The 57,671-nt window shown below is 45.1% G+C and carries 54 protein-coding genes, 3 tRNA genes and 1 other RNA gene (1 of these 58 only partly in view); 45 read left to right on the top strand and 13 right to left on the bottom strand.

Annotation, left to right across the window (positions count from 1 at the left end):
• From R7P36_RS09540 to mscS, 5 genes are all read left to right on the top strand, one after another.
• Positions 1-610, top strand: the 3' portion of a protein-coding gene (locus R7P36_RS09540; protein WP_005380999.1) for a ligand-gated channel protein. It extends 1,349 nt beyond the left edge of the window; 610 of the gene's 1,959 nt are visible here — the last part of the coding sequence; the start codon falls outside the window, past its left edge; the stop codon is at positions 608-610.
• 135 nt (positions 611-745) lie between these two features.
• On the top strand, positions 746-1,783 hold the full coding sequence (gene epd / locus R7P36_RS09535) for an erythrose-4-phosphate dehydrogenase (protein ID WP_005384545.1): 1,038 nt from the start codon (positions 746-748) through the stop codon (positions 1,781-1,783).
• Positions 1,784-1,934: 151 nt separating this feature from the next.
• Complete coding sequence (locus tag R7P36_RS09530; protein ID WP_005384547.1) at positions 1,935-3,095, top strand: phosphoglycerate kinase; 1,161 nt, start codon at positions 1,935-1,937, stop codon at positions 3,093-3,095.
• Positions 3,096-3,249: 154 nt separating this feature from the next.
• Complete coding sequence (fbaA, locus tag R7P36_RS09525; protein WP_005380996.1) at positions 3,250-4,326, top strand: class II fructose-bisphosphate aldolase; 1,077 nt, start codon at positions 3,250-3,252, stop codon at positions 4,324-4,326.
• Between the two features lie 425 nt (positions 4,327-4,751).
• Positions 4,752-5,618, top strand: coding sequence for a small-conductance mechanosensitive channel MscS (gene mscS, locus R7P36_RS09520; RefSeq protein WP_005384548.1), 867 nt, complete (start codon positions 4,752-4,754; stop codon positions 5,616-5,618).
• A 47-nt stretch (positions 5,619-5,665) separates the two neighbouring features.
• Here mscS and R7P36_RS09515 read toward each other — a convergent pair whose 3' ends face one another.
• Together R7P36_RS09515 and R7P36_RS09510 are read right to left on the bottom strand one after the other, a co-directional pair.
• The gene (locus R7P36_RS09515; RefSeq protein WP_318122105.1) at positions 5,666-6,148 is read right to left on the bottom strand and encodes a YbaK/EbsC family protein; all 483 of its coding nucleotides are present in this window, start codon (positions 6,146-6,148) and stop codon (positions 5,666-5,668) included.
• Positions 6,149-6,174: 26 nt separating this feature from the next.
• Positions 6,175-6,804 (bottom strand): LysE/ArgO family amino acid transporter, encoded by a 630-nt coding sequence (locus R7P36_RS09510; protein ID WP_213899242.1) that lies wholly within the window; start codon positions 6,802-6,804, stop codon positions 6,175-6,177.
• Positions 6,805-6,951: 147 nt separating this feature from the next.
• Here R7P36_RS09510 and R7P36_RS09505 point away from each other — a divergent pair, with 147 nt between their 5' ends.
• Both R7P36_RS09505 and R7P36_RS09500 read left to right on the top strand, forming a co-directional pair.
• Complete coding sequence (locus R7P36_RS09505) at positions 6,952-7,848, top strand: LysR family transcriptional regulator ArgP (protein WP_005380990.1); 897 nt, start codon at positions 6,952-6,954, stop codon at positions 7,846-7,848.
• A gap of 207 nt (positions 7,849-8,055) precedes the next feature.
• Complete coding sequence (locus R7P36_RS09500) at positions 8,056-8,748, top strand: oxidative stress defense protein (RefSeq protein WP_042521284.1); 693 nt, start codon at positions 8,056-8,058, stop codon at positions 8,746-8,748.
• Positions 8,749-8,819: 71 nt separating this feature from the next.
• Here the strand turns inward: R7P36_RS09500 and serA are convergent, their stop codons facing one another.
• The 5 genes from serA to R7P36_RS09475 form a co-directional block, all read right to left on the bottom strand.
• Positions 8,820-10,052, bottom strand: a complete 1,233-nt coding sequence (gene serA / locus R7P36_RS09495; RefSeq protein WP_017821632.1) for a phosphoglycerate dehydrogenase — start codon at positions 10,050-10,052, stop codon at positions 8,820-8,822.
• Between the two features lie 274 nt (positions 10,053-10,326).
• The gene (rpiA, locus tag R7P36_RS09490; RefSeq protein ID WP_005380982.1) at positions 10,327-10,983 is read right to left on the bottom strand and encodes a ribose-5-phosphate isomerase RpiA; all 657 of its coding nucleotides are present in this window, start codon (positions 10,981-10,983) and stop codon (positions 10,327-10,329) included.
• A 53-nt stretch (positions 10,984-11,036) separates the two neighbouring features.
• Positions 11,037-11,636, bottom strand: a complete 600-nt coding sequence (locus R7P36_RS09485; RefSeq protein ID WP_005384552.1) for a 5-formyltetrahydrofolate cyclo-ligase — start codon at positions 11,634-11,636, stop codon at positions 11,037-11,039.
• Positions 11,637-11,641: 5 nt separating this feature from the next.
• A non-coding RNA gene (gene ssrS, locus R7P36_RS09480) (6S RNA) lies at positions 11,642-11,826 on the bottom strand.
• Between the two features lie 8 nt (positions 11,827-11,834).
• Positions 11,835-12,143, bottom strand: a complete 309-nt coding sequence (locus R7P36_RS09475; protein WP_005384553.1) for a cell division protein ZapA — start codon at positions 12,141-12,143, stop codon at positions 11,835-11,837.
• 249 nt (positions 12,144-12,392) lie between these two features.
• Here R7P36_RS09475 and R7P36_RS09470 point away from each other — a divergent pair, with 249 nt between their 5' ends.
• Genes R7P36_RS09470 through R7P36_RS09460 form a run of 3 tightly spaced genes read left to right on the top strand, consistent with a single transcriptional unit; the run spans position 12,393 to position 15,413 of the window.
• The gene (locus R7P36_RS09470) at positions 12,393-12,971 is read left to right on the top strand and encodes a YecA family protein (protein WP_033907447.1); all 579 of its coding nucleotides are present in this window, start codon (positions 12,393-12,395) and stop codon (positions 12,969-12,971) included.
• 23 nt (positions 12,972-12,994) lie between these two features.
• A complete protein-coding gene (gene ubiH, locus R7P36_RS09465) occupies positions 12,995-14,173 on the top strand; it encodes a 2-octaprenyl-6-methoxyphenyl hydroxylase (protein WP_005380974.1) in 1,179 nt (392 codons plus the stop codon).
• Between the two features lie 31 nt (positions 14,174-14,204).
• Positions 14,205-15,413, top strand: a complete 1,209-nt coding sequence (locus R7P36_RS09460; protein ID WP_213899243.1) for an FAD-dependent 2-octaprenylphenol hydroxylase — start codon at positions 14,205-14,207, stop codon at positions 15,411-15,413.
• Positions 15,414-15,478: 65 nt separating this feature from the next.
• On the opposite strand, the gene R7P36_RS09455 is transcribed toward R7P36_RS09460, so the two are convergent.
• From R7P36_RS09455 to ygfZ, 3 genes are all read right to left on the bottom strand, one after another.
• Positions 15,479-15,685: a DUF1107 domain-containing protein gene (locus tag R7P36_RS09455; protein ID WP_005380970.1), complete on the bottom strand. Its 207-nt coding sequence runs from the start codon at positions 15,683-15,685 to the stop codon at positions 15,479-15,481.
• A gap of 639 nt (positions 15,686-16,324) precedes the next feature.
• Complete coding sequence (locus tag R7P36_RS09450; RefSeq protein WP_213899295.1) at positions 16,325-16,798, bottom strand: aminoacyl-tRNA deacylase; 474 nt, start codon at positions 16,796-16,798, stop codon at positions 16,325-16,327.
• Positions 16,791-17,759 carry a tRNA-modifying protein YgfZ gene (ygfZ, locus tag R7P36_RS09445; protein ID WP_025768842.1) on the bottom strand — a complete coding sequence of 323 codons (969 nt, stop codon included), beginning with the start codon at positions 17,757-17,759 and terminating at the stop codon, positions 16,791-16,793. The genes R7P36_RS09450 and ygfZ overlap by 8 nt, the downstream gene beginning before the upstream one ends.
• Before the next feature lie 189 nt (positions 17,760-17,948).
• Here ygfZ and R7P36_RS09440 point away from each other — a divergent pair, with 189 nt between their 5' ends.
• Entirely contained in the window at positions 17,949-18,209 is a 261-nt protein-coding gene (locus R7P36_RS09440) for a succinate dehydrogenase assembly factor 2 (protein ID WP_005380951.1), read from the top strand.
• On the top strand, positions 18,178-18,639 hold the full coding sequence (locus tag R7P36_RS09435) for a protein YgfX (RefSeq protein ID WP_232284629.1): 462 nt from the start codon (positions 18,178-18,180) through the stop codon (positions 18,637-18,639). The genes R7P36_RS09440 and R7P36_RS09435 overlap by 32 nt, the downstream gene beginning before the upstream one ends.
• A 22-nt stretch (positions 18,640-18,661) precedes the next feature.
• Here R7P36_RS09435 and nadB read toward each other — a convergent pair whose 3' ends face one another.
• Positions 18,662-20,275 carry an L-aspartate oxidase gene (nadB, locus tag R7P36_RS09430; RefSeq protein ID WP_005380947.1) on the bottom strand — a complete coding sequence of 538 codons (1,614 nt, stop codon included), beginning with the start codon at positions 20,273-20,275 and terminating at the stop codon, positions 18,662-18,664.
• A gap of 554 nt (positions 20,276-20,829) precedes the next feature.
• On the opposite strand from nadB, the gene rpoE reads away from it, so the two are divergent.
• The 11 genes from rpoE to acpS all read left to right on the top strand — a co-directional run bounded on the left by rpoE (position 20,830) and on the right by acpS (position 30,069).
• Positions 20,830-21,408, top strand: a complete 579-nt coding sequence (gene rpoE, locus R7P36_RS09425; RefSeq protein ID WP_005380946.1) for an RNA polymerase sigma factor RpoE — start codon at positions 20,830-20,832, stop codon at positions 21,406-21,408.
• A 26-nt stretch (positions 21,409-21,434) separates the two neighbouring features.
• Positions 21,435-22,061, top strand: coding sequence for a sigma-E factor negative regulatory protein (locus R7P36_RS09420; protein WP_213899244.1), 627 nt, complete (start codon positions 21,435-21,437; stop codon positions 22,059-22,061).
• The gene (gene rseB / locus R7P36_RS09415) at positions 22,058-23,017 is read left to right on the top strand and encodes a sigma-E factor regulatory protein RseB (RefSeq protein ID WP_005380941.1); all 960 of its coding nucleotides are present in this window, start codon (positions 22,058-22,060) and stop codon (positions 23,015-23,017) included. The genes R7P36_RS09420 and rseB overlap by 4 nt, the downstream gene beginning before the upstream one ends.
• A 2-nt stretch (positions 23,018-23,019) precedes the next feature.
• A complete protein-coding gene (locus R7P36_RS09410) occupies positions 23,020-23,490 on the top strand; it encodes a SoxR reducing system RseC family protein (protein WP_005384575.1) in 471 nt (156 codons plus the stop codon).
• 158 nt (positions 23,491-23,648) lie between these two features.
• Positions 23,649-25,442, top strand: a complete 1,794-nt coding sequence (lepA, locus tag R7P36_RS09405; protein ID WP_005380934.1) for a translation elongation factor 4 — start codon at positions 23,649-23,651, stop codon at positions 25,440-25,442.
• A 104-nt stretch (positions 25,443-25,546) separates the two neighbouring features.
• On the top strand, positions 25,547-26,446 hold the full coding sequence (gene lepB / locus R7P36_RS09400; protein ID WP_042521273.1) for a signal peptidase I: 900 nt from the start codon (positions 25,547-25,549) through the stop codon (positions 26,444-26,446).
• A 21-nt stretch (positions 26,447-26,467) separates the two neighbouring features.
• Positions 26,468-27,145, top strand: coding sequence for a ribonuclease III (gene rnc, locus R7P36_RS09395; RefSeq protein ID WP_005380932.1), 678 nt, complete (start codon positions 26,468-26,470; stop codon positions 27,143-27,145).
• Entirely contained in the window at positions 27,138-28,100 is a 963-nt protein-coding gene (gene era, locus R7P36_RS09390) for a GTPase Era (RefSeq protein WP_005380931.1), read from the top strand. The genes rnc and era overlap by 8 nt, the downstream gene beginning before the upstream one ends.
• A gap of 115 nt (positions 28,101-28,215) precedes the next feature.
• Positions 28,216-28,947, top strand: coding sequence for a DNA repair protein RecO (gene recO / locus R7P36_RS09385; RefSeq protein WP_213899245.1), 732 nt, complete (start codon positions 28,216-28,218; stop codon positions 28,945-28,947).
• Positions 28,944-29,678, top strand: a complete 735-nt coding sequence (gene pdxJ, locus R7P36_RS09380; protein WP_005384579.1) for a pyridoxine 5'-phosphate synthase — start codon at positions 28,944-28,946, stop codon at positions 29,676-29,678. The genes recO and pdxJ overlap by 4 nt, the downstream gene beginning before the upstream one ends.
• A 10-nt stretch (positions 29,679-29,688) precedes the next feature.
• Complete coding sequence (gene acpS / locus R7P36_RS09375; protein WP_005380927.1) at positions 29,689-30,069, top strand: holo-ACP synthase; 381 nt, start codon at positions 29,689-29,691, stop codon at positions 30,067-30,069.
• A gap of 69 nt (positions 30,070-30,138) precedes the next feature.
• Here the strand turns inward: acpS and barA are convergent, their stop codons facing one another.
• Positions 30,139-32,937 carry a two-component sensor histidine kinase BarA gene (barA, locus tag R7P36_RS09370; RefSeq protein WP_033907441.1) on the bottom strand — a complete coding sequence of 933 codons (2,799 nt, stop codon included), beginning with the start codon at positions 32,935-32,937 and terminating at the stop codon, positions 30,139-30,141.
• A 192-nt stretch (positions 32,938-33,129) separates the two neighbouring features.
• Between barA and rlmD the strand changes: the two genes are divergently transcribed.
• The 13 genes from rlmD to rpoS all read left to right on the top strand — a co-directional run bounded on the left by rlmD (position 33,130) and on the right by rpoS (position 47,548).
• Entirely contained in the window at positions 33,130-34,449 is a 1,320-nt protein-coding gene (gene rlmD / locus R7P36_RS09365; protein ID WP_025768846.1) for a 23S rRNA (uracil(1939)-C(5))-methyltransferase RlmD, read from the top strand.
• Positions 34,450-34,572: 123 nt separating this feature from the next.
• Positions 34,573-36,792, top strand: coding sequence for a GTP diphosphokinase (relA, locus tag R7P36_RS09360; protein WP_005380915.1), 2,220 nt, complete (start codon positions 34,573-34,575; stop codon positions 36,790-36,792).
• Positions 36,793-37,141: 349 nt separating this feature from the next.
• On the top strand, positions 37,142-37,945 hold the full coding sequence (mazG, locus tag R7P36_RS09355; protein WP_005383780.1) for a nucleoside triphosphate pyrophosphohydrolase: 804 nt from the start codon (positions 37,142-37,144) through the stop codon (positions 37,943-37,945).
• A gap of 204 nt (positions 37,946-38,149) precedes the next feature.
• A complete protein-coding gene (locus R7P36_RS09350; protein ID WP_021034029.1) occupies positions 38,150-39,790 on the top strand; it encodes a CTP synthase in 1,641 nt (546 codons plus the stop codon).
• A 78-nt stretch (positions 39,791-39,868) separates the two neighbouring features.
• Positions 39,869-41,170 carry a phosphopyruvate hydratase gene (eno, locus tag R7P36_RS09345; protein WP_005380909.1) on the top strand — a complete coding sequence of 434 codons (1,302 nt, stop codon included), beginning with the start codon at positions 39,869-39,871 and terminating at the stop codon, positions 41,168-41,170.
• A 401-nt stretch (positions 41,171-41,571) separates the two neighbouring features.
• On the top strand, positions 41,572-41,853 hold the full coding sequence (gene ftsB, locus R7P36_RS09340) for a cell division protein FtsB (protein ID WP_005380907.1): 282 nt from the start codon (positions 41,572-41,574) through the stop codon (positions 41,851-41,853).
• A 1-nt stretch (position 41,854) separates the two neighbouring features.
• Positions 41,855-42,562 carry a 2-C-methyl-D-erythritol 4-phosphate cytidylyltransferase gene (gene ispD / locus R7P36_RS09335; protein ID WP_017633548.1) on the top strand — a complete coding sequence of 236 codons (708 nt, stop codon included), beginning with the start codon at positions 41,855-41,857 and terminating at the stop codon, positions 42,560-42,562.
• A gap of 14 nt (positions 42,563-42,576) precedes the next feature.
• Positions 42,577-43,053 (top strand): 2-C-methyl-D-erythritol 2,4-cyclodiphosphate synthase, encoded by a 477-nt coding sequence (ispF, locus tag R7P36_RS09330; RefSeq protein WP_005380896.1) that lies wholly within the window; start codon positions 42,577-42,579, stop codon positions 43,051-43,053.
• Positions 43,054-43,098: 45 nt separating this feature from the next.
• Positions 43,099-44,142 (top strand): tRNA pseudouridine(13) synthase TruD, encoded by a 1,044-nt coding sequence (gene truD, locus R7P36_RS09325; RefSeq protein WP_047103165.1) that lies wholly within the window; start codon positions 43,099-43,101, stop codon positions 44,140-44,142.
• Entirely contained in the window at positions 44,142-44,918 is a 777-nt protein-coding gene (surE, locus tag R7P36_RS09320) for a 5'/3'-nucleotidase SurE (RefSeq protein WP_047103164.1), read from the top strand. Before truD ends, surE begins: the two co-directional genes overlap by 1 nt.
• On the top strand, positions 44,918-45,544 hold the full coding sequence (locus R7P36_RS09315) for a protein-L-isoaspartate(D-aspartate) O-methyltransferase (protein ID WP_005380892.1): 627 nt from the start codon (positions 44,918-44,920) through the stop codon (positions 45,542-45,544). The genes surE and R7P36_RS09315 overlap by 1 nt, the downstream gene beginning before the upstream one ends.
• A 13-nt stretch (positions 45,545-45,557) precedes the next feature.
• A complete protein-coding gene (locus R7P36_RS09310; protein WP_005380889.1) occupies positions 45,558-46,481 on the top strand; it encodes a peptidoglycan DD-metalloendopeptidase family protein in 924 nt (307 codons plus the stop codon).
• Positions 46,482-46,561: 80 nt separating this feature from the next.
• Complete coding sequence (rpoS, locus tag R7P36_RS09305) at positions 46,562-47,548, top strand: RNA polymerase sigma factor RpoS (protein WP_005380887.1); 987 nt, start codon at positions 46,562-46,564, stop codon at positions 47,546-47,548.
• An 82-nt stretch (positions 47,549-47,630) separates the two neighbouring features.
• Here the strand turns inward: rpoS and mutS are convergent, their stop codons facing one another.
• Positions 47,631-50,192: a DNA mismatch repair protein MutS gene (mutS, locus tag R7P36_RS09300; RefSeq protein WP_213899247.1), complete on the bottom strand. Its 2,562-nt coding sequence runs from the start codon at positions 50,190-50,192 to the stop codon at positions 47,631-47,633.
• An 84-nt stretch (positions 50,193-50,276) separates the two neighbouring features.
• Here mutS and pncC point away from each other — a divergent pair, with 84 nt between their 5' ends.
• From pncC to R7P36_RS09255, 9 genes are all read left to right on the top strand, one after another.
• Positions 50,277-50,759, top strand: a complete 483-nt coding sequence (pncC, locus tag R7P36_RS09295) for a nicotinamide-nucleotide amidase (RefSeq protein ID WP_005383794.1) — start codon at positions 50,277-50,279, stop codon at positions 50,757-50,759.
• 200 nt (positions 50,760-50,959) lie between these two features.
• The gene (gene recA / locus R7P36_RS09290; protein WP_005380874.1) at positions 50,960-52,003 is read left to right on the top strand and encodes a recombinase RecA; all 1,044 of its coding nucleotides are present in this window, start codon (positions 50,960-50,962) and stop codon (positions 52,001-52,003) included.
• Positions 52,004-52,130: 127 nt separating this feature from the next.
• Positions 52,131-52,598 (top strand): recombination regulator RecX, encoded by a 468-nt coding sequence (recX, locus tag R7P36_RS09285; RefSeq protein ID WP_017633543.1) that lies wholly within the window; start codon positions 52,131-52,133, stop codon positions 52,596-52,598.
• Between the two features lie 142 nt (positions 52,599-52,740).
• Complete coding sequence (gene alaS, locus R7P36_RS09280; RefSeq protein ID WP_047103161.1) at positions 52,741-55,323, top strand: alanine--tRNA ligase; 2,583 nt, start codon at positions 52,741-52,743, stop codon at positions 55,321-55,323.
• Positions 55,324-55,535: 212 nt separating this feature from the next.
• On the top strand, positions 55,536-56,723 hold the full coding sequence (locus tag R7P36_RS09275) for an aspartate kinase (RefSeq protein ID WP_213899248.1): 1,188 nt from the start codon (positions 55,536-55,538) through the stop codon (positions 56,721-56,723).
• Positions 56,724-56,815: 92 nt separating this feature from the next.
• On the top strand, positions 56,816-57,013 hold the full coding sequence (gene csrA, locus R7P36_RS09270; protein ID WP_004415691.1) for a carbon storage regulator CsrA: 198 nt from the start codon (positions 56,816-56,818) through the stop codon (positions 57,011-57,013).
• A 334-nt stretch (positions 57,014-57,347) separates the two neighbouring features.
• Positions 57,348-57,439, top strand: a tRNA-Ser gene (locus tag R7P36_RS09265).
• A 31-nt stretch (positions 57,440-57,470) separates the two neighbouring features.
• Positions 57,471-57,547 (top strand) — tRNA-Arg (locus tag R7P36_RS09260).
• Between the two features lie 29 nt (positions 57,548-57,576).
• Positions 57,577-57,668: transfer RNA gene (locus R7P36_RS09255), tRNA-Ser, on the top strand.
• The last annotated feature ends 3 nt before the right edge of the window (positions 57,669-57,671 follow it).

The following is a 57,671-nucleotide window of genomic DNA, read 5'->3' as shown; positions in this document are numbered from 1 at the left end:
AACGTCGCTAAACAAAGAAATCAGCGTCTTGTATCAAGGTGATTCTGGCTTAGATGTCTCTTTGACAGCGTTCCATAACGAATTCAAAGACAAGATCACACGTGTTGTTTGTCCAGACACTATCTGTACTGATGGTCCAAACCAATGGGGAGCAGATCCAACGTACCGTATTAACGTGGATGAAGCCGTCACACAAGGTATTGAAGCGACCTTAGCATCGCCGTTAACGGAAACCATTTACCTTAGCTCGAGCTACACATTTACCGACTCAGAGCAAAAAACAGGTGAATACAAAGGCATGCCGCTGCAGCAGTTACCAAAGCATCTGTTTAATGTGGATGTGACTTGGCAAACGACAACGGATCTAGAGAGCTGGGCGAAAGTCACGTACCGAGGTAAAGAAATGGATCCGGTTACTGGCCCATCAAGAAACAGTATCGTAGAACCAGCTTATACCTTTGTGGACGCCGGTGTGACATACCAGTTAACCGACAATACTCGTATTAAAGGCGCTATCTATAACTTGCTGGACGAGGAAATCAGTTACGAAGAATACGGATATATTGAAGATGGTCGTCGCTACTGGTTAGGTTTAGACGTCGCATTTTAATTATCTATCGTTGTAATAAGGTCGAGCATAGTCTCGACCTTTTTTAATCCTGCTTTACTGTGATTCAACAGGTGCGTTTGTCAGCCTGATCAGGTAGTATCTGTGACACGAAATTTTTGGTAGGGCGAAGGATAAATGCTAAAGGTTGCGATCAATGGATTTGGACGTATAGGTCGTAATGTTCTGCGAGCGGTGTATGAAAGCGGAAAACACCAGCAGATCAAGGTTGTGGCGGTAAACGAACTAGCACAGCCAGAGGCGATGGCACACCTACTGCAATATGACACCAGTCATGGTCGCTTTGGTAAAAAAATTTCCCATGACCAAGAACATTTGCATGTTCATCATGACAGCGGTGAATATGATTCCATTCGCATTCTCCATCTCTCCGAAATCGAATTACTTCCTTGGCGTGATTTAGAAGTTGATATCGTCTTGGATTGCACTGGCGTATTTGGTTCGCAAGCGGATGGGCAAGCGCATATAGAAGCTGGCGCTAAGAAAGTACTGTTTTCGCACCCGGGCGCAAACGACCTAGATAATACGATTATCTATGGCGTGAACCACGAAACTCTGAAAGACGAGCACCGTGTTGTCTCCAATGGCTCTTGCACCACCAACTGTATCGTTCCCATCATTAAAGTATTAGACGAAGCCTTCGGCATAGAGTCTGGCACCATTACCACAATTCATTCGTCCATGAACGATCAACAAGTAATTGATGCGTATCATAACGACTTACGCCGTACCCGCGCTGCAAGCCAATCTATTATTCCGGTGGACACTAAGTTGCATAAGGGGATTGAAAGAATCTTCCCGAAATTTTCCAACAAATTCGAAGCAATTTCTGTTCGTGTTCCAACGGTTAACGTCACTGCAATGGATTTAAGTGTCACAATTAGTACAAATGTGAAAGTTAATGACGTAAATCAAACCATTGTTAACGCATCTCAGTGTACATTACGTAACATTGTTGACTATACTGAATCGCCACTCGTTTCCATCGACTTTAACCACGACCCCCATAGTGCGATTGTGGATGGAAGCCAGACTAGAGTGAGTAACGGGCAACTCGTAAAAATGCTCGTTTGGTGCGACAACGAATGGGGCTTTGCTAACCGGATGCTGGATACTGCCTTAGCAATGCAAGCTTCTTCGCAAGTGGAACAGTAATGACGAAGAAGTGATGGAGAATTTTTATTTCAAGCCTTGAAATAAATCCATAATATCTCCATATCTATAACCAGTTTGAAGAATTAACAGGCTTGGCAGGGTTGCCGAGTTTTCAAAAACTTTAATTATTAAATATTTGAGAGGACACATCATGTCTGTAATCAAGATGACTGACCTGGATCTTGCAGGTAAACGTGTATTTATCCGTGCTGACCTAAACGTGCCAGTAAAAGACGGTAAAGTAACTTCGGATGCACGTATCATCGCATCTCTTCCAACTATTAAGCACTGCCTAGAAGCAGGCGCTAAAGTAATGGTTACGTCTCACCTAGGTCGCCCAACTGAAGGTGAATACGCTGAAGAGTTCTCTCTACAACCAGTTGTTAACTACCTAAACGACGCACTAGATTGCGAAGTGAAGCTAGCAAAAGACTACCTAGATGGCCTAGAGCTAAATGCGGGTGAACTTGTTGTTCTTGAAAACGTTCGCTTCAACAAAGGCGAAAAGAAAAACGACGAAGAGCTATCTAAGAAATACGCAGCACTATGTGACGTATTCGTAATGGACGCATTCGGTACGGCTCACCGTGCTCAAGCATCTACTCACGGCGTTGGTATGCACGCAGACGTAGCATGTGCTGGTCCTCTACTAGCGAACGAACTAGAAGCGCTAGGCAAAGCAATGGACAAGCCAGCTCGTCCAATGGTTGCTATCGTAGGTGGTTCAAAAGTTTCTACTAAGCTAACGGTTCTTGAGTCTCTATCTAAAATCGCTGACCAACTCGTTGTTGGTGGTGGTATTGCTAACACATTCATCGCAGCTGCTGGCCACAACGTTGGTAAGTCTCTATACGAAGCAGACCTAGTTGAAACAGCTAAGAAGCTAATGGACGAGTGTGCAATTCCAGTAGCAACTGACGTTGCATGTGCGAAAGCATTCGACGAGAACGCAGAAGCTGAAATTAAGCACGTTTCTGAAGTACAAGACGACGACATGATCTTCGACCTTGGTCCAGATTCAACAGCTGAACTAGCTGAAATCCTTAAAAACGCTAAGACTATCCTATGGAATGGTCCAGTAGGCGTATTCGAATTCAAGAACTTCGAAGCAGGTACTAAAGGTATCTCTGAAGCTATCGCAGCTTCTGAAGGCTTCTCTGTTGCAGGCGGTGGTGACACGCTAGCAGCTATCGACAAGTTCGGTATCAAAGCGGATGTATCTTACATCTCTACTGGCGGTGGCGCTTTCCTTGAGTTCGTAGAAGGTAAAGTTCTTCCAGCAGTAGAAATGCTAGAAGCACGCGCTAAGTAATTAAAGCAAAGCGGGGGAGTGATTCTCCCGCTTTCTTGTTTGCTGCAACGTGTGAGGAACTCTGCTAGAATAGCCTCAGTTGTGAGCAAACGTTTGCAAGATTTTCAACTTAACAAGTTTTGTTTAAAAACGACAGATAAATAGGATTACATCCATGTCTAAGATCTTCGACTTCGTAAAACCAGGTGTTATCTCTGGCGATGACGTTCAGAAAGTATTTGAAGTTGCAAAAGAAAACAGCTTTGCACTTCCAGCAGTAAACTGTGTGGGTACTGACTCTGTAAACGCAGTACTTGAAGCAGCTGCAAAAGTTAAAGCTCCAGTTATCGTTCAGTTCTCTAACGGTGGCGCTGCTTTCTTTGCTGGTAAAGGTCTAAAACTTGAAGGTCAAGAAGCTCAAATCCTAGGTGCTGTTGCTGGTGCGAAATACGTTCACGCTGTAGCTGAAGCTTACGGTGTTCCAGTAATCCTACACACTGACCACGCAGCTAAGAAACTACTTCCTTGGATCGACGGTCTACTAGACGCTGGTGAAGAGTACTTCGCGCAAACTGGTAAGCCACTATTCTCTTCTCACATGATCGACCTTTCTGAAGAGTCTCTAGAAGAGAACATCGAAATTTCTGCTAAGTACCTAGAGCGCATGGCTAAAATGAACATGACTCTAGAAATCGAACTAGGTTGTACTGGTGGTGAAGAAGACGGCGTTGACAACTCTGATATGGATGCGTCTGAGCTATACACTTCTCCAGAAGACGTTGCATACGCATACGAGAAACTAAGCGCAATCAGCCACCGTTTCACTATCGCAGCATCTTTCGGTAACGTACACGGCGTATACAAGCCAGGTAACGTTGTACTAACTCCAACTATCCTACGTGATTCTCAAGCGCACGTTTCTGAGAAATTCGGTCTTCCAGCGAACTCTCTAAACTTCGTATTCCACGGCGGTTCAGGTTCTTCTCTAGAAGAAATTCGTGAATCTATCGGCTACGGTGTAATCAAAATGAACATCGATACTGATACACAGTGGGCTACTTGGGATGGTATCCGTAAGTTCGAAGCTGAAAACCACGATTACCTACAAGGCCAGATCGGTAACCCAACTGGTGAAGATGCACCAAACAAGAAGTACTACGATCCACGCGTATGGCTACGTGCAGGCCAAGCTTCAATGGTTACTCGTCTAGAGCAAGCATTTGCTGACCTTAACGCAGTTGACGTACTATAATCGTTACTGATTAAGTTACTTAAAAACCCGCTCTTTGAGCGGGTTTTTTTATGTCTATCATTTTCTTCCCCTCTGCTTTCTCCCGATATTTTTATGCGTTAGGTTGTATTTGCTAGTGAGATATCTCACCTTTAACGTTTTTTTTAAAGAAAACATGGGAATATCAGTCTTAAGAGTGGCGAAATCAGAGTGCATTGCGTAACCTGTAACAAGTCAGTGTCAGAAAGCTCTGATAAAGTCTTGTTTTGCATATCTTTGCGAAACTCTGACTTTGAAAAAAGTCAGAGTTGGGATATTGTGCCAAAAATCTGACACTGTTCAGTGGAGCAATAGGGATGTTGTTTTAGAAAAGAGCCTTTAAAAAACAAGGTTCATAAATTAACGGCAATTGGATTTATATCTCTTTATTTTTGAGGATAAGAATTATGGCAGGTGAATCGGTGGGTATCGATACCACTTTAACGGATGGTCTAACTCAGGCTGAAACTTGGCTGACAAACAATTCAGATCTACTGGTTCAGTACGGTGTGAACATTATCTCTGCGGTGCTTATTCTGTTTATCGGTAATCTTATCGTTAAGGCAGTCGCTGGTAGTGTTTCTAAAGTACTAGAAAAGAAAAACATGGATAAGGCCGTCGTTGAATTTATTCACGGTCTTGTTCGTTACTTGCTATTTGTAATCGTGCTAATCGCGGCTCTTGGTCGATTAGGAGTTCAAACCGCTTCTGTTGTTGCTGTGATTGGTGCGGCAGGTCTTGCTGTTGGTCTTGCACTACAAGGTTCACTATCAAACTTTGCAGCAGGCGTACTTATTGTTGCGTTCCGTCCATTCAAATCAGGCGACTACGTAGAAATCGGTGGTGTAGCGGGTAGTGTTGAAGCAATTCAAATCTTCCAAACCGTTCTAAAAACACCAGACAACAAAATGGTTGTTGTGCCTAACTCTTCAGTTATCGGCGGTGCCATTACTAACTACTCTCGCCATGCGACACGACGTGTCGACCTAGTGATTGGTGTTTCATACAAAGCAGACCTTAAACTAACGAAGAAAGTGATTCGTGAGACGCTAGAGAAAGATCCACGTATCTTGAAAGACCCAGATATCACAATTGGTGTACTTACGTTAGCAGACTCTTCAGTTAACTTTGTGGTTCGTCCATGGGTGAAAACTGCAGATTACTGGGGCGTATACTTTGATGCAATGCAAGGTATTAAAGAAGCATTGGATGAAAATGGTATCGAGATTCCATTCCCACAAATGGATGTTCACCTGAACAAAGTCGACGCTTAATCAAAAGCAGTCGATATTCAAAAGCGAGGCCAATAGGCCTCGCTTTTTTATATTTCGTAAAGGGTGTGATGACCAGCAAGTAAGAGGCGTTTTAGATGTTTACCTGCAAATCCAAATGTGAACTCAGGTAAGCCAGGCGTATAGAGCAACTCTTGATGTTGATAGAGATTGGTATCAACAATGATAGTGATGTATTCCGGTAAGCCTATTGGGCAATCCGCGCCGGGTACGCAACCTAACACTTCGACCATTTCATCATCATTACAAATAGAGGGACGTTTACCTGTAATCGCTTTAATCTGCTTGGCATCGAGGCGCGAGTCCTTATCTGTCAGATAAACCGCGTAACCTTGTCCTTTGAGTGTTAAAAAGAGGCTTTTGGTATGCGTACCCGTCCAACCAAGCTCTCTCGCAATGCGTATATCTGTCTCAAAGTCTAAGATGGCTTCGTGCTGCCATTCCCGAAAAGGAATAGAGAGCGCGTTGAATCGCTCTCTATTGTTGTTATAAATATGTTTTAGTGACTCCATGTCTTTGCTGCCTTACTACCTGGTGATTACCAATACTTATCAATAAGCTCACTCGCTAAGATATACGCTATTGTGAACATCATCATTGCGATTGCAATGTCGATGTTTTTTTTCACTTTTGGTTGAGAGAGTGTTGGACCTAGTTTGGCTGCTCCTATCGATAAAGTGTAGAACCAAACAAAGGAAGCCATAATCGTACCTAGTGCAAAAGCAATGCGATCATGGCCTTCAAATTGTCCACCGATCGAACCTAGAATAACGACTGTATCTAAATATAAGTGCGGATTAAGCACAGTGACAGCTAACGCACCTAGAATAACCGTTCGACGACCTCGAGCTACGATCTCCCCTTTTGATTCCGATTCACTCTCTGGCTTAAAAGCACTTTTTAGCGAGAGCAGTCCATAGAAGCTCAAGAAAGCAATACCACCAAGTGTCACCGACGTCAGTAAGATTTCATTTTGAGACAGAATTGCACCACCACCAAAGATACCTAGAGAGATGAAAATCATATCTAGCACGCTACAAATAGTGGCGGTTGTTAGGTGGTGGTTACGCTTTATGCCTTGATTCAAAACATACGCATTTTGCGCCCCGATCGGAATGATCATTGATGCTCCTAAACCAAAACCTTGCAATAGAACCCACAAGCTCACACTTCACCTCACTTCAAAATAACAAATACATTTACAGAAAGGGGAAAGATAAAGTGTTTATCTAAATAAGTGTAATTAATGATTTTAATCTTACATTAGATAGACTAATTTAACGGGAGGCGTTTGATCTGGAGTGAGAGGGAAGGTATGCGAGGGTTAGATTACAAATGGATTGAGGCATTAGACGCTATAGTTTATCAGGGTAGCTTTGAGCGTGCTGCTGAGCATTTATTTGTTTCTCAATCCGCCATTTCTCAACGTATCAAGCAGTTAGAGAAGTTTCTCGCGCAGCCTGTTTTAATTCGAAGCCAGCCACCTAAGCCAACGCCAATTGGTAAAAAATTGTTGGGTCTTTATCGGCGAGTACGCTTGCTAGAGCATGAAATTCTCCCCGAACTAAAGAATGATACCAGTACGCGACCTGTGCAACTCTCTTTAGCGACTAATGCAGATAGCCTTGCAACATGGCTACTGCCAGCGCTGCAAAATGTTATGAAGCAGCGTCAAGTTGAACTAAAACTGACTATCTATGGTGAATACCGCTCTATTGAAAAACTCAAAAGTGGCGAAGTGACAGGAGCGATCAGCTTGGAGTCCCAGCCAATCCCCGGATGCAGAGCAGACTATTTAGGTCGCATCGATTATGTTTGTGTCGCGAGCCCAGAGTTCTATCAGCGTTATTTTTCTAAAGGCGTAAATAATCAGACATTGGCAAAAGCACCGGCCGTTTCATATGACCAATATGATGATCTACATAAAACATTTCTTACCGAGCATTTTAACGTCAATCCTGACAGCGTTATTCATCACAACATCAGTAGTTCTGAAGCGTTTCTAAAAGTGGCGTTAGCTGGTGTTGCTTATTGCTTGATCCCCCGCTTGCAAATTACCGACGAATTAGACAGAGGTGTGTTGGTTGATGTGACTCCAGGTTTTTTAATGTCCCATCGGATTTATTGGCACCACTGGCAGTTAGAAACTGGGGTATTACAAGAAATCTCACACGCAATAGTGGGGTATGCGCAGCAGCATCTACCTCAATAAGTTTGTCAGAGCTGCATATCGTTAACTTAGTGTGTTTTGTTTAAAAATTACGCCAATGTTACATAGTCAAAGTTGTGTTAGAAGTCACTATGGGTGCTTGGATAATCGGCGGAAGTTTCTATTATGAAACCACACGCTTTCTCAGCCATGATAGTGATGTTGGAATCTGAGATTAAGTACTTAATTTTGTATGGATGGATTTATTGAATGAAATTGTATTCATTTTTGCTGGCTTCAGCACTCAGCCTTACCAGTGCTTCAGTTTTGGCGAATACGCCAGAGTTTGCTCATGTTACGACAACGGGGTATGGCGAAGTGACGGCCACACCTGATATGGCTACGTTTTCTGTAAAAGTAGTCGATACGACAATGACGGCCGAACAAGCGAAATTGTCCGTAGATAAAACCGTTGAAGAGTTTCTAAAAAGCTTGTCGGATGCCGGCTTGTCAAAAGACAATATTACTAGCTCGAATTTATACCTTGCTCCTCAGTACCATTACCCTAAATCAGGAAAAGCAGAACTTGTTGGGTATCGAGCATCTCGCAGTATTGATGTCACGGTGACGGATCTGAAAAACCTTAACCAATACCTAGATATGGCGTTAGAAGCGGGAATTAATCAGGTTGATAATATTCAACTTAAGGTAAGCAACCAAGTCGAGTATCAGCAAAAGGCACGAATGGCTGCGATTAAGGACGCAAGAGAAAAAGCAGGGTCATTAGCGACTGGTTTTGAGAAAAAGTTGGGCGATGTATGGCAGATCAATTACAGACAGATGCACGTTCAGCCTGTGTTAATGCGTTCAATGGCGATGGATAGTAAAGAAGGAGCGAATAGCTACCAAGATTCAACTATGATCATTCGCGATCAAGTCGATGTCATTTATAAGCTAAAGTAAGGCTTAGCAAACAGTAAAAAGCAAAAGGCAGGGAGTCATAACCCCTGCCTTTGTCGTTTCTGTTTCACTGTTTAGTGAAGGATACGAGCACGGATTGTGCCTTCAATGTTTTTGAGCTTTGTTAGAGCTTCTTCTGCTCGTTCAGTTTCAACGTCGATCACTACGTAGCCTATTTCAGCGGCTGTTTGTAGGTACTGCGCGGCAATGTTAATGCCTTCTTCAGCAAAGATGGTGTTGATCTGAGTTAGGATACCAGGACGGTTCTTGTGGATATGAAGCAGACGAGAGCACTCACCACTGTGTTCTGGCAATGACACTTCAGGGAAGTTTACGCTTGAAAGTGTCGATCCGTTATCAGAGTACTTAGCCAGTTTGCCCGCCACTTCTAAGCCGATATTCTCTTGTGCTTCTTGCGTTGAACCACCAACGTGTGGAGTGAGAATGACGTTATCGAATTTTTGTAAAGGAGACTCGAACGGGTCAGCATTTGTTTTTGGTTCAGTTGGGAATACATCAATTGCAGCGCCGGCAAGGTGACCAGCTTCTAAGCTATGGCAAAGTGCAGGAATATCCACAACGGTGCCACGTGCCGCGTTGATAAAGATGGAACCTGGTTTCATTCGAGCAAATTCAGCTTCACCCATCATGTTTTTCGTTTCCGGTGTTTCGGGAACGTGCAAAGAAATCACATCACATTTGTTCAATAGTTCACTCATGGTATGTACTTGCGTCGCATTACCAAGGGACAGTTTGTTCTCAATATCGTAGTAGTAAACGCGCATACCTAAGTTTTCGGCAATAATACCAAGCTGCGTACCAATGTGACCGTATCCGATAATGCCAAGGCACTTACCACGAGCTTCGTAAGAGTTGTCTGCACTTTTCTTCCAAATACCGCGATGTGCAAGTGCATTCTTTTCAGGAATACCACGCACTAGTAAAAGGATTTGCCCAAGTACAAGCTCTGCCACGCTTCGAGTGTTAGAGAATGGTGCATTAAAGACAGGAATACCGCGTTTTGCTGCTGCATCTAGGTTTACTTGGTTAGTACCAATACAAAAACAGCCAATTGCAACCAGCTTGTTAGCCGCATTGATTACCTCTTCGGATAGGTTCGTACGGGAGCGGATACCAATGAAGTGCACGTCTTTTACCGCTTCAATTAGTTCTTCTTCCGGAAGGGAACCTTTATGGTATTCAATGTTGGTATAACCAGCTGCTTGAAGAACTTCAACTGAAGAAGGGTGGAGTCCCTCTAACAAGAGGATCTTAATCTTTTCTTTTTCCAGTGAAACTTTGGCCATTTTTTCTCGTCCTTAAAATGGAAAGGTGGGCTAATGTGGCGCACATTGGACAAAACTATTAAAAAGGGGATAATTAACAGTTTTGTAGGAAGACAAACGTTTCCCTGTGCGTCTTCTGTTCAATAAAGTAACAAAAAAAAATTGCTTTGGGTAAGAAAATTACGGAATAAGAGATAATTTTCTTATAGAAAGGAATAAAAAACGGTGCCTTTCAGCACCGTATGTAATGAAATAACAGAAAAGTGAACCAGATAGGTTCATTTTGGGCTGTTATTTATTCTTCAATTTTTGCACCTTCTGGTGTGCCAGTGATCACTACGTCTGCACCACGATGAGCGAAAAGACCCACAGTCACCACACCAGCGATGCCGTTTATTTTGTCTTCCATTTCTTTCGGGTTGGTAATTTGCATATTGTGCACATCCAGAATCACGTTGCCGTTGTCAGTCACAACGCCTTCACGGTAAGCTGGATCACCACCTAGTTTTACCAATTCACGAGCCACGTAAGAGCGTGCCATTGGGATTACTTCAACAGGCAATGGGAACTGGCCAAGTACGTCAACTGCTTTAGTGCCGTCAACGATACATACGAACTTATCAGAGATTGCTGCGACAATTTTCTCACGAGTCAGAGCCGCGCCGCCGCCTTTGATCATTTCACGTGCTGGGTTGATCTCATCTGCGCCATCAACATACACATCCAGCTTCATTACATCGTTACACTCGTATACTTCAATACCAAGCTCTTTAAGGCGCTCAGTTGAAGCGACAGAGCTAGACACTGCACCTTTAATATCATCTTTGATAGTGCCTAGTGCATCGATGAAGTGATTCACGGTAGAGCCAGTACCAACACCGACAATGCTGCCTTTCTCAACATATTTTAGTGCTGCCCAACCAGCCGCTTTTTTCATTTCATCTTGAGTCATGCCAATCTCCTGAATAGATGTTCGTTAACGTTTGCGGGCGTGATTATAGCGGCTTACTTGTCACTTTCCCATTGCCATATTTGGCTTGGGGTCACGATCTTAGGTAATGGAATATCCCAGCTTTCAATTGGTAAGCGTTCTACATGTTGGCAGTCATGAGCGATACCGACAGGTTTAGCACCCTCTCCAGTTATAAACCAACGTGACAGAGTACGATCGTAGTACCCTCCGCCCATGCCTAAGCGGTGTCCGATACTGTCGAACCCAACTAAAGGCGTGCAGATTAAATCAAGCTGGCGAACGGGTTTGAGGTGTCTGATATCGAGCTTGGGCTCTAAGATGCCGTACTTGTTGTAGACGAGCTGTTCATCACTTATATACTGAAGAAACAGTAACTGACCTTTAGAAAAGGGATGGATGACGGGCAGATAAACCGATTTTCCCTGTTGCCATAACCATTCAATGAGCGGTTTAGTATCAAGCTCACCGTCTGCAGAAAGGTAGATGGCAATATGTTGCGCCTGATCGATTTCAGGAAGTTGGGAAAATTGAGTAATAAGGTCGATTCCCGCTTGGTATTGTGTATCACTGCACAGAGCGTTGCGCTTTTCACGAATCAGTTTGCGGAAGTCTTGTCGAGAGAGGTCTGACATAGAGAGAATACCCCAGGGTGCCGTTGAGGATTGTGGCCCTTGAACCAGCTGGTTCAAGGCGGATCAGCAATGACAACCGTAGGCTTCTCGGTGCATGCCGAGCTTGCTCAATAGTTACCAAATACTAACCCTTAGGTATTGCTTATCGGCTCAGGGACTTAAATCCTGCTGACGCACACCCCAGGGTAAATTTTGTATTTACTGCTGTCCTTGCGTAACTTTGCTTAGTGCGTTCTCTAAAGACGCGGTGAGCTTTTCCATTCGCTCAGTAATTTCTTGCTGTTGACCATTGGATTCGTATGACTTGGTGTGCAACTCATAGCAAATATTCAATGCAGCAAAGGTCAGCAGTTGGATTTCATTGGTTACCTTAGTACGTTCGCTCATTTCTTTCAATCGGCGATCCAGATCTTTTGCCGCTGCAACAAGAGACTCTTCTTGTCCTGTCGGACAATTCACTCGTGTAAGTTTGCCTAATATTTCAACGTCGATCGCTTGATTGCTCATGATGAATAAACTCTATATTCGCGCTATCTAAGGTGTTGCTTCATACAACTACCGAGGAGCAAACTATAGGAAAACCGCTATTAAGATTCAAGCATTTCCCATCACAGAAAGAGAAATGATGACGAGATCACACAGGAATTGGGCAAATTGAACAAATGCTGTCCAAAATTGAATTTGATAGCCGTTTCAGACCACTAACCTTGATGGTAGGATATACCAATACATTATTACGCAAGAATGAGCCAAGTTATGAGTGAAATCACCCTTCCTGAATACCAATCTATTGCTGCTGAACTGCAATCTGCAAGCCTAGCAGTAACACCGGCGGAGTTACATGGCTTATTTGTCGGCATGTTAAGTGGTGGATTGGCGATTAATGATCAAACTTGGCAGCCTATTCTGTTTGACTACACCAATGATGGTATGGGTTGGCCTTCTACCGCGCTAGCTTTTGCTCAAAGCGTATTCACTGTTACTGTCAATGAACTAACTGGCACGTCGATGGAGCTGTCTTTATTATTGCCAGATGAGCCGGGCGAAGAAGGCTTATTCGCATTAGCCGACAGTGTGTCCGACTTTGTAAACCACTTTATTTCTGGGTTAGGTCTAGCAGGCGTTGCTCTTAATAAAGCATCTGATGACGCTAAAGAAGCACTGGCTGACTTAGAAGAGATTGCCAAATTAGGCATCGATGAAGATGACGATCTTGGTGAACAAGCGCAATTGCTAGAGCAAGTGATTGAGCACATCAAAGCTTGCGTACTAACAATTCATGCTGAATTTGGTGTTCGTCCTGAAAGCAGCGACAAAAAACCTACTATTCACTAATCGTAGACTGTCCAGAGGTTAGTATGAAGCAATATGATGTAGTCATTGCTGGTGGTGCCATGGCTGGTGCAACGTTAGCATTGGCGATTGACCATTTGTCTCAGGGAAAGCTCCGCATTGCAGTCGTTGAGCCTTTTAAAGCACAATCAGATATGCACCCTGGTTTTGACTCTCGCTCAATCGCATTGTCTTACGGTACTGTCAATCTGTTGCGTCAACTACAGCTCTGGACGTCAGTAGAACCGTTTGTCACACCCATTGAACATATCCACGTTTCTGACCGTTCTCATGCTGGGATGACGGAGATTACCAAGCAAGAGGTTGGGGTTGAAGCTCTAGGGTATGTTGTAGAATTAGCCGATGTTGGGCGTGTATATCAAGAATTATTAGACAGTAGCGAGTCAATTACGCTGTTTTGTCCTGACTCCGTTACCGATATCGAGCGTGAGCAAAACTGTACCCATGTGACGTTGAAAAGTGGTGAGCAACTTGAAGCAAAACTGCTGGTGGCTGCAGATGGTGCTGTTTCGACCTGTTGTCAGAAAATTGGTCTAGAACTTTCTGAGCAAGATTTTGAACAAGTGGCTGTCATTGCCAATATTGTGACTCAAGAACCTCATCAAGGTAGAGCCTTTGAACGTTTTACTGAGAATGGCCCTGTTGCTTTATTGCCAATGAGTGACAATCGAATGTCCTTAGTTTGGTGTTTGCACCCTGAAGAAGCCCAAGCCGTTCTTGAGTTATCTGATCAAGCATTTCTCCAGCGTTTACAGAACGATTTTGGTTGGCGTTTAGGCGCGATGAAAAAAGTGGGGCGCCGTGCAAGTTACCCATTGCTTCTTCGCCATCGAAAGCAAAATATTTCACATCGCTTTGCGATTGTTGGAAATGCGGCGCAAACGCTGCACCCGATAGCTGGACAAGGCTTTAATCTCGGTATTCGCGATGTAGTCTCACTAGCAGAAGAAATTGTGCAGCAAAGTGAGGATGTGGGTCTTTATCAAGGCCTGATGCGCTTTAGTCAACGTAGAGAAGCAGATCGAAGCGAAACTATTTGGCTAACCAGTGCCTTAGTGCATGTTTTTTCAAATGATTTACCCGCGATGCGAATTGGCCGAAATACTGCCTTAGCAGCGATGGATAACCTTTCTATTTTTAAGCAGCCGCTACTACGCCATACACTTGGCTTGGTAAAACGATGAACGGCCGCACTGAATTAGGTAATAAAAAGCAATGATGCAAAGTGTAGATATCGCCATCATCGGCGGAGGGATGGTTGGGTTGGCACTTGCTGCCGCGTTCAAAGACAGTGATCTGCGTGTCGCCGTTATTGAAGGTAAAGTGCCAGATGATTCGTTGAAAGAATTACCCGATGTTCGTGTGTCTGCGCTGAGCCGCTCTAGTGAGACGATTTTGCGTAAACTTGGTGCTTGGCAGGGCATAGAACAGCGCCGAGCTTCGCCTTACCATGGCATGGAAGTATGGGAACAAGATAGCTTTGCCAGCATTGAATTTAATGCACAAAGTATGGCACAACCTGATTTAGGGCATATTGTTGAGAATCGTGTGATTCAACTTGCGCTGCTTGAACAAGTCCAAAAGCTCGATAACGTCACTATGTTTATGCCTGCACGTTGCGCGACTCTCGCGGTCGGTGAGCAAGAAAGCTGGCTGACGCTCGATAATGGCCAAGCCATGACCGCTAAATTAGTGGTCGGAGCCGATGGGGCGAATTCGTGGCTTCGCCATCAAATGGATATTCCATTAACGCATTGGGACTATGGTCATCATGCTTTGGTCGCGAATGTCAAAACTGCTATGCCACACAACAGCATTACGCGCCAGATATTTACTCCTCACGGACCGTTGGCATTTTTGCCAATGTCGCAACCAGATATGTGCTCTATTGTTTGGTCCACGGAGCCAAATCGAGCAGAGCAGTTAGTGGCAATGAGTGAACATGATTTCAATAAAGCGTTGACGAGTGAGTTTGATGCTCGACTTGGTCTATGTGAAGTAGTGGGAGAGCGTGCTGCGTTTCCTTTGAAAATGCGCTATGCGCGAGATTTTGTCGTCGAGCGAGTCGCGCTGGTTGGTGATGCAGCTCATACCATTCACCCATTAGCGGGGCAGGGTGTGAATTTAGGTTTATTAGATGCGGCCAGTCTTGCTCAAGAAGTATTAGCACTTTGGAAGCAGGGTCAAGATATCGGCAGTAAACGCAACCTAAGAAGCTACGAGCGTTGGCGAAAAGCGGAAGCGGCAAAGATGATCGCTACTATGCAAGGGTTTCGAGATTTGTTCTCTGGCGAGAACCCAGCTAAGAAGCTAGTTCGTGGCATTGGCTTAAGTTTAGCGGGGCAACTGCCGGGAGCGAAAGATGAGATCATGAAGCGCGCGCTTGGTTTAAAGGGACACTTGCCGGATCTGGCGCGTCAGTAAGTGCAAAGCGAACTTCAAATACACAAAAGGCTGGTTAATCCAGCCTTTGTTTTATCAACATTTTGCTAAGCATATGCGCATCGGAGTTTCATTATTTCTTGATTGATCTCTTTGACTGCTCGGAAATGGCGTTGCTCTGCTTTCTCCGGCAGTATTAACTTACCGTTATCAAACTCGAATCTACCGACCCCGTAAATATAAATTCTTCCTTTAAAAAGACGACTTATATGTTTAGCAATCATACTTGGTGTATAGCGCTTAAACAGTCTCATATTTACTTTCCTTTTATCTAACCTAGCCTAGGTATTCTACGTTCTGGACGCGAAAATTATTGTGACAGCAATAGTATTAAATACAGATGTAGGGTGTTGCGTCAGAGAATTGTGTTGTCTTAGACAATTTGACAGTGTCATCTCTTAAATAGCGTGAGGATTACCCCAAAAATGACCTCTCTAAAGGAACCCTTACGCCAATACACTCCTTTTTACGTGACGCATTAAGCAATAGTTTTGTTACAGAATTAAGAATAGAACGAAAACGGTTGTTTGCTAGTTGTTTCTATTAAGGTCGTGCCTCGCGCAACACACTTTATGTTCTAACGATTAGAGGAAATGAAAGAGAAAAAGTTCCACGTAAAAAAAAGCCCGCTTCAGCGGGCGAATAGTCACAGATGCATTACACAAAAGTGGATAACTAACTGCATGAATGCTGTCACTCAGCTAGCTGACTCACTTTATATTGGTTAAGTGCTTGTTTGAAACTTAACCAACAAATTCAGCATATACGAGTTTTATCTTTGTGACTATTTATGTTTTATATGTGATTAAAAATTCTCATGTCTATTTTTGTAGATATGAGCGAGATCACGCAGTGATAGAAACACTACGTGTCATTACATTGTTTTTAGACGATTAACGACAGATCTCAGCTACGGTCGGCTGACACAATTGGATAAGATCTTGAATAGAAAGCGCCAACCCTGCCATTCGATCGCCACTGCTGATCGTGACTTCCTGTTCTTCTAATAAGCTAGGATCGAATACGATTGGCATATGAAGTTTGAGTAGCAGAGGAGTGACAGTACCAATTTTGTAACCAGTGATGGACTCAACATCGGCTTGATCAACACAAGTCATCCGGCGACATTTCAGTAACGAGCGCACTTTTTTGGGATCAACGCTACGATCACCTGGCGCACAGGCGAGTGCATATTGATTATCCATGTCTCGTAGCAAGATTGCTTTCACCATTTGAGAAGGGCGAATGCCGCGTTGGTGCGCGGCATCCTCAATGGTGGTTGCTGGTCTTTGATGCGGTAACAGACGAAACGGAATGTGTTGGTCTGTGAGAAATTGCATCAAAGGAGTATTGATTGTATTACTCATCATCAAGACTGTAAGGCAGTGATTCGATTGTCCATTCACATTCTGGTTGCGCAACCAAACGAAGACGAGTGTCCTCATCGAGATTATTAGGCAGCACGATCAGGCCAATCGCGTGATTGTCACTGAACTGGTAGTGATTTAATAAAGCACCTACTGAACGCCAGTTTTCACCTACGCTGCGTTCGAGCTCAATTGGTTCGTCACTGAATGGAGCAGAAGTTGCACCTTTTACGATATACATCGCACGTTTATTGGTACCGCGATACTTCGCTCGTGCTACCGTTTCTTGTCCCGTGTAGCAGCCCTTTGTGAAGCTTATGCCTCCTAAAGCTTGCACGTTAAGTGCTTGTGGAATGTGAGCATTCTGCGCGGATGCAGAGACAAATGGTAAACCTGCTTCAATATCAAAACGATTCCAAAGCTCATTTGTCGTAAAGACAGCGTCGGTAGTTTCAACGATTTGCTGTGCTTCTGGCGCACTTAATATCAGTAACCAGCGATCTTGTGCAACTTGCACTGCTGTACCACCGTCAACTGGGCGAACGCTGCCAGTTGTCTTGCTCATTGTTGAAATGAATTCGTCGGCTTTGACGCCAGCGACACCTAAGATAACGTCATCAGAAGCTTCAATCGTTACTTTAGAGAAAATGGCGTATTTCTTTATTTCACTAAGTTCTACGTCAATCGCCGATTTTGGTTGGATCATGCCGTAGCCATCATGATGATGGAAAAGGCGGAACACGCTCCACACTTTGCCTTTCGCATCACAATGTGCGCCCAGTGTTGATTGGTCTTGTTCTAAAGAAACAACATCGCAGGTAACCTGACCTTGTAAGTATGATTTTTTATCGTCACCGATCATGGTGATCATGCCGAAGTTATCCAGCAGTGAGATAGATAACTCTGGAAGTGCGTCTTGAGTTGAGAGAGGTAATGCTGAAAAACGAGTTTGCCATTCCATAATTACAATGCCTTTTGAAGATATTTTTCCGCTATGTTATACCCAAATAACCTTGAGATACTAGGGGAGCGATTTACGAATCAACATTTGTCTGCTTTCACTATCGTATTGTGACCCGCACACTAGTGACGTAGCACATCCCTTGTTACACTCCGCACTAACAACAAGACATCTATGAAGGAATAGTGAATGTACACTCCGGAAGAAAAAGCGCGTATTAAATGGGCTTGTCGTCGAGGCATGCTTGAGCTTGACGTAGTAATTATGCCGTTTTTTGAAGAGTGCTTTGATACTCTGAGTGAACAAGAGCAGCGTGACTTTGTTTCTTTACTTGAATGCGATGATCCTGATCTGTTTACTTGGGTAATGGGGCATGGCCGTAGCGAAAATTTAGGTCATGCAGCAATGGTTGATAAAATTGTCGCCCATAACCTCAGCAAAGTTCGTTAATTTTACTGCTTCTCCCTCTCTGACTGCCCGAGTCCTCAATGTTGTACTTTTCTTATTGATGACTTGGGCTGTTATCTTCTCTAGCATTCCGCTCGTATTATCGACTTATTTGTTATTACTGATTGTTAAGGCTCTCTCAAGCCAAGGCCTTGTTCAACCTACAAGTCATGGGCATTGGTATGTGCACTGCGATGGCTCGGTTAGGTTTGATGCCCTTGAGTGTGGCGAATGCTCGGAAGATATTGAGTCCGAAAAGGGTCATTTACAGCGAGTCGATACATCGGCATCACCATTCAAGATAACATTCCAATTGCAATCTGGCCGTGTTGTTACGATTTGGCGTGATAGCTGTGACGATGAGCAGTATCGTCAACTATCTTTGGTATTACGCCAATGGGAAATGAAACAGGGAGCTAATGCTCCCTGCTGATGTAATAGTTTACTTGGTAAAGTTAAAGCTGTTTAGCTGGAACCAAAATCGTTGGGCCGCTGTTTTCCAGTTGGTTCGGATAGTCAAGCGTGTAGTGCAAACCTCGACTCTCTTTACGCTGCATCGCACAACGAACCATCAACTCTGCTACTTGTAAAAGGTTACGCAGTTCTAATAAGTTGTTCGACACTCGGAAATTGCTGTAGTACTCGTGTGTTTCTTGTTGCAACAGTTGGATACGGCGTAAGGCGCGCTCTAAACGCTTGTCAGTTCGCACAATGCCCATGTAGTCCCACATAAACAGACGAAGCTCGTGCCAGTTGTGCTGAATGATCACTTCTTCATCACTATTGGTTACTTTGCTTTCATCCCAACATGGCACCTGTGAAGGTAGCTCAACGTTAGTGTGATGTTTTAGAATATCTTTTGCCGCAGACCAAGCATAAACCACGCATTCGAGAAGTGAGTTTGATGCCATGCGGTTAGCACCATGCAGCCCGGTGTAGCTAACTTCACCAATCGCATACAAATTTTTCAGATCGGTGCAGCCATTTCTATCCACCATGACACCGCCACAAGTGTAGTGTGCAGCAGGTACGATTGGGATTGGCTCTTTAGTCATGTCAATGCCCAAGTCCATCAAACGTGAATAAATGGTTGGGAAGTGTTTCGTAATAAAGTCAGCAGGCTTATGGCTGATGTCGAGATACATACAGTCGGCACCTAAACGCTTCATTTCGAAGTCGATAGCACGAGCCACGACGTCACGCGGAGCAAGCTCTTTACGTTCATCGAAATCCGGCATAAAGCGAGAGCCATCTGGACGACGCAGGTAAGCACCTTCGCCACGCAACGCTTCAGTCAGCAAGAAGTTACGTGCTTCTGGGTGATATAAACACGTAGGGTGGAACTGGTTAAATTCCATATTCGCCACACGACACCCTGCACGCCAAGCAATCGCAATACCATCACCAGACGACACATCTGGGTTAGAGGTGTATTGATAAACCTTTGAAGCACCACCTGTAGCGAGAACCACAAATTTGGCTCGCACGGTTTCGACATGCTCTTCGTTGCGGTTCCAAATATAAGCACCGATAACTTTGTTTTTATCACCGCCAATTTTGTCTTCGGTGATTAAGTCCAGAGCATTGTGACGTTCGAGAACATGAATGTTTGGATGGTTATGAGCGTTATCTTGCAGGGAGGTTTGCATCGCCATACCTGTCGCATCTGCCGCGTGAAGAATACGACGACGGCTATGACCACCTTCACGAGTTAAGTGGTAGCGAGGTTCATCGTCAGAGTCATCTTCTTCACGATCAAATGGGACACCACCGTCAATCAACCACTGTACACACTCTTTTGAATGCTCAGCAATGAACCTTACGGTCTCCTCATCGCAAATACCATCCCCGGCGATTTGCGTGTCTTCAACGTGTGAATCAATGGTGTCTGACTCATCAAATACGGCAGCGATACCGCCTTGAGCATAGTAGGTTGCCCCTTCGCTGCGTGGTCCTTTACTCAGCACCATCACCTTACAGTGGTTAGCAACGCGCAAAGCCAACGACAAACCTGCCGCGCCACTCCCTACCACTAATACATCACACTCATGTTCACGATTTGTGTTCATATAACTTTTATAATCCCAAGCTAAGGTAACAAAGTTACCTTGTGTATTATTTGCACACCATGTGCATTCCATTATCGCGACATCTGTCGCTAAGGGCTAAGTTGGGAGACCTATCGACGTCCGTGTTACGGCGGTGACTGAGCCACTCTTCTTTTTCATGCAGAGCATGAGCATGCTTCCTAAGTTATAATTTGTAACGCGGTGTTCAGATAGCCATTAGCCATGCAAATGAAAAGTAATAGTTTGTCAATGCCATTGCTTTTCCATGCCCGACCCAGCACAATCTGGGACAGAGATTATTCATTATACCCATTTCCCTCCAAGATGCTCGCTTGTCAAACTTAGACTAAAGTCAGGCAGCGGTGGTCATTTGGGTACAGACATCACATTGTGAAAAAACAATGACAAAAAACTTGAGAAACCATGGAACTTTCTCATTCACGTTAGGGTCACAATAGTGCTCAAGTAAGCAGTGGTGTCAATACTACGTTTTGCATAATTAGTACCCATATCTGAGAAGAGTAGGGGCATAACAAATAGGAGTATCCGCTCGAATGAACGAGCAGCTGACCGATCAAGTATTGATTGAGCGAGTTCAGAATGGCGATAAGCAAGCATTCAACCTGTTGGTAACAAAGTACCAGAATAAGGTATGTAATCTTATTTCCAGATACGTTAGTAATCCTGGCGATGTACCAGATGTAGCACAAGAAGCGTTTATTAAAGCTTACCGAGCTATCCCTAGCTTTCGTGGGGAAAGTGCGTTTTATACGTGGCTGTATCGCATTGCAGTGAATACTGCGAAAAATCACATTGTTGCTCAAGGGCGTAGACCTCCAGCGACAGATGTCGATGCTGAAGATGCTGAATTTTACGAAACAGGTAGTGCACTTAAAGAAATATCGAACCCTGAGAACTTAACGTTGTCCAAAGAATTGCAACGGGTGGTGTTCAGTGCAATCGAAGCTTTACCTGAAGATTTAAAAACCGCAATGACATTACGAGAGCTCGATGGCTTGAGTTATGAAGAAATTGCAGAAGTGATGGATTGCCCGGTAGGAACGGTACGATCGCGTATCTTCCGTGCTCGTGAGGCGGTGGAAAAGAAAATCAGACCTCTTTTGCAACGCTAGTACAAGTAATAACTATGGTGAAAATAATGGCTGACAAAGAAAAACTTTCAGCTCTCATGGATGGAGAATTGGTTGATAAGGCTTTAATTCAAGAGTTAGAGCAAAACCAAGAGAGCCGTGATGCTTGGCAGAACTATCACCTGATTGGTGATGTGATGCGAGGCGAAGCGCCAGCAAAACCTGAGTGGAATATTGCTGAAAGCGTGGCGTTAGCGTTAGAAGATGAACCTGCACACCGTGCGTTTGATTCGCACAGTGCAAATGTTATCTCAATTGCGGATACGCCAAAAGAGTCGCAACCAGAACCGCAAAAAGCAAAACGTCACTTGCCAGGTTGGTTGACGCAGTTTGGTCAAGTTGCTGTTGCTGCATGTGTATCGCTTGTTGTTATTTTAGGTGTACAGCAGTACGGTGGTAGCGATTCAATGTCGCCGCAAGCAGATCAATTACCTGTATTGCAGACGGTTCCGTTTGCTGGCAGCGCAGAACCAGTGAGTTTGACTCGTGAGTCTGTAGAACGTTCTGTAGGCGAGGCAAATATGCAAGAGCAGCGCAAGCGTGTTCATGCTATGCTGCGAGACTACGAATTGCAGTTACGAATTAACAGTGATGCATCTCAACAAGATGCAAATCTGAATCCGGATATTGAATGAAAAAATTTCTGATCAGCGCTTGCGCTCTGTTCAGTATGATGTCTTCTCAAGCCTTTGCTGGTGACAAGCCAGCGGAGGCTTTATTGCATCAAATGAGCGAGGCGAGTAAGAATTTAAGTTACGAACTCTCTTATATCCTTATCAAAAAGAACAGCATTGAGCCGTTGCTGTATCGTCATGCCACGCATGGTGACGATCAATATGCTCATCTTGTCTACTTAAGTGGCCCTGTGCGTGAAGTGATTCGTCGCGGAACTGAAGTAAGTTATATCGAAACGGGTTTAGAACCGTTCACCATCGAGTCAGGTAAAATGGTCGCTCCGACTATGCCTATGCTCAACACCAATATCGATGAGCTAAACTTGTATTACGACTATGTAAAAGTGGGTAGAGCTCGTGAAGCTGGTGTGGCAACACAAGTGCTGCGTATTGTTCCTAAAGACGGTCTGCGCTATTCATACGTACTATGGATCGATGAAAAGAGTAAATTGCCGTTGCGTGCCGACCTTGTGGACCGCGATGGTGAAATGCTTGAACAATATCGCACTATTTCTTACACGGTAAACCCAAAAATCGCAGAGTTAATGAGTGGCCTGCAAGATGTTCAATTACCTGCTGTTCTCACCATGCCAAAAGGCGATATTGGGACCAGTAATTGGCAGGTTGGTTGGATCCCTGAGGGTTTCGAGCCGAACGAGCTCAACCGCTATCGTATGGCCGTTACTAACCAAATGGTGGAGAGCCAGCTGTATTCTGATGGTCTGTTTAGCTTCTCTGTTTACGTAGCAAACAAGGATGAGCATTCGTTAAAAGGGCAGTTGGTTCGCCAAGGCAGAAGAACGCTACACAGTTTTGTGAGCGGTCAACATGAAATCTCTGTTGTAGGAGACATTCCACCGACCACAGCACAGCGTATCGCCCAATCAGTCACATTTAATGTAACAAAGAGTAAATAACAATGATGACCGCGTTGGCTACCGTGACAGACGTGCATCGTCGCGGCAAGCAATACGAAATTGATTTAAGTTGCGAACAGCAGACCAGTTGCAGTAGTTGCTCTTCACAGAAAAGCTGTGGAACGGGCGTTGTTACTAAAGCCATTGGTAACAAGAGTTTATCTTGGCACCTGCGCACGGATAAATCGGTGAAAATAGGTCAAGTCGTCGAGATTGGTTTTCCTGAGTCGAGCCTAATAAAATCAGCAATGGCGGTTTATTTACTGCCATTGTTTGGTTTGATTATCGGTGCGATGTTTGGTCACTTCCTATTAGCGCCGCTGACAGCCGGCGGGGAAGGCATCATCATATTGGCATCGGTATTGTTTGCCGCTGGTGGAATGTGGATCGCAAAACGTGTTTCTCGTCCGTTAGAAGATGAATCCAAGCGCCAAGTTACCCTCGTTCGGGTACTTGGAGAGCCAATCCAGTAAGTGCTGTCCCCCTCCACTAAAGGTTATTTGGGTATGTACTTTAAATTACGTGCGCCCGTTAACGAAATTCGGTAGAATCTGCCAACTTGATTGAAATGCCGTCAGTAGATGGCGTTTCTTACTGTCCCTATTTGTAAAGAGTTAGTCACCCTAAATCTATGAAGCACATTCGTAACTTTTCGATTATCGCCCACATCGACCATGGTAAGTCGACCCTATCAGACCGTCTAATCCAAGTTTGTGGCGGGTTAACCGATCGTGAAATGGCCGCACAGGTTCTGGATTCTATGGATCTTGAACGTGAGCGTGGCATCACCATCAAATCTCAGAGTGTGACGCTAAACTACACCGCTAAAGACGGTGAGACGTATCAGCTGAACTTCATCGATACTCCGGGGCACGTTGACTTTGCATATGAAGTATCACGTTCTCTAGCGGCTTGTGAAGGTGCGCTATTGGTTGTGGATGCGGGTCAAGGTGTTGAAGCTCAAACACTGGCTAACTGTTACACCGCGATCGAAATGGATCTAGAGGTTGTGCCAATCTTGAACAAGATTGACCTACCAGCAGCCGATCCTGAGCGTGTAGCGGAAGAAATTGAAGAAATCGTTGGTATCGATGCAATGGAAGCAACCCGCTGTTCTGCGAAGACAGGCATTGGTGTTGATGACGTTCTAGAGAACATTGTGTCAGCGATTCCAGCACCGGAAGGTGATCCAGATGCGCCACTACAAGCGCTGATCATTGACTCATGGTTTGATAACTACCTTGGCGTTGTTTCTCTAGTGCGTATTAAAAACGGCGAACTGAAGAAGAACGATAAGATCAAAGTGATGAGTACGGGCCAAGTTTGGGGTGTAGACCGCCTTGGTATCTTTACGCCAAAACAAGTAGATACCGATACCCTTCGTACTGGTGAAGTAGGTTGGGTTGTTTGTGGCATCAAAGACATTCTTGGTGCCCCTGTTGGTGATACGCTGACTCTAGCGAAGAATGGTTGTGATAAACCGCTACCAGGCTTTAAGAAAGTTAAACCTCAGGTTTACGCAGGTCTGTTCCCTGTATCTTCCGACGATTACGAAAACTTCCGTGACGCACTAGGCAAACTAAGCCTTAACGACGCATCGCTATTCTACGAGCCAGAAAACTCTGCGGCACTTGGCTTTGGTTTCCGTTGTGGTTTCCTTGGCATGTTGCACATGGAAATCATCCAAGAGCGTCTAGAGCGTGAATACGACTTGGATCTTATTACCACAGCACCAACGGTAGTTTACGAAGTTGAGAAGACGGATGGCGATCTACTGTATGTTGATAGCCCAGCAAAACTACCAGCGATCAATGATATTGAAGAAATTCGTGAACCGATTGCGCGTTGTAACATCCTTGTGCCTTCAGAGTACCTAGGTAACGTAATCACACTGTGTGTTGAAAAGCGAGGCAGTCAAGTTGATATGGTTTACCACGGTAACCAAGTCGCTGTGACTTACGATATTCCAATGGCTGAAGTGGTACTGGATTTCTTCGATCGTCTGAAATCAACATCACGCGGTTACGCATCTTTGGATTACAACTTCCAGCGTTTTGAAGCTTCGAACATGGTACGTGTAGACGTTCTTCTTAACGGTGACACTGTTGATGCATTGGCGATGATCACACACAAAGATCAGTCTCAGACTCGCGGTCGTCAGTTGGTAGAGAAGATGAAAGAATTCATCCCTCGCCAAATGTTTGATATCGCAATCCAAGCGGCAATTGGTAACCACATTATCGCTCGTTCAACGGTAAAACAGTTGCGTAAGAACGTTATTGCGAAATGTTACGGCGGTGACGTAAGTCGTAAGAAGAAACTTCTGAAGAAACAGAAAGAAGGTAAGAAACGCATGAAGCAGATCGGTAACGTTGAGCTGCCTCAAGAAGCGTTCCTAGCCATCCTTCACGTAGGTAAAGACTAAAGTTGAACTTTGTCTCACACTTGTCGGTCTTAAGACGTTAGATATTAAAATAAGTGAAAGGGTTTCGGCTCTTTCACTTTCGTATTTTTAGATAAGGGAATTTAATGGCGAATACATTCTCACTGATGTTGGTTATTGCGACTTTGGTAACTGGCGTGGTTTGGCTATTGGAAAAGCTGGTTTTCGCGAAAAAGCGTCAGGAAAAACTGGCTGAGATTCAAGCTCAGACGTCTAATGGTTTGGATGCAGTGACCTTGCAAAAAGTTGAGCGTCAGCCTTGGTGGGTTGAAAATAGCGTCTCTATTTTCCCTGTGATCGCGTTCGTTTTAGTATTACGTTCTTTTATCTACGAACCATTTCAAATCCCATCAGGCTCAATGATGCCTACCTTGCTGGTTGGCGATTTCATTTTAGTTGAGAAGTACGCGTACGGTCTAAAAGACCCAGTATGGCGTACTCAGCTAGTGGAAACTGGTAAGCCTGAGCGTGGTGATATCGTGGTATTCAAATACCCACCACAACCAAGTGTGGACTACATTAAGCGTGTAGTTGGTTTACCTGGTGATATCGTGCGTTATTCAAGTGATAAGCAGCTTTGCGTGCAAAGCCTAGGCGAATCGGCATGTAAGCCAGTTAAACTGAGCAATGTTGAAGAAAGTCAGTTTAGCTCGAACGGTATTCCAATGATCCAACTGGATGAAAAATTGGGTAACGTTGAGCACAATATTTTGGTTAACCCTCTTGTGCGTAACCGCGTGGAGCAATATTTCCCACGCAGCGGAACGACAGAGTGGGTTGTACCACAAGGTCAGTATTTTGTGATGGGTGATAACCGTGACAACAGTGCTGACAGCCGTTACTGGGGCTTTGTTCCAGAAGCAAACTTAGTCGGTAAAGCTGTCGCGATCTGGATCAGCTTCGAGTTTGATCGTGGCGCAGATAGTGTTCTACCTTCATGGATTCCAACTGGTGTGCGTTTTAACCGCATCGGTGGCATTCACTAACCATTCAAATATCGAGAGAGTATGAATTCTCCAATTGATAAACTAGAGAGAAAGCTCGGCTACCAGTTTCAAGATGCCGGGCTTATCAATTTGGCGCTGACGCACCGCAGCGCCAACAGTAAGCACAATGAACGTCTTGAGTTTCTGGGCGATTCAATTTTAAGTTTTGTCATCGCTGATGATCTGTACCATCGTTTCCCAAAAGTGAACGAAGGTGACATGAGCCGCATGCGTGCTACTTTGGTTCGCGGACATACATTGGCGGAACTGGGTCGTGAATTCGATCTAGGAGATTATTTAAAATTAGGTCCAGGTGAATTGAAGAGTGGCGGTTTTCGCCGAGACTCTATTTTAGCCGATGCGGTTGAAGCCATTATTGGCGCAATTTACCTAGACAGTGATCTTGAAGTTGTGCGAGGCATTGTACTGAGTTGGTATCAGTCACGCCTTGAAGCCATTAAACCAGGCGTTTCACAGAAAGATCCGAAAACTCGCCTACAAGAGTTCCTACAAGGCAGAAGAAAACCGCTGCCTGTCTACACAGTGACTAATATTAAAGGTGAAGCGCACAACCAAGAGTTCACGGTTGAGTGTGAAGTAGCAGGTGTGGATAAGCCTGTAATCGGTAAAGGCACCAGCCGCCGCAAGGCAGAACAAGCGGCTGCTGAAACAGCACTTGAGCAATTAACAAATGGCTGATAACGAATTCGATATCGATGCGTTTTTCGCATCACAGGGTGAGCCAAGCTCGCCAGAAAACCAACACTGTGGCTTTATTGCTATTGTTGGTCGTCCAAACGTAGGTAAGTCGACACTTTTGAACAAGATTTTGGGTCAGAAGATTTCGATCACCTCTCGTAAGCCGCAAACGACACGCCACCGTATTATGGGTGTGGATACGGACGGCGATTACCAAGCGATTTACGTCGACACGCCTGGACTTCACATTGAAGAAAAGCGTGCGATCAACCGTTTGATGAACCGTGCAGCTAACTCGTCATTGAGTGATGTAAACCTTGTGTTCTTCTTAGTCGATGGTACGCATTGGACTAAAGACGATGAGATGGTGCTGACCAAACTTCAAAAATCGAACTTCCCAGTTGTGCTTTGTGTAAACAAAGTCGACAACGTACAAGATCGTAACGACGTGATGCTACACATGGCGGAGATGTCGAAGAAGATGGACTTCGTGGATGTTGTGCCAATCTCTGCCAAGCAAGGTAAGAACATTGACGTACTGCGTAAGCACGTGCGTAATCACTTACCTAAAGCAACGCATCACTTCCCAGAAGAATACGTGACTGACCGTTCTCAGCGTTTTATGGCGTCTGAGATTGTGCGTGAAAAGCTGATGCGCTTTACTGGTGAAGAGCTGCCATACTCAGTAACGGTTGAAATTGAACGTTTTGATTACAACCCAGAAACCGACGGTTTCCACATCAATGCATTGATTCTTGTTGAGCGTAATGGCCAGAAGAAAATGGTGATTGGCAAAGGCGGCGAGAAGATTAAAACCATTGGTCGCGAAGCGCGTTTAGATATGGAAGAATTGTTCGGTCGTAAGGTTTACCTAGAAACCTGGGTAAAAGTGAAATCTGGCTGGGCAGACGACGAACGAGCGTTGCGATCGTTGGGTTATATAGACGATTTATAATCTTGGCTGCGAAGGTGCTTCGCTCCAACATCGATGAAAAATCAGTATCGATTAAAGTAAGGAGCCGCTCGGCTCCTTATTTTTTATTTCACACTTTTTAGGCACAATGACTTAGATGAGTAATCTGTCTTCCGAAGGTTTACAGCGCTGTTTTGTATTGCACCGACGCCCTTACAGTGAATCGAGCTTAATCCTTGATGTATTTAGTGAGGAATATGGCCGAATGACTTTAATGGCCAAAGGCGCGCGCAGTAAGCGTTCGAACTTAAAAGGCGCATTGCAACCTTTTACCCCGCTATTACTTAAATGGTCGGGGAAAGGCTCAATGAAAACTTTGCGTCAAGCTGAGCCGATAAGCCTAGGTTTGCCGTTAACGGGCATTAATCTCTACTCAGCCATGTACGTCAATGAACTGATTGGCCGTATTTTGATGGCTGAAGTGCCGATGCCAGCACTATTTCATGATTATTTGCATGCGTTAACCGAGTTGGCGCACAACGAGAACCCTGAGCCTGCACTGCGTCGTTTTGAGTTAGCCTTGCTGTCTTCGATGGGGTATGGCGTGGATTTTTTGCATTGTGCAGGTACTGGCAAGCCCGTCGACCCAGAAATGACCTATCGTTACCGGGAACAGAAAGGGTTTATTGCTTCGGTTAGGCGCGATAACCTAACATTTTTAGGGAATGAACTGATTGCTATCAGTGAGCGGCGGTTCGTCACTAAAGAGCAGCTAAAAGCGGCAAAACGCTTTACACGTATAGCCTTAAAGCCGTATCTTGGCGGCAAACCTTTAAAAAGTCGTGAATTTTTCATTCAGACCCCCAGAGCACGGAGTAACGGAAAATGAGCTCAATTTATTTAGGCGTCAATATCGACCATATTGCCACTCTACGTAATGCACGTGGTACAAAATACCCAGACCCTGTTCACGCTGCTGAAATTGCAGAGCGTGCAGGCGCGGACGGTATCACTATCCACTTACGTGAAGACCGTCGCCATATTTTGGATCGTGATGTACGTATTCTGCGTGAAACCATTCAAACGCGTATGAATCTAGAGATGGCAGTGACGGACGAAATGGTTGAGATTGCGCTGCAAACTAAACCAGAGTTTGTGTGTCTAGTGCCTGAAAAGCGTGAAGAACTGACGACGGAAGGTGGCTTAGATGTAGTAGGGCAGCTTGAAAAAATTAAAGCTGCGACGAAAAAGCTGACAGATGCCGGCATTAAAGTTTCGCTCTTTATTGATGCTGACCGTCAACAGATTGAAGCTGCGAAAAAGTGTGGCGCTCCGTTTATTGAGCTACATACTGGCCACTATGCAGATGCGACGACAGAAGACGAACAGCAAGCTGAACTGAAGAAGATTGCCGCTGGTGCGAGTTATGCACATGATCTAGGTATTATTGTTAATGCCGGGCATGGCCTGACTTATCACAATGTCGCACCAATTGCTGCATTACCAGAAATTTACGAACTCAACATTGGTCACTCAATCATTGGTCGCGCGGTATTTGATGGTTTAAATAAAGCGGTTGCTGACATGAAAGCACTGATGATTGAGGCTCGCCAGTCATAGGGCTATCTAGATGGCGATTATAGGGTTAGGGACCGACATTGCAGAAATTGAGCGTATTGAAAAAGCGTTAGCTCGTAGTGGTGAACCTTTTGCTCAGCGGATTCTTTCAGAAGAAGAAATGGCCAAATTCTCACAGCTTAAGCTGCAAGGTCGTTATCTTGCTAAGCGCTTTGCAGTCAAAGAAGCGGCCTCAAAAGCATTGGGAACAGGGATAGCAAAAGGGGTCACGTTTCACGACTTTTCCATCTCGAACGATGAGCTTGGAAAACCAGTACTCGCATTGACGGGCACAGCCAAGCAAATAGCGGATGCGATGGGTGTTAACCACATTCACCTGTCCATTTCCGATGAGCGTCATTACGCTGTGGCGACGGTCATTTTTGAATCCTAGCTTGTAAGTCTTAAACAAAATACTAAAAAGCCAGAGCATTTGCTCTGGCTTTTGTTTCTCTTCAATAGATCACTGTTCAAGGTATAACTTTGCGGTTGTTGTTACTTTAATCATTTCATCTTGCAGCTCGAACATTTCAGGCTCAACCTCCTCAAGACTGATCCCTGAGCGCAGTGCTTGCTCAAGCGTCGCACAGAGTGACTTCAGTCTTGGAACGCCACAATATGAACTACTGCCGTGCAGCTTATGGATGACATGAATTAGGTCATCACGAGAGATATCTTCTTGCTCTAGAGCTTGGTCAACAACCGCTTCTACTTCAGGGATGAACTCAATCAACATGCGCAGCATATCTTTGGCGAGATCCTCTTTATTCGCGCTCTGTTTCAAGGCCGCTTGCCAATCAATAATCACATCCTGTTGAGGTGAAGAAACGGATTGTGGTGCGCTTCCTTCAGGTTCATCAACGTATGAAGGGGCGACTTTGCCAATGCTCTCTGTACAAGCATTGGGGTTCCAGTGAACCAAAACCTGTTGTAGCACATGCTCTTCAATAGGTTTGGTCAAGTAGTCATCCATTCCTGCCGAGAGCAAGCGGTCTCGTTCCCCTGCCATGGCATGCGCCGTTACCGCAATCACTGGCGTGTCTTTATTTAGCTCCAACTCTTTAATGTGCTTACAAGCGGTCACCCCATCCATTTGTGGCATTTGGATATCCATGAAGATTAAATCGTACTTTTTCTCTGTCGCCAGGTTCACCGCTTGCTGGCCATTGCTACAGGCGGTGACGGTTTCTACTCGTTCGCGGAGCAGTGCAGAGATCAGCTTCAAGTTTGCAGGGTTGTCATCCACTGCTAGTACAGTGAGAGGTAAACGGTCCCCTTCGCTTGGCGTAATTGGAGCGCTTAATACCGGTGGCGATTCTACATGTTCGCTAATCAGGCTTTGTAGCAACTTACGGCGAGACAATGGCTTCGTCAGGCACTGGACGTGATGCTCAGTCATTATTTGGTCCGCAAGCGCCAATTCGGTACTCGGTGTCCCTAGGAGAACACTCGGAGCCATACGTTTCGCTTGTTCTATCCAAGGTGTAATAACTTCCGCATCGTGAGTCTGGTTGGCCGCTAAATTCAACAATACATAATCATATTGTTCTTCGTTGTTTGGTAGCGAAGAGCGGTAGGTTACTAAAATACCCTCCTGACTAAGAATCTGTTGGGTTACGGATGCGGCTTGCATGTTTGGTTCAATCAGCAGTAACTGCTTCCCAGTCAGAAGTTCCACTTCAATCAGTTCGCTCATTGGCATCTCGGTTGAGTGCAAGCGCACCGTAAACCAGAAGGTTGAACCTTGGTGTAGACGGCTGGTTAAACTGATTTCGCCGCCCATCTGGCTCACCAGTTTCTGAGTGATAACCAGACCAAGGCCAGTACCACCGTAACGACGTGAAATACTGGCATCTGCTTGGCTAAAGGCTTGGAACAACTGCGCTTGCTGACGCTCAGAGATACCAATACCGGTATCACGCACCATGAATTGCAGTTCGACGGAGTCTCCTGATTGAGAGCGCATTTCTACGCTAACATCAATGTTGCCTCGCTCGGTAAACTTGATTGAGTTACCGACTAAGTTCGTCAAAATTTGCTGAATACGTAGTGGATCCCCAACTAAACCCGGTGGAATTTTAGGGTCCACTTTTAGGGTGATTTCTAACCCTTTCTCATGTGCACTTGTGGCTTGTAGGTTAATTACCTCTTCTAAACTTTCTCGGAAATCAAAAGGAATGTTTTCCAGCGCCAGCTTACCCGCTTCAAGTTTCGAGAAGTCGAGAATGTCATTGATGATATTCAGCAGGTTGTTCGCCGATTTCTCAATCGTCTGTAGGTAATCCGTTTGGCTGTTAGAAAGCTGCGTTTTAAGCATTTGACGAGTAAAGCCAATCACCCCATTGAGCGGAGTACGCAGCTCGTGCGACATGTTTGCCAAGAACTCTGACTTAACCCTGGCCGCTTCTTGCGCGCGTTTCTTCGCGATATCCAACTCAACGTTCTGAATTTCTAGCTGCTCAAGCGTTTCACGTAAGTCGGACGTGGCTTGGTCTATACTGTGCTGCATCTCCACGTGATATTCTGATAACGATACCGCCATGGCGTTGATGCCATTTTTTAGCTGGTCTAACTCCCCGTGCATTTTGCCTTCGATACGCACATCCAGATGACCACGGCGAATGCGGTCAACGACATTCTTCATGTGGGTGATAGGTTGGGTCACATCGTGCATTAGACGTGAAGCAAACACACTTGCTAAGCCAAGACCGAGAACCAGAACTAAAAAAGCAGAGAAGACTTCTTGATACTGTTGCAGCCTCAAGGAGGAGAGATCTAACTCGACGGCGATGTAACCAATCGCTTTTGTGCCTTGGCTTTCGTTCGACAACTCCGCTAAGTAGTGACCTTCTGACAAAATGGGGACACGCAATATCAGTGAGTTTTCGTAGATTTCCGAATTACCCAGTTGCGGGATCGGTTTATCTTTGGGAAACATCAAGGCTTCAAAATTAGGATGAAAGTTAGAGGTCACAAAGAGCTCATGATGTTCATCAAATACCGCGATACTACGAACCAGTTTGGAGTTTTTGCGGTGCGCGTAGCTTATCAAGCGACGTACCGCCTCTCGGCTTTCTGATAGTAGATGAGTTTCACTGGCAATCGCCAGCGGCTCAATAATGCTGTTACCAGTGGTGATAACTTGTTTCTCAAGGTCTTGGTAGCGGTTAAATGAGAAAAAGCCGCTCAGTAATAAACCAATAATGAGAGTGGGAGCGAGAGTTAGTGTAATTACACGTGCTCGTAAGCCATATCTGGTCATGTTATCTAATTACATCGGAGTCTGGATATGGGAAAATAACGCATTATTTCTCAAGCGCACGATAAAGCCTTGAGCAAAGAAGTGACGTCACCGAATAAACGGTAAGCATAATCAAGTCACTCGAATCACACAACGGCTGCAATCAAGAATAGTGAAGCCGAAGAGCAATTACACATAAATCAGGCATAGAGCATGGCACGCATCTTTCAACCGAAAAAGAAAACCCAACTCAATACTCGGCACCAAGCAGTGCAAGTAGAGCGTTTAGATCACCACGGCGCAGGCATTGCTTACCTCAAAAAGAAGCCATTGTTTATTGATGGAGCACTGCCGGGTGAGGAGGTGGTCACTCAATTGGTGGAAGAAAAGAGCAAATACGCTCGCGGTAAGTTGATTAAAATCCTTAAGCCGAGTGAAGCTCGTGTGGAGCCATTTTGCCCACATTATCATGAGTGCGGTGGCTGTGATTTGCAGCATCTAGATTATGACCAACAATTGACGTACAAACAGCAAACGTTGCGTCAGCTAATGCGAAAATTTTCAGGCAGTGACATTGAACTAGATGCCCCGTTATTGGGATATTCGCAGGCCTACCGTCGCCGTGCGAGAGTGAGCTTGTTTGTTGATAAAAAAACACGTCAGCTACATTTTGGTTTCCGTAAAAAGCAGAGTAAGCAAATTGCGCAAGTGACCGATTGCCCAGTGCTGGCACCGGAACTGAATGTTTTGCTGCCAGAGATTTACTCAGCCCTAAAAGCGTTCAAAAAGCCGGAACAATTAGGTCATGTAGAGCTGGTACTTGGTGATAATGGGCCGTGTATTACGCTGCGCCACTTGAGCGCTCTGACAACGAGTGAAACTCAATCTCTAACGGAGTTGGCAAAACGTCATGGCGCATCGTTGTACTTAATGCCATCGACAGAACAATTAGACCTTATCGAAGGCGATATGCCTTTTTATCAAGAAGTTGGAGTGAAAATCCCTTTTGCACCAAATAACTTTATTCAAGTAAACCAAGGTGTAAACCAACAAATGGTCAAACAAGCGGTTGAGTGGTTAGACCCACAAAAGAGTGACCGAGTGTTAGATTTGTTCTGTGGTTTAGGCAACTTTAGTTTACCAGTTGCGAAATTAGCTAAGTACGTGGTTGGAGTAGAGGGTGTTGCAGAGATGGTAGAAAAAGCCACAAACAATGCATCTTTGAACCAAATCAATAACGCGCAATTTTATCACGCTAACCTTGAGCAAGATTTTGAAGGCCAAGCCTGGGCCGCAGAGCGGTTTGATAAAGTATTATTAGACCCGGCACGCGCGGGAGCGAGTGGGATCATCGATCAAGTTTCTGAGCTTGGCGCACAGCGTGTAGTTTATGTTTCTTGTAATCCTGCTACCCTTGCTAGGGATAGTCAAAGCTTGATAGAGCAAGGCTATAAATTAACGAAATTAGGTATGCTGGACATGTTCCCTCATACCAGTCATCTAGAATCGATGGCATTGTTTGAAAAGTCCTAACTTTAGGACTTTGACCCCTTATTTGTGGTGGGTGGTCATAAAGCCAGCGTGTACGCGCGGTAAAAAGAACTAACCTGGACGGTGTTAGTCAAACCACACGAATATAATAATTAGGATGATGAGATGGTTGCGGTAAGAAGCGCGCATTTAAACCAAGATGAACAGTTTGAACTCGAAAACTGGGTGGCTAGCCTAGGACAAGAGAAAAACACAGCCTCACGCTTAATCGAAGTATATCGAGATTGCCAGACGGTATTAGCTGATAACGAGCAAGCGGAGCTGTTGTTGTGGCGTGGACGAGAAATGATCGAAATTTTGATCACCTTGTCTATGGATCAAGCCACTTTAGTGGCTGCTCAACTGTTTCCTTTGGTTTCAAGTGGTGCTTTTAACAGAGAAATTCTGGAAGAGAAATACAGCAAAGAAATCATAAAATTAATCGACGGCGTTGAAGAAATGGCTGCTATTGGCCAACTCAACGTCAACATGGAAGGCAGTGCAGCGTCATCTCAGGTAGATAACGTACGCCGTATGCTGCTTGCCATGGTGGATGACTTCCGCTGCGTAGTTATCAAGCTCGCGGAACGAATTTGTAATCTTATTGAAGTTAAAAAAGCGCCAGATGAAGTTCGACGTGCGGCGGCAAAAGAGTGTGCCAACATCTATGCGCCGCTAGCAAACCGATTAGGCATCGGTCAGCTGAAATGGGAAATTGAAGATTACGCTTTCCGCTACCAACAACCGGAAACTTACAAACAAATTGCCAAACAGCTTTCTGAGCGACGCATTGTTCGTGAACAGTACATCAAAGACTTTGTTGAAGACCTCACGCACGAAATGGAAGTGTCGGGCATCAATGCCGAAGTGAGTGGTCGACCTAAGCACATCTACAGCATTTGGCGAAAAATGCAGAAAAAGAGTTTGGCCTTTGATGAGCTGTTTGATGTGCGAGCAGTGCGTATCATCGCAGACAAACTGCAAGATTGTTACGCGGCTTTAGGCGTAGTTCACACCAAATACAAGCACCTACCGAGCGAGTTTGATGACTACGTTGCTAACCCTAAACCAAACGGTTATCAATCGATCCATACAGTAATTCTAGGGCCAGAAGGCAAAACCATCGAGATCCAGATTCGTACCAAGCAAATGCATGAAGAGTCGGAACTGGGGGTTGCAGCGCACTGGAAATATAAAGAAGGGGCAAGCAGCCGAAGCGGTTATGATGAGAAGATCACGTGGCTGCGTAAGCTATTGGATTGGCAAGAAGAAATGTCTGACTCTGGCGAAATGCTCGATGAGCTGCGTAGCCAAGTCTTTGATGACCGTGTTTATGCCTTTACACCACGTGGTGATGTTGTCGATTTGCCAATGGGGGCAACGCCGCTAGATTTTGCCTATCACATTCACTCCGAAGTGGGACACCGTTGTATCGGTGCCAAAGTCGGAGGTCGTATTGTGCCGTTCACGCATAAATTACATATGGGTGACCAAGTCGAGATTATCACTCAGAAAGAACCTAACCCATCACGTGACTGGTTAAACCCATCATTAGGCTTCGTTCATTCTGGTCGTGCGCGTGCCAAAATTAACGCCTGGTTCCGAAAACAAAGCCGTGAGAAGAACCTTGAAGCAGGTCGTGAAATCCTTGAGCATGAGTTAGCCAAAATTGGCGCAACGTTAAAAGATGCAGAGCATTACGCCCTCAAGCGGTTTAACGTCAAAACACCAGATGAATTGTATGTTGGTGTAGGTAGCGGTGATTTGCGTATCAACCAAATAATTAACCATATCAACGCGTTAGTTAACAAGCCAACGGCAGAGGAAGAAGATCAGCAAGCACTGGAAAAACTGCAAGAAGCTGAGCATAAATCACCCGCGCAAAGCCGACCGAAAAAAGACGCAGTTGTAGTAGAAGGCGTCGATAACCTAATGACACATCTAGCACGTTGCTGTCAGCCAATTCCAGGTGACGATATCTCTGGTTACATAACGCAAGGTCGTGGGATTTCAGTACACCGTAGTGACTGTGAACAGCTAGAAGAACTGCGCCATCATGCGCCAGAGCGCATCATCGATACAGTCTGGGGCAGCGGCTTTGTGGGGTCATACATCCTCACCGTGCGTGTTGAAGCGATGGAGCGAGGTGGTCTACTCAAAGACATTACGACACTGTTCGCCAACGAAAAGATCAAAGTGACCAGTATGAAGAACCGAGTCGACTACAGACGTCAACTTGCCATCATGGACTTTGACCTAGAAGTCACCAATATTGAGGTGCTTTCGCGGGTTTCGAAACGTGTGGAACAGATCAAGGATGTCATGACGGTGAAACGCCTCGGCTAAAACTCTCGTCATAGTTATCGTTGTAGCGTTGTTGACTGCACGCACTCGCTCCATCACATGGTGAACCATGCTCAGGAGTCTCGTTTGTTTGTCGCCTAGCTACAACTTCAACTATTTACAGAGTTACACTTGCGTCATATTTGGCTTTTTATCTGCGTTAGCTGCACTTATTCCGACGTGCCGGCTCAGGGGCATCACATAGTAGGCTATGCTCAGGAGTCGCGAAAACTTGTTGCCTTGTCAAAGTAACAATTACTTAGTGAAAGCTGCTGAGAAAATATAATGTAGAAGGTGAGTGGTTTTGGCTGCTCACCTTTTTCTTTAATAGAAAGGTTTAAAGGAACAAAAAATGAGTCATCCAATTGAACAGTTAGAACAAATCATGGCGAAGCTGCGTGACCCCGAAAACGGTTGCCCTTGGGACTTAAAACAAACCTTTGACACCATCGTTCCGCATACAATAGAAGAAACCTACGAGGTGGTGGACGCGATTCAAAATCGAGATTGGCCCAATTTAAAAGAAGAGCTAGGGGATTTGTTGTTTCAGGTGATTTTTTACAGTCAGCTAGCGAAAGAGCAAGAGCTGTTCGACTTTTCGGATGTCGTCGAAACCGTGAACGAAAAACTGACTCGTCGCCACCCGCATGTTTTTTCAGATGTTGAGTTTGAATCTGACGAGGAAATTAACGCGAACTGGGAAGCGGAAAAAGCAAAAGAAAAAGCCCTAGTAGGCAAAGCGGAAGAAAGTATCCTAGACTCAATACCAAACTCTTTACCGGCACTTTCTCGTGCTACAAAAATTCAGAAAAAATGTGCAAAATTTGGGTTTGATTGGGATTCACTTGGCCCGGTTGTCGATAAAGTACGAGAAGAAATTGACGAAGTCATGGAAGAGGCACTGCAAGTTCAGCCCGATGAAGAGAAAGTTGAGTTGGAGCTCGGTGATTTGCTATTTGCGACTGTCAATTTGGCTCGCCACCTTGATAAAAACCCAGAAGTCGCGCTAGGAAAAGCAAACGTAAAGTTTGCGCGACGTTTTAAACAAGTTGAAGGCAAGGTCCAGCAGTCAGGCAAAGTACTTACAGATTGTTCTTTATCAGAACTTGACCATTTTTGGGATGAAGTAAAACAAGAAGAATCGAGGCAGAGGTAAACTGGCAGAATACATAATATAAGGTCAGCTTGTTTGGTTACACGAAACGGACTTTGGGTTGTCTTTGCTCACTTTGATTTGAAGCAAAAAATAAAAAATTACGGTGTGATAGATTTCACGTTGTGGCGGTAAGGAGCTTCTGGTATATTTATCTCCCGTCCAGAAGCACTCCATTTCCCTCATTCAACCAATTTCAGGTTAAACATGACGACAAATTACATTTTTGTTACTGGCGGGGTTGTATCCTCTCTAGGTAAAGGTATTGCAGCAGCATCTCTTGCGGCTATTCTAGAAGCTCGTGGTCTTAAAGTGACTATGATGAAGCTTGACCCTTACATCAACGTTGACCCGGGCACAATGAGCCCTACTCAGCACGGTGAAGTGTTCGTTACAGAAGATGGCGCAGAGACTGACCTTGACCTTGGTCACTACGAGCGTTTCATCCGTACCAAGATGACCAAGCGTAACAACTTCACTGCAGGTCGTGTTTATGCCGACGTACTTCGTAAAGAACGTCGTGGTGACTACCTAGGCGCAACTATTCAAGTTATCCCTCATATCACTAACGCAATCAAAGATCGCGTTATTGCAGGTTCTGAAGGCCATGATGTGGCTATCGTTGAAGTTGGCGGTACTGTTGGTGATATCGAATCACTACCATTTATGGAAGCGATTCGTCAGCTAGCTGTTGAGCTAGGCCGTGAGCGCGCAATGTTCATGCACCTAACACTTGTTCCTTACCTAGCGGCAGCGGGCGAAGTGAAAACTAAGCCGACGCAACACTCTGTAAAAGAACTTCTATCTATCGGTATTCAGCCAGACATCCTAGTTTGCCGTAGCGATCGCGTTATTCCTGCGAATGAGCGTAAAAAAATCGCACTGTTCTGTAATGTTCCAGAAAAAGCAGTAATTTCAATGAAGGATGTAGACTCTATCTACAAGATCCCTCAGTTGATTAAATCTCAAGGGCTAGATGACCTTGTGTGTGCTCGCTTTGGTATTACTGCTCCTGAAGCAGACCTTTCTGAATGGGAACAGGTTATCTACGAAGAAGCAAATCCTACTGGTGAAGTAACCATCGGTATGGTTGGTAAATACATTGAATTACCAGATGCATACAAATCTGTGAACGAAGCGCTTAAACACGCTGGCTTGAAAAACCGCCTAAGCGTCACAATTAAGTATGTAGACTCACAAGATATCGAAACAAAAGGCGTTGAACTTCTAGAAGGTTTGGACGCAATCCTAGTACCAGGTGGCTTCGGCGATCGTGGTATTGAAGGCAAGATCCGTGCGGCTCAATATGCACGTGAAAATAACGTGCCTTACCTAGGTATTTGTTTGGGTATGCAAGTTGCACTAATCGAATACGCGCGTAACGTTGCGGGTATGGAAGGTGCACATTCAACAGAATTTAACAAAGAGACTAAGTACCCTGTGGTAGGTTTGATCACAGAGTGGGTAGACGAATCAGGTAGCGTAGAAGAGCGTACTGAAAAGTCTGACCTAGGCGGTACGATGCGTCTTGGTTCACAGCTGTGTCACCTAGAGAAAGGGACTAAAGCTCGTGAACTGTACGGTAGCGCGACGATCCATGAACGTCACCGTCACCGTTACGAAGTGAATAACGTGCTTCGTCCGCAAATCGAAAAAGCAGGCCTAAAAGTATCAGGTCTATCTGCGGACAAGAAGTTAGTGGAAATGATTGAGAACCCAGCTCACCCATGGTTTGTAGCGGCTCAGTTCCACCCAGAATTCACCTCGACTCCTCGCGATGGACATCCATTGTTTGCAGGTTTTGTTAAGGCTGCGGGCCAAAACGCACGCGGCGAATTCGAGAAGTAAAAGGATACGGGCGGCGGCGAAGGTTGTGCTGCTGCCCTTTAAGATTGACATTTATATTTGAAACGAGAGGAAACATTAATGTCTAAGATCGTTAAAGTTCTAGGTCGTGAAATCATCGACTCACGTGGTAACCCAACTGTAGAAGCTGAAGTACACCTAGAAGGCGGTTTCGTAGGTATGGCGGCAGCTCCATCTGGCGCATCTACTGGTTCTCGCGAAGCTCTTGAGCTACGTGACGGTGACAAAGCACGTTTCCTAGGTAAAGGTGTTCTTAAAGCAGTTGAAGCTGTAAACGGCCCAATCGCTGAAGCTCTAGTTGGCAAAGACGCTAAAGACCAAGCTGCAATCGACGCAGTAATGATCGAACTAGACGGCACTGAAAACAAATCTAAATTCGGTGCTAACGCTATCCTAGCTGTTTCTCTAGCAAACGCTAAAGCTGCTGCTGCTGCGAAAGGCATGCCTCTATACGAGCACATCGCTGAGCTAAACGGCACTGCAGGTCAGTTCTCTATGCCTCTACCAATGATGAACATCATCAACGGTGGTGAGCACGCAGACAACAACGTTGACATCCAAGAGTTCATGATCCAACCAGTTGGCGCTAAGACTCTTAAAGAAGGTCTACGTATCGGTGCAGAAGTATTCCACAACCTAGCTAAAGTTCTTAAGTCTAAAGGCTACAGCACTGCAGTTGGTGATGAAGGTGGTTTCGCTCCTAACCTTAAATCTAACGCTGAAGCTCTAGAAGTTATCGCAGAAGCTGTTGCAGCTGCTGGTTACGAACTAGGTAAAGACGTAACTCTAGCTATGGACTGTGCTGCATCTGAGTTCTTCGACAAAGAAGCTGGCATCTACAACATGAAAGGCGAAGGTAAAACTTTCACTTCTGAAGAGTTCAACCACTACCTAGCTGAGCTAGCTAACCAATTCCCAATCGTTTCTATCGAAGACGGTCTAGACGAGTCTGACTGGGATGGCTTCAAGCACCAAACAGAACTACTAGGTGACAAGCTTCAACTAGTAGGTGACGATCTATTCGTTACTAACACTAAGATCCTTGCTGAAGGTATCGAGAAAGGCGTAGCTAACTCTATCCTTATCAAGTTCAACCAAATCGGTTCTCTAACTGAGACTCTAGCTGCAATCAAGATGGCTAAAGACGCAGGTTACACAGCAGTAATCTCTCACCGTTCTGGCGAAACTGAAGATGCAACTATCGCTGACCTAGCGGTAGGTACAGCAGCAGGTCAAATCAAAACTGGTTCTATGAGCCGTTCTGACCGTGTTGCTAAGTACAACCAGCTAATCCGTATCGAGGAAGCACTAGGTGATCGCGCTCCTTTCAACGGTCTTAAAGAAGTTAAAGGTCAAGCTTAATTCTTCACTGAATTAGCAGCTTAACTTAAAGCTTTTAAAACACCCTGCTTTGGCGGGGTGTTTTTTTATATAACGGAAGCGCTAAGTGAGCGCACTCCTCCATGTTTCAAGTAAGCGGTCTCAAAGAAGTTAAAGATCAAGCTTAATTCTTATTGAGTAAAGTTTCGCTAAATAGCTTTTTGAAACCATCGCTACGGCGGTTTTTTGTATTTATAGGTTTGTATTTTTGGCTCTTACTTTGGTCATGGGTAAGGAGCGCTTCCTATGAGCTTGTTTCATTTTGCTGCTTATTTCTTGTAAGGAGCGTGTGAGTCTCCCTTTCTCCCCTAGAGGCAACCTCGCATTTATGCTATATATGTCACCTTATCTAATTCCTTCCGGTACAGAATGTTAGCAGCGATATGCGAATCTTTGTTATAGCCCTTACGCTACTGTTTGGCTTGCTTCAATACACTCTATGGTTTGGTAAAAACGGAGTGTCTGACTACTACACAGTAAAAGATGAAATTGAAGTTCAGCAACAAGTGAACAGCAAGCTACAAGCTCGCAACAATGAAATGTTCGCTGAGATTGATGACTTAAGGCAAGGTCTTGATGCGATTGAAGAACGTGCGCGTCATGAGCTCGGTTTAGTTAAAGATGGCGAGACTTTTTACCGCATTATAGGTGAGGAAAACCATTAAAATGTTGGATATGAACTCATCGCATATCGCAATTGTGCCTGCTGCTGGTGTAGGGAGCAGAATGAAGGCAGATCGCCCTAAGCAATATTTATTGATCGAAGGTAAAGCGGTACTGGAACATACCGTAGAGAAACTGCTTTCTCACCCAAATATTTCTAAGGTTGTCGTTGCCGTTACTGACGGCGACCCATATTACCCAGAATTGTCCATTGCTAAGCACCCAGATGTGATTCGTGTAGCTGGTGGTAAAGAAAGAGCAGACTCTGTGTTATCAGGGCTAAACTATGTCAATGAGCATCTGGAAAGCGAGTGGGTATTAGTCCACGACGCTGCGAGGCCATGTGTATTAACATCCGACATTGACCGTTTGATTGATGTTTGCTGCGCCCACTCAACGGGTGGCATTCTCGCATCTCCTGTGAGAGATACAATGAAGCGAGCAAACGCAGTACAAGATATCGATCATACGGTAGATAGAGAAGCATTGTGGCATGCACTGACTCCACAAATGTTTAAAACTCAGCAGCTTACTCAAGCACTGGCTGACGCATTAGAACAGGGTGTAACCATTACCGATGAAGCCTCGGCTTTGGAATGGTTAGGCGAGAAGCCAGCCTTAGTTCAAGGGAATGCGAACAATATAAAAATCACTCAGCCAGAAGATCTTGCGTTAGCCGAGTTTTATCTAAGCCGTGAGCGCGGCGAATAAAGAAAGGATAGAAAATGATTCGAATTGGTCATGGTTTCGATGTACATAAATTCGGTGGTGAAGGCCCAGTCATTATTGGTGGTGTAGCAATCCCTTATGAGCAAGGTTTGATTGCTCACTCAGATGGCGATGTAGCGTTGCATGCGTTAACGGATGCTCTGCTGGGCGCGATTGCTGCCGGCGATATTGGTCGTCATTTCCCAGATACGGATGATAAATGGAAAGGCGCAAACAGTCGTGAATTACTGAAAGACGTTTACCGTCGAGTTAAAGAGCAAGGCTACCGTCTTGGCAATGCTGATGTAACCATCATGGCACAAGCGCCTAAAATGGCACCACACATTGACGCAATGTGTGCGGCGATAGCCGAAGACCTAGAAACCGACATTAGTAACATTAACGTAAAAGCGACGACGACAGAACGTCTCGGTTTTACTGGACGCAAAGAAGGCATTGCAACGGAAGCCGTTGTACTTCTGTTTAAGCAATAACTAGCAATTTGCTCCTCTAAGCTGTGATATCAGCGGAAACACATCATGTCAGACATTTTATCTTCATTGGCTTACCTAACGGGTAAGCCAGTTGCATCGGCAAAAATTAAAGCGCAGCCAGAGCATTTTCAGGTTCGCGAAGATTTAGGTTTTGCCTTTACGGGCGAAGGCGAGCACTTAATGGTTCGTATCCGTAAAACGGGCGAGAACACCAGCTTCGTTGCTAACGAGTTAGCAAAAGCCTGTGGTGTTCAGTCGAAAGACGTTAGCTGGGCGGGTCTTAAAGACCGTCATGCGGTGACGGAACAGTGGTTAAGTGTCCATTTACCAAAAGGTGAAACGCCAGATTTTTCAGCGTTTTTGGCTCAATACCCAAGTATCGAAATCCTTGCAACAGATCGTCACAATAAAAAACTGCGTCCTGGTGACCTAGTAGGGAACGAGTTCGTGGTTACTTTGTCTGAAGTGACAGATATAGCGGATGTAGAGCAACGTCTTGAAAAAGTGAAACAAGTTGGCGTGCCAAACTACTTTGGTAGTCAGCGTTTTGGTAACGATGGCAACAACCTTGAAGAAGCACGTCGATGGGGACGCGAAAACGTTCGTACCCGCAATCAAAACAAGCGAAGCATGTATTTATCAGCGGCTCGTTCGTGGATTTTCAACCGCATCGTTTCAGCTCGTCTAGAGAATTGTGTGTTTGATAAGTTCATTGATGGTGACATTGCACAGACGAATTCTGGCACTCAGTTGATTGATGCAAACAACATCACTGATTTGCAAGTGCAATTTGCACAAGGTGAAGCGGCAATTACCGCTGCGCTTGCTGGCGATAATGCACTGCCTACTCAAGCCGAGGCTCTGGCATTAGAGCAACCGTTTTTAGACGAAGAGCCTGACCTCATGGCGTTGATTCGTGGTAATCGCATGCGCCACGATCGTCGCGATATTGCGCTGAAGCCAAAAGATTTAGCTTGGACGGTTGAAGGTAACAACATTACGCTGACTTTCTCACTGGATGCGGGATCTTTTGCGACCTCTATTGTTCGTGAGTTAGTTAATGAGGTTGAAGTAGAAAGAGAATACTAATGGAACAGGATTCACGAAACCCGAAGCCCTTAAGAGTCTTAATCAGCAATGATGATGGTGTTCATGCACAAGGGATTCATGCCCTCGCTGATGAGTTGAGAGATATCGCCGAAGTGACCATTGTCGCACCTGATCGAAATCGTTCAGGTGCTTCGAATTCACTCACATTAGAACAACCATTACGCGTGACTGAAATTGCCCCAAATATCTACTCAGTGCAAGGCACGCCCACGGATTGTGTGCATTTCGCGCTGAATGAGCTAATGAAAGATGATTTGCCTGATCTTGTTCTGTCAGGAATCAACCATGGCGCTAATTTGGGTGATGATGTTCTTTATTCTGGAACAGTAGCAGCCGCCATGGAAGGTCATTTCCTTGGCGTTCAGTCGGTGGCTTTTTCTCTAGTGGGTAAGCGACATTTCGAATCCGCCGCTAAAATTGCACGTCACATTGTACAACAGCATTTAGCGTCGCCGATTCCAACGAATCGTCTACTGAACGTAAACGTGCCTGACTTACCATCAGAGAATTTAGGTGAAATTGAAGTTACGCGTTTAGGTGCACGTCATCACGCAGAGAATATGATCAAGCAGAAAGATCCGAGAGGCCATGACATTTATTGGTTAGGGCCACCAGGAAAGGAGCAAGATGCAGGAGAGGGCACGGACTTTTATGCAATTGAGCATGGCCGAGTTTCAATGACGCCTCTGCAAGTTGATCTCACCGCTCACGAGTCGCTGCGTGCTATGGATAGTTGGTTAAAGGAAGAGAAGTAATGAGTAACCCACATGCTGACAGGTTGATAGCGTTTCTTATCTCCAGTGGCATCAAAGACCAAAGAGTTCTGGATGCTATCCAACGCTTGCCACGAGAAAGCTTTGTTTCTCAAGCGATGATGCACCAAGCCTATGATAACAATGCGTTACCAATTGGTCAGGGACAAACTATTTCTCAGCCTTATATCGTTGCGCGTATGACCGAGTTGCTTGAGCTAGAGCCGGCGAGTCGTGTTCTGGAAATCGGAACGGGATCGGGTTATCAAACCGCGGTACTGGCGCAAATTGTTGATCATGTATACTCCGTTGAGCGAATTAAATCGTTGCAATGGGAAGCAAAGCGTCGCCTGAAGCAATTGGATATTTACAATGTTTCAACTAAGCATGCTGATGGGTGGCAGGGCTGGGAAGCGAGAGGTCCTTTCGATGCTATTATTGTTACCGCTGCCGCTGAAGTGATTCCCCAAGCTCTTCTCTCACAATTAAGAGATGGCGGCAAAATGGTCATTCCTGTTGGAGATACGGAGCAACAGTTATTAAAAATAGAGCGTAAGGGAGACGAATATCTCTCTACCGTTGTAGAAATGGTTCGGTTCGTACCTCTGGTTGCGGGTGATTTAGCTTAAGGGTTGGGGATAGGTGAATAAGTTACTACGTCATATTGGTATTAGCTTTGTGTTTGCTGCAGGACTAGTTGGTTGTGCAGCGCATTCCCCTGCACCTGTCTCTAGCCTAAAAAAAGACTATTCAAGCCTTGAAAGAGGGAGTTACAGAGGGAGTTATTATGAGGTAAAAAAAGGCGATACGCTTTACTTCATAGCTTATGTCACAGATAAAGATGTAAATGATCTTGTTCGTTACAATGAGTTAACTCAGCCTTACACTATCTACCCAGGACAGAGGCTAAAACTTTGGGCTCCGAAATATGTCGCCCCTAAATATGGTCAAAAAGTTGAACCCGTTGTGGCTCCTGTTGTTACGCCCCCCCCAGCTCCAGTGACGAAAACATCAACAGCCTCTAAACCTAAACCTTCGAGTAAAAACTCTAGTCAAAAACCTACAGAGACTAAGCCTAAAGTCGTACAAAAACAGCCTCCAAAGAAGGTTGAACAATCGAAAACAAAGGAGTATGTTGGTTCAAAAGATAACCAAAAAGTGAAGCAAAAAGCGCCAACTACCACAGCAAAGAGTGATAAAGTCTCAAAGTGGTTGTGGCCAACAAAAGGGAGAGTAATCAAGAACTTTTCGGCGGGAGAACAGGGAAATAAAGGTATCGACATCGCAGGACAGCGTGGTCAACCTATCGTTTCAACCGCAGCCGGCACAGTCGTTTATTCAGGCAATGCGCTACGAGGTTATGGCAACTTAATTATAGTAAAGCATAACGACAATTATTTAAGCGCATACGCACATAATGACAAACTGCTGGTCACAGAAGGACAAAGCGTAAAAAGCGGACAAAAAATCGCTACCATGGGTAGTTCAGGTGCAAAGTCGGTCAAACTACACTTTGAAATTCGCTATCAAGGTAAATCAGTGAATCCAAAACGCTATTTGCCTTAAAACTTTGAAAAACAACTTGCGACATCATTTAGCGACATATTGAGTTGTCATGTCTTGCTAACTCGCCAGGGGGAGGCGTTATGAGTATCAGCAACACAGTAACCAAAGTTGAAGAGTTTGCATTTGATAATGCGTCAGTGAAGACCATTGATAACGAACTCGAAAGATCATCATCCACAGAAAGCAAAGCGACTGCGCGTGAAGAATTTGACGCGAGCAGTAAAAGCTTAGATGCAACTCAGTTGTATTTGGGCGAAATTGGCTTCTCACCTTTACTTACTGCCGAAGAAGAAGTGCTTTACGCAAGACGCGCCCTACGTGGCGACGAAGCGGCACGCAAACGTATGATCGAAAGTAACCTACGTTTGGTTGTTAAGATTTCTCGTCGATACAGTAACCGTGGTCTAGCACTACTCGATCTGATTGAAGAAGGTAACCTCGGCTTGATCCGAGCGGTCGAAAAATTCGACCCAGAACGTGGTTTCCGTTTCTCTACTTACGCAACATGGTGGATCCGACAAACGATAGAGCGAGCGTTGATGAACCAAACTCGCACGATCCGTCTACCTATCCACGTAGTGAAAGAGCTGAACATTTATCTGCGTACTGCGCGTGAACTTTCTCAAAAGCTCGATCACGAACCGACCGCAGAAGAAATTGCTGCTCAATTAGATATTCCAGTCGAAGACGTAAGCAAAATGTTACGCCTTAATGAGCGTATTAGCTCTGTCGACACGCCAATCGGTGGTGACGGTGAGAAAGCGCTGCTGGATATTATTCCTGATGCAAACAACTCTGATCCAGAAGTTTCGACTCAAGATGACGACATCAAATCATCGTTGATTCATTGGTTAGAAGAGTTGAATCCGAAACAGAAAGAAGTGCTTGCACGTCGCTTCGGCCTACTAGGCTACGAGCCTTCGACGCTGGAAGAAGTTGGTCGAGAGATTGGTCTGACACGTGAGCGAGTACGTCAAATACAAGTGGAAGGTTTACGTCGTCTTCGTGAAGTCCTAATCAAACAAGGTTTGAATATGGAAAACTTATTTAACGTAGAAGACGATTAAATAATCCGTATTTCACTAGATACGCAAAAGGCTATGGTTCCCCATAGCCTTTTTTCTTTTTTGCTCGTTGGTGTGAGTCTGTTTACAGCATCTTCTTCAAGCGATACAGCTCTTCAAGAGCTTGGCGTGGCGTTAAGTCGTCAGGATCAATACCTGACAGAGCTTGTTCGACCTCGCTAGGCTCTGGAATCAGGCTCAACTGGTTAGCCACATCTACTGCACTTGGACGCGGTGTGTCACTGTTTTGCCCCAGTTGCTCTAGCTGAGATAGCTTGTTACGCGCATTTTTGATGACCGTTTTTGGTACGCCAGCTAAGCCCGCAACAGCCAAGCCGTAAGACTTACTTGCCGCACCTTCTTGAACTGCGTGCATAAAGGCAATGCTGTCTCCATGCTCTACGGCATCCAAGTGAACGTTCGCTAAGTTTGGCAGTTGGTTCGGTAACTCTGTTAATTCGAAGTAGTGAGTTGCAAATAGGGTCATCGCACCAATTTGTGTTGCGAGCCATTCCGCACTTGCCCAAGCTAAAGACAGACCGTCGTAAGTACTAGTACCGCGTCCGATTTCATCCATTAGCACCAAACTGTTCTTAGTTGCGTTGTGAAGAATATTGGCTGTTTCGGTCATTTCTACCATGAAGGTCGAGCGGCCAGATGCAAGATCATCTGATGCACCAATACGAGTAAATATACGATCTAAAGAACCAATCTGTGCGGATTCTGCCGGTACATAAGAGCCGATATGTGCCATCAATGCAATCAGCGCAGTTTGACGCATGTAGGTTGATTTACCACCCATGTTTGGACCGGTGATGATCAACATCTTACGGGCTGGGTTAAGCTCAATTGGGTTCGCGATGAACGGCTCTGTTGTTACTTGTTCTACGACTGGATGACGGCCAGCTTGAATGTGAATTCCTGCGTCTTTCACAAGCGTTGGGCGGCAGTAATCTAACGAATCTGCACGCTCTGCAAGGTTTTGTAATACATCTAGTTGAGACAGAGCAGAAGCTAGGTTTTGCAGCTTCTCAAGGTTTGGCATCAATAGATCAAACAGTTCTTCCCACAACTGTTTCTCAAGTGCTAACGCTTTAGATTTCGAGTTAAGTACTTTGTCTTCGTGTTCCTTAAGCTCTGGGATGATGTAGCGTTCAGCGTTTTTGAGTGTTTGGCGACGTACATAATGCGGTGGAACCAAATGGCTCTGGCCACGGCTCACTTGGATAAAGAAGCCATGAACGTTGTTATAGCCTACTTTAAGCGTATCGATACCGTGTCGTTCACGCTCATCTCGCTCAAGCTGCTCAAGATATTCTGTTGCACCGTCTGCCAATTTTCGCCATTCATCGAGCTCCGCATTGTAGCCTTCAGCGATGACGCCACCATCACGAATAACAACCGGCGGATTTTCTTTAATCGCGCGTTCTAACAGGTCACATACTTCGTCAATCGGAGCTGCATACTTCGCCAATTTCGTTAGGTACGGATGGGTCAAAGAAGCGGTGACAGATTCTAGCTCTGGTAGCTGTTGCATGGCATTGCGAAGCCTAGCCATATCGCGAGGGCGAGCAGAGCGTAATGCAAGGCGCGCTAAGATACGTTCAATATCACCAATTTGCTTTAACGTTGGTTGAAGATAGGCAAACAGAGCTTGTTCTTTAATCTCACCAATTGCATCAAGACGATTGTTTAACGTTTCAATGCAACGCATAGGCTGATGCAACCAACGCTTCAGCATTCGGCTGCCCATCGGAGTTGCACAATGGTCGAGTACTGCAGCGAGCGTGTTATCGGTTCCGCCTGCTAGATTTTGAGTAATTTCCAGATTACGTCGGGTAGCAGCATCAAGGATGACGGATTGATCCTGATGATCAAACGTTAAAGAGCGAATATGAGGTAAAGCCGTACGTTGAGTATCTTTTACGTACTGGATCAAACAACCAGCAGCACATAACCCTAAGGACGCATGTTCTACACCAAAACCAACCAGATCTTTTGTGCCAAATTGTTGATTGAGTTGTTGCTTAGCCGTATCAAGCTCAAACTCCCAGACTGGGCGACGACGGTTACCATTGCGGCTCGCCATTAAATGTACAGGTTCAAAATCTTCTGGGAACAGTAGCTCACGTGGTGCAGTGCGTTGAAGCTCGGCTGTCATCGCTTCTTCAGTTTCTGGTTCTGTCAGTTGGAAGCGACCAGAGGTGACATCCAGCGTCGCATAACCGAACTTACCGTTGTGATGGTAAATTGCTGCGATTAAGTTATCGACACGCTCAGAAAGCAGCGCTTCATCCGTCACAGTACCTGGTGTCACGATACGCACAACTTTACGTTCTACCGGGCCCTTGCTGGTGGCCGGATCGCCAATCTGTTCACAGATCGCCACAGACTCACCAAGCTGAACAAGTTTTGCCAGGTAGCCCTCTACGGCGTGAAATGGCACACCCGCCATTGGGATAGGTTCACCTGCAGACGCACCACGTTTGGTCAATGAAATATCAAGAAGCTGAGAAGCTCGCTTGGCATCATCGTAAAAGAGTTCGTAGAAATCGCCCATGCGGTAGAACAGCAAAATCTCTGGGTTCTCAGCTTTTAGCTTGAGGTATTGCTGCATCATCGGAGTGTGTTTTTGTTCAGCTTTCACAGGTAAGTTCTTTTGTTTATTTCCGTAGCGGCTTAGGATACGTGAATCCCTATCAAGTAAAAAGAGACAAAGGGCATTTTGGCTATGGAAAAAACAACAAAATTGAGTGCCGATTTAGGCGCATTATTGGCTAAACACGGGCATGTTTTAACGACCGCAGAATCATGCACTGGTGGTGGTGTTGCAACCGCCATTACTGACATTGCTGGTAGTTCAGCGTGGCTTGACCGTGCATTTGTCACCTACAGTAATGAAGCGAAAATGGAGATGCTTGGTGTGCAAGCTTCAACGTTAGAAGCGCATGGTGCAGTGAGTGAGCCAGTTGTGATTGAAATGGTACAGGGTGCAATTAAAAACTCAAATGCCACCATCGGTGTATCCATCAGTGGTATTGCAGGGCCGGGTGGTGGCAGTGAAGAGAAACCAGTCGGTATGGTCTGCTTTGCTTTTGCTGATAACCAAAGTTGGCAGCAAGTAGAAACCATGCATTTCTCTGGTGACCGTGCAGAAGTTCGCAAAAAAGCGGTCGAGCACGCGTTGACTCAATTGTATCAACATCTGCTCTAGAATTTCTTAACTTGTTTTAGCCCAGCATTGATAAGGGCTAGAGCAAATCATGACTTTAGGTCAGCCAAATTTTTTTCATACAGGTATGGACACTGTATGAATCAACAGTATAATAACTTTCATTGCTGAGCAGTTCTTCTGCTTAAGAAAAATGAATTACTATTCGTCGCCCAAAGAAGATGAATAAATCGGAGAAAGTAATGGACGAGAACAAACAGAAAGCGCTCGCCGCTGCGCTAGGTCAAATTGAAAAGCAATTCGGTAAAGGCTCTATCATGCGCCTTGGTGATAACCGCGCAATGGACGTAGAAACCATCTCAACGGGTTCTCTTTCTCTTGATATCGCTTTGGGTGCTGGTGGTCTACCAATGGGTCGTATCGTAGAAATCTACGGCCCAGAATCTTCAGGTAAAACAACATTAACGCTTGAGCTTATTGCTGCTGCGCAACGTGAAGGCAAAACGTGTGCGTTTATCGATGCAGAGCACGCTCTAGATCCTGTATACGCGAAGAAACTTGGCGTTGATATCGATGCATTGCTAGTTTCTCAGCCAGACACAGGTGAGCAAGCGCTAGAGATCTGTGACGCACTTGCACGTTCTGGTGCTATCGATGTTATGGTTGTCGACTCTGTCGCAGCACTAACACCGAAAGCAGAAATCGAAGGCGAAATGGGCGATAGCCACATGGGTCTGCAAGCACGTATGCTTTCTCAAGCAATGCGTAAGCTAACGGGTAACCTAAAGCAGTCTAACTGTATGTGTATCTTCATCAACCAAATCCGTATGAAGATTGGTGTGATGTTTGGTAACCCAGAAACAACAACAGGTGGTAACGCACTTAAGTTCTACGCTTCTGTTCGTCTAGATATCCGTCGTACTGGCGCAATCAAAGAAGGTGACGAAGTCGTAGGTAACGAAACGCGCATCAAAGTTGTTAAGAATAAGATTGCAGCACCATTTAAAGAAGCAAACACACAAATCATGTACGGCCAAGGCTTTAACCGCGAAGGTGAACTTGTCGATCTAGGTGTGAAGCACAAGTTAGTTGAAAAAGCCGGTGCTTGGTATAGCTACAATGGCGATAAGATTGGTCAAGGTAAAGCGAATGCATGTAACTACCTGCGTGAGCACCCTGAAGTGGCTAAAACTATCGATACAAAACTGCGTGAAATGTTGCTAGCGCCAGCACTTGCGGAAGCGCCTGAAGCTGGTGAAGCGCCAGAGCAAGCTGAAGAGTTTTAATCTCTCATAGATTAATAAATGACAAAGCCCTGCAATGCGGGGCTTTGTTGTATCTATTGAAATCAAAAATCGAATTATCACAAAGGCCATTGAGAGCCTGTACAGCAAAAATACTTTTAGGATCATCATGTACCAAAAACGCCAGGCGCCAACATTATCGAGCAAAGAGGCTGCTATACAATTGCTTAGCCGTCGCGATCATGGTCAGTATGAGCTTTACCAAAAATTATCGATGAAGGGCTATGAAGAATCAGACATCGACATCGCAATTAATTTTTGCCTAGACCATAACTATTTAGATGATTTACGTTACGCGAAGAGTCAAATTAGACAGCATGTATACAAAGGACATGGAGAGCGTCGAATTCGTCAAGAGTTAAACCAGAAGCGTGTTGCGGAATCGGTGATTGAGCAAGCTATGGCTGAAGAGCCGCAAGATTGGTTTGAACTGGCTAAACAGGCGGCAGAAAAGAAATTCAAAGGTATTAAAGCCAAAGACCAAAAAGAGTACGCAAAACAAGTTCGTTTTCTGCAGTATCGCGGCTACAGTTTTGACCAAATCAGCTACGCGCTGAGCTTTGAGGACGAAGATTAACGGTCAGTCGTCCGCACTGATTTTTGTTTTGCTTCAAATTTTTTCTCCTACTCCCTCTTTTCCTCAAGAAAACTAGTCTCAGCTGTTTGCATGATCTACAATACGGCAAAATTCTAACTCGACTATTTTCAGGAAGAGCTGCATGTACATGAGCACTGATGAGGTTCGTAACGCGTTCCTCAAGTTCTTTGAGAGCAAAGGACACCAAATCGTAGAAAGTTCATCGTTAGTTCCACATAACGACCCAACCCTGCTGTTCACAAACGCAGGTATGAACCAATTTAAAGATTGTTTCTTAGGCTTAGAAAAACGAGCCTACACTCGAGCGACTACGGCTCAGCGTTGCGTACGTGCTGGTGGTAAACATAACGACCTAGAAAATGTTGGCTTTACTGCTCGTCACCACACATTCTTTGAAATGTTAGGCAACTTCAGCTTTGGCGATTACTTCAAAGAAGATGCGATCTCCTTTGCTTGGGAATTCCTAACCGAAGTTCTTAAACTGCCAGCGGATCGTTTATTGGTAACTGTTTACGAAACCGATGACGAAGCGTTTGACATCTGGAACAAGAAAGTTGGCGTACCCGCTGATCGTATTGTTCGCATTGGTGATAAAGAAGGCGGCAAGCCGTACGAGTCTGATAACTTCTGGCAAATGGGCGACACTGGCCCTTGTGGTCCATGTACTGAAATCTTCTACGATCACGGTGAGCACATCTGGGGTGGCCGTCCTGGCACGCCTGAAGAAGATGGTGACCGTTTCATCGAGATCTGGAACAACGTATTCATGCAGTTCAACCGTCACGCAGACGGGACTATGGAACCGCTACCAAAACCATCGGTAGATACTGGTATGGGTATCGAGCGTATCTCTGCAATCATGCAGGGCGTTCACTCAAACTACGAAATCGATGTATTCCAAGCTCTTATCAAAGCAGCAGCAGAAGTGATCGGTTACGAAGACCTATCAAACCAATCACTACGCGTTATCGCTGACCACATCCGTTCATGTTCATTCCTGATCGTGGATGGCGTTATGCCTTCAAACGAAGGTCGAGGTTACGTATTACGCCGTATCATCCGTCGTGCAGTTCGTCACGGTAACAAGCTGGGCGCACAAGGTGCATTCTTCCACAAGTTGGTTGGCGTTCTAGCTGACATCATGGGTACGGCTGGTGAAGAGCTGAAGCGTCAACAAGCTGTGGTTGAAAAAGTACTGCGTATCGAAGAAGAAAACTTTGGTCGTACACTTGAGCGCGGTATGGCGATTCTAAACGAAGCACTAGATAACCTAGACGGTAAAGTACTAGACGGCGAAACCGTATTTAAACTTTACGATACTTACGGCTTCCCAGCTGACTTAACTAACGACGTAGCACGTGAGCGTGAGTTCGCAATCGACGAAGAAGGTTTCGAGAAAGCGATGGAAGAGCAGCGTCAACGTGCGCGTGAAGCGGGTAACTTCGGTACTGACTACAACGCAGCAATCAAAGTTGATACGCAAACAGAATTCTGTGGTTACACAGGTACTAAAGGCTCTAGCTCTGTAGCGGCGATGTTCGTTGAAGGCAACGAAGTAGAATCTCTATCTGCAGGCGACAAAGCAATCATCGTGCTTGGTGAGACACCATTCTACGCAGAGTCAGGTGGTCAATGTGGTGACGCTGGTGAAATCCGTACTGAAGCTGGTGTATTCTGTGTTGAAGACACTCAAAAGCTAGGTAACGCAATCGCACACCACGGTGTAATGGCAGAAGGCGTTCTAGCGAAAGGCGACGAAGTAGCAACTATCGTTGACGCAGAGCGTCGCGCAGCTATCTCTCTAAACCACTCAGCAACGCACTTGCTACACGCAGCACTTCGCCAAGTTCTTGGTGAGCACGTAACGCAGAAAGGCTCTCTAGTGAAAGCTGACAGCCTACGTTTCGACTTCTCACACCTAGAAGCAGTAACTGCAGCAGAACTGAAAGAAGTTGAGCGTCTAGTTAACGCGCAAATTCGTCGTAACCACACGATTGAAACCAACGTGATGGACATTGAGTCTGCTAAGAAGAAAGGCGCAATGGCTCTATTCGGCGAGAAGTACGACGACGAAGTACGCGTACTGTCTATGGGTGACTTCTCGACAGAGCTTTGCGGTGGTATTCACGCATCAAGCACAGGTGATATTGGCCTATTCAAAATCACTTCAGAAAGCGGCATTGCTGCAGGTATTCGACGTATTGAGGCGGTAACAGGCGAGGCTGCATTAGACGCGATTGAAGCTCAAAACGCGAAGTATGAAGAGAAACTGGCAGAATCTGCACAGAAAGCAAAAGCGCTAGAGAAAGAAGTGCAGAAGCTAAAAGATAAGATGGCAGCAGCAGAAAGCGCTAACATCATGGGCAAAGCGGTTGAAGTCAATGGTACAAAAGTTCTAGTCGCAGCTCTTGAAGGCGCTGACAGCAAGAACCTACGTACTATGGTTGATGACATCAAGAACCAAATGGGGTCTGGTGTCGTACTGCTTGCCAACGTAACAGGTGACAAGGTTGGTCTGATTGCTGGTGTGACTAAAGATCTAACTGGTAAAGTAAAAGCTGGTGATCTAGTTAAGATGATTGCTGAGCAAGTCGGTGGTAAGGGCGGTGGTCGTCCTGACATGGCTCAAGCTGGTGGTACTGATGTAGCCGCACTACCAGAGGCAATTAAAACAGTTCAGCCTTGGTTAGAAGAGCGCTTATAAGCTTTTAACTACTAAAATTACGCTCAATCAAGTTTCTTTGATTGAGCGTAATTTTTTTTAGCAGCCAAGTGGTTTAATTGACCAAAAGTTAACCGAGTCATTTAGGCTATTTGGTTTTTGTTGTAACTACTGCTTATATAATTTTTCTAAAAGGAAATACTGAAGATGTAAGCAGTTCTAAAGAGACTTCGGTCTTGGGAAGGTGAAGACTGGTGAAAAAGCCCCTTATCGTGCAAAAGTTTGGCGGAACCTCAGTGGGTTCAATTGAAAGAATCCACCAAGTTGCTGAACACATCATTAAGGCGAAAAATGATGGCAATCAAGTTGTTGTTGTCGTGTCTGCAATGTCAGGCGAAACAAACAGACTGATGGACCTCGCTAAACAGATAGATAGCGTGCCTACAGCTCGAGAACTTGATGTTTTGCTCTCTGCTGGTGAGCAAGTGTCAATGGCACTGTTAGCAATGACACTCAATAAATTGGGTCATGCTGCACGCTCGCTTACCGGAGCACAGGCGAATATTGTGACGGATAATCAACACAATGACGCAACGATTAAACACATTGATACTAAGACAATTCTGGGATTGCTTGAGCAAGACCAAATCGTGATTGTTGCAGGCTTTCAAGGTGTGAATGAGAACGGGGATATCACCACATTAGGTCGAGGTGGCTCAGATACGAGCGCAGTGGCACTGGCAGGCGCATTGCGCGCTGATGAGTGTCAAATCTTTACCGACGTTGATGGTATTTATACTTGTGACCCACGTGTAGTGAAAAACGCGCGAAAATTGGCGGTTATCGATTTTCCTTCCATGGAAGCGATGGCAAGCCGAGGCGCGAAAGTATTACATTTACCTTCAGTGCAATTTGCATGGAAGAATAATGTGCCACTGCGCGTGCTTTCGACATTTGATGTTAATGAAGGCAGTCTGGTAAAGGGGGAGTTAGGCAATCAAGCCGTCTCTGGTATAGCCATTCAACGTGACCTTGCCATAATCGAAGTCGATAAAGAACATTTATCTAGTGCTACAAAACAATGTCAGATGTTGGGTATCGACATTTGGAATGTGATCGAGGAAACAGAACGGGCAGGTATCATGATAAAACAAGATGCATGTGCCAAGTTCGATCTGGTGTTCAGCGACAAAATCCGTAATAGTGAAGTGGTAAGCCTGTTGACCGCAGTGGGGCTTGAGGCCAATGGAATGGTAGAGCACGCATGCGATTTGTTGGCAAAGCGAGATATTGAGATCAATTTCAGAGCAACGAATGCACTCACTATGATGCTAGTTTTAGCACCCGAATGTGTGGATACAGCAGCAAACATTCTGCATGATGCTTACATTACGTCTAGTGAAGCATTAAACATTCAACAAAAACATGCCTTTTTAGGCTGATTTTCGCTAACAAGGTAGTTTACGAAAATATAACTTTTGTTGGATAATAGCTTTGTAGCAAGAAAATTTAGAGATTACTCAAGGAGCAAAGAATGCTAATTTTGACTCGCCGCGTAGGCGAAACACTGATGATTGGTGATGAAGTGACTGTAACTGTACTAGGTGTTAAAGGTAACCAAGTGCGTATCGGCGTTAACGCTCCGAAAGAGGTTTCAGTTCACCGTGAAGAAATCTACATGCGCATTCAAGCTGAAAAAGGCAATGGCAACGTTGCTTCAGGTAACTACTAAGTCGCTCCTGTTTACAGAGCTTAGTTTGAATGAAAAAGGCTAACCGAAGGGTTGGCCTTTTTAGTTTTTACTTTTTTTGAAAATTTGCAGAAACTATTGTGTTGAGTATGGCTGTGAATTCATCAATAATGTTGATTCGAACTTCAGAAAGTTATTTGAAAATAAATGTCTTTTTTTCAGAGAAGACTCTCTTTTTTTCATCATAATAGAGTGATAAAGTTCGTTTAATAGTCACTTTGATTAAATCAGCAACGGTTAAGCCAGTTTCGTAGATTTTTTCAAAGAAAGTGTTTGACATATTTTCGGTAAAACGTAATATGTGCCTCCGCAAGACGGTGAGGTGGCCGAGAGGCTGAAGGCGCTCCCCTGCTAAGGGAGTATACGGTTTATCCCGTATCGAGGGTTCGAATCCCTCCTTCACCGCCATTCTTGCAACGTTGATTTATCAACAAAAAGTGCGTCCTTAGCTCAGCTGGATAGAGTACCTGGCTACGAACCAGGCGGTCGGAGGTTCGAATCCTCCAGGACGCGCCATATCTCTTTTGAGATATAACAATGAAAACGGTGAGGTGGCCGAGAGGCTGAAGGCGCTCCCCTGCTAAGGGAGTATACGGTTTATCCCGTATCGAGGGTTCGAATCCCTCCTTCACCGCCATTC

It is taken from the genome of Vibrio sp. 397, assembly GCF_033339395.1.
Lineage (GTDB): Bacteria > Pseudomonadota > Gammaproteobacteria > Enterobacterales > Vibrionaceae > Vibrio > Vibrio alginolyticus.
This window is presented reverse-complemented; position numbering and strand designations above follow the sequence as displayed.

What these genes read in the sequence shown, in the direction of transcription:
- rpoE (WP_005380946.1), top strand. Translation starts at nt 20,830, where the DNA reads ATGAACGAGCAGCTGACCGATCAAGTATTGATTGAGCGAGTTCAGAAT.
- pncC (WP_005383794.1), top strand. Translation starts at nt 50,277, where the DNA reads ATGGAAAAAACAACAAAATTGAGTGCCGATTTAGGCGCATTATTGGCT.
- ygfZ (WP_025768842.1), bottom strand. Translation starts at nt 17,759, where the DNA reads ATGGAATGGCAAACTCGTTTTTCAGCATTACCTCTCTCAACTCAAGAC.
- R7P36_RS09515 (WP_318122105.1), bottom strand. Translation starts at nt 6,148, where the DNA reads ATGGAGTCACTAAAACATATTTATAACAACAATAGAGAGCGATTCAAC.
- mscS (WP_005384548.1), top strand. Translation starts at nt 4,752, where the DNA reads ATGGCAGGTGAATCGGTGGGTATCGATACCACTTTAACGGATGGTCTA.
- R7P36_RS09440 (WP_005380951.1), top strand. Translation starts at nt 17,949, where the DNA reads ATGTACACTCCGGAAGAAAAAGCGCGTATTAAATGGGCTTGTCGTCGA.
- rpiA (WP_005380982.1), bottom strand. Translation starts at nt 10,983, where the DNA reads ATGACTCAAGATGAAATGAAAAAAGCGGCTGGTTGGGCAGCACTAAAA.
- ftsB (WP_005380907.1), top strand. Translation starts at nt 41,572, where the DNA reads ATGCGAATCTTTGTTATAGCCCTTACGCTACTGTTTGGCTTGCTTCAA.
- recO (WP_213899245.1), top strand. Translation starts at nt 28,216, where the DNA reads ATGAGTAATCTGTCTTCCGAAGGTTTACAGCGCTGTTTTGTATTGCAC.
- nadB (WP_005380947.1), bottom strand. Translation starts at nt 20,275, where the DNA reads ATGAACACAAATCGTGAACATGAGTGTGATGTATTAGTGGTAGGGAGT.
- recX (WP_017633543.1), top strand. Translation starts at nt 52,131, where the DNA reads ATGTACCAAAAACGCCAGGCGCCAACATTATCGAGCAAAGAGGCTGCT.
- R7P36_RS09315 (WP_005380892.1), top strand. Translation starts at nt 44,918, where the DNA reads ATGAGTAACCCACATGCTGACAGGTTGATAGCGTTTCTTATCTCCAGT.
- alaS (WP_047103161.1), top strand. Translation starts at nt 52,741, where the DNA reads ATGTACATGAGCACTGATGAGGTTCGTAACGCGTTCCTCAAGTTCTTT.
- R7P36_RS09350 (WP_021034029.1), top strand. Translation starts at nt 38,150, where the DNA reads ATGACGACAAATTACATTTTTGTTACTGGCGGGGTTGTATCCTCTCTA.
- rpoS (WP_005380887.1), top strand. Translation starts at nt 46,562, where the DNA reads ATGAGTATCAGCAACACAGTAACCAAAGTTGAAGAGTTTGCATTTGAT.
- ispF (WP_005380896.1), top strand. Translation starts at nt 42,577, where the DNA reads ATGATTCGAATTGGTCATGGTTTCGATGTACATAAATTCGGTGGTGAA.
- era (WP_005380931.1), top strand. Translation starts at nt 27,138, where the DNA reads ATGGCTGATAACGAATTCGATATCGATGCGTTTTTCGCATCACAGGGT.
- ubiH (WP_005380974.1), top strand. Translation starts at nt 12,995, where the DNA reads ATGAAGCAATATGATGTAGTCATTGCTGGTGGTGCCATGGCTGGTGCA.
- R7P36_RS09470 (WP_033907447.1), top strand. Translation starts at nt 12,393, where the DNA reads ATGAGTGAAATCACCCTTCCTGAATACCAATCTATTGCTGCTGAACTG.
- csrA (WP_004415691.1), top strand. Translation starts at nt 56,816, where the DNA reads ATGCTAATTTTGACTCGCCGCGTAGGCGAAACACTGATGATTGGTGAT.
- R7P36_RS09410 (WP_005384575.1), top strand. Translation starts at nt 23,020, where the DNA reads ATGATGACCGCGTTGGCTACCGTGACAGACGTGCATCGTCGCGGCAAG.
- pdxJ (WP_005384579.1), top strand. Translation starts at nt 28,944, where the DNA reads ATGAGCTCAATTTATTTAGGCGTCAATATCGACCATATTGCCACTCTA.
- R7P36_RS09475 (WP_005384553.1), bottom strand. Translation starts at nt 12,143, where the DNA reads ATGAGCAATCAAGCGATCGACGTTGAAATATTAGGCAAACTTACACGA.
- barA (WP_033907441.1), bottom strand. Translation starts at nt 32,937, where the DNA reads ATGACCAGATATGGCTTACGAGCACGTGTAATTACACTAACTCTCGCT.
- relA (WP_005380915.1), top strand. Translation starts at nt 34,573, where the DNA reads ATGGTTGCGGTAAGAAGCGCGCATTTAAACCAAGATGAACAGTTTGAA.
- lepB (WP_042521273.1), top strand. Translation starts at nt 25,547, where the DNA reads ATGGCGAATACATTCTCACTGATGTTGGTTATTGCGACTTTGGTAACT.
- R7P36_RS09455 (WP_005380970.1), bottom strand. Translation starts at nt 15,685, where the DNA reads ATGAGACTGTTTAAGCGCTATACACCAAGTATGATTGCTAAACATATA.
- rlmD (WP_025768846.1), top strand. Translation starts at nt 33,130, where the DNA reads ATGGCACGCATCTTTCAACCGAAAAAGAAAACCCAACTCAATACTCGG.
- epd (WP_005384545.1), top strand. Translation starts at nt 746, where the DNA reads ATGCTAAAGGTTGCGATCAATGGATTTGGACGTATAGGTCGTAATGTT.
- R7P36_RS09485 (WP_005384552.1), bottom strand. Translation starts at nt 11,636, where the DNA reads ATGTCAGACCTCTCTCGACAAGACTTCCGCAAACTGATTCGTGAAAAG.
- acpS (WP_005380927.1), top strand. Translation starts at nt 29,689, where the DNA reads ATGGCGATTATAGGGTTAGGGACCGACATTGCAGAAATTGAGCGTATT.
- rnc (WP_005380932.1), top strand. Translation starts at nt 26,468, where the DNA reads ATGAATTCTCCAATTGATAAACTAGAGAGAAAGCTCGGCTACCAGTTT.
- R7P36_RS09530 (WP_005384547.1), top strand. Translation starts at nt 1,935, where the DNA reads ATGTCTGTAATCAAGATGACTGACCTGGATCTTGCAGGTAAACGTGTA.
- R7P36_RS09450 (WP_213899295.1), bottom strand. Translation starts at nt 16,798, where the DNA reads ATGAGTAATACAATCAATACTCCTTTGATGCAATTTCTCACAGACCAA.
- fbaA (WP_005380996.1), top strand. Translation starts at nt 3,250, where the DNA reads ATGTCTAAGATCTTCGACTTCGTAAAACCAGGTGTTATCTCTGGCGAT.
- R7P36_RS09420 (WP_213899244.1), top strand. Translation starts at nt 21,435, where the DNA reads ATGGCTGACAAAGAAAAACTTTCAGCTCTCATGGATGGAGAATTGGTT.
- ispD (WP_017633548.1), top strand. Translation starts at nt 41,855, where the DNA reads ATGTTGGATATGAACTCATCGCATATCGCAATTGTGCCTGCTGCTGGT.
- eno (WP_005380909.1), top strand. Translation starts at nt 39,869, where the DNA reads ATGTCTAAGATCGTTAAAGTTCTAGGTCGTGAAATCATCGACTCACGT.
- R7P36_RS09500 (WP_042521284.1), top strand. Translation starts at nt 8,056, where the DNA reads ATGAAATTGTATTCATTTTTGCTGGCTTCAGCACTCAGCCTTACCAGT.
- serA (WP_017821632.1), bottom strand. Translation starts at nt 10,052, where the DNA reads ATGGCCAAAGTTTCACTGGAAAAAGAAAAGATTAAGATCCTCTTGTTA.
- R7P36_RS09505 (WP_005380990.1), top strand. Translation starts at nt 6,952, where the DNA reads ATGCGAGGGTTAGATTACAAATGGATTGAGGCATTAGACGCTATAGTT.
- R7P36_RS09460 (WP_213899243.1), top strand. Translation starts at nt 14,205, where the DNA reads ATGATGCAAAGTGTAGATATCGCCATCATCGGCGGAGGGATGGTTGGG.
- surE (WP_047103164.1), top strand. Translation starts at nt 44,142, where the DNA reads ATGGAACAGGATTCACGAAACCCGAAGCCCTTAAGAGTCTTAATCAGC.
- truD (WP_047103165.1), top strand. Translation starts at nt 43,099, where the DNA reads ATGTCAGACATTTTATCTTCATTGGCTTACCTAACGGGTAAGCCAGTT.
- recA (WP_005380874.1), top strand. Translation starts at nt 50,960, where the DNA reads ATGGACGAGAACAAACAGAAAGCGCTCGCCGCTGCGCTAGGTCAAATT.
- mazG (WP_005383780.1), top strand. Translation starts at nt 37,142, where the DNA reads ATGAGTCATCCAATTGAACAGTTAGAACAAATCATGGCGAAGCTGCGT.
- lepA (WP_005380934.1), top strand. Translation starts at nt 23,649, where the DNA reads ATGAAGCACATTCGTAACTTTTCGATTATCGCCCACATCGACCATGGT.
- rseB (WP_005380941.1), top strand. Translation starts at nt 22,058, where the DNA reads ATGAAAAAATTTCTGATCAGCGCTTGCGCTCTGTTCAGTATGATGTCT.